At 60.3% G+C, this 57,671-nt stretch carries 45 protein-coding genes (2 of these 45 running past the window's edge); 18 read left to right on the forward strand and 27 right to left on the reverse strand.

What is annotated here, in order from left to right; genetic code table 11:
• From B2828_RS09470 to B2828_RS09500, 7 genes are all read right to left on the reverse strand, one after another.
• Positions 1–154: the 5' end (the start) of a glycoside hydrolase family 5 protein gene (locus B2828_RS09470; protein WP_479633483.1), read on the reverse strand. Its footprint begins 1,760 nt before the window's first position; only the first 154 of its 1,914 coding nucleotides appear in the window; its start codon is at positions 152–154; the stop codon falls past the left edge of the window.
• A 293-nt stretch (positions 155–447) separates the two neighbouring features.
• On the reverse strand, positions 448–1,104 hold the full coding sequence (locus B2828_RS09475; RefSeq protein WP_479633484.1) for a TetR/AcrR family transcriptional regulator: 657 nt from the start codon (positions 1,102–1,104) through the stop codon (positions 448–450).
• Positions 1,105–1,125: 21 nt separating this feature from the next.
• Positions 1,126–2,712: a DHA2 family efflux MFS transporter permease subunit gene (locus B2828_RS09480; protein WP_479633485.1), complete on the reverse strand. Its 1,587-nt coding sequence runs from the start codon at positions 2,710–2,712 to the stop codon at positions 1,126–1,128.
• Positions 2,660–3,964, reverse strand: coding sequence for an HlyD family secretion protein (locus B2828_RS09485; protein WP_479633486.1), 1,305 nt, complete (start codon positions 3,962–3,964; stop codon positions 2,660–2,662). The genes B2828_RS09480 and B2828_RS09485 overlap by 53 nt, the downstream gene beginning before the upstream one ends.
• 103 nt (positions 3,965–4,067) lie before the next feature.
• Positions 4,068–6,755: a sugar-binding protein gene (locus B2828_RS09490; RefSeq protein WP_479633487.1), complete on the reverse strand. Its 2,688-nt coding sequence runs from the start codon at positions 6,753–6,755 to the stop codon at positions 4,068–4,070.
• 4 nt (positions 6,756–6,759) lie between these two features.
• Complete coding sequence (locus B2828_RS09495) at positions 6,760–7,326, reverse strand: hypothetical protein (protein WP_479633488.1); 567 nt, start codon at positions 7,324–7,326, stop codon at positions 6,760–6,762.
• An 11-nt stretch (positions 7,327–7,337) separates the two neighbouring features.
• Positions 7,338–8,717, reverse strand: coding sequence for a glycoside hydrolase family protein (locus B2828_RS09500; RefSeq protein WP_479633489.1), 1,380 nt, complete (start codon positions 8,715–8,717; stop codon positions 7,338–7,340).
• A 399-nt stretch (positions 8,718–9,116) separates the two neighbouring features.
• Between B2828_RS09500 and B2828_RS09505 the strand changes: the two genes are divergently transcribed.
• On the forward strand, positions 9,117–10,415 hold the full coding sequence (locus B2828_RS09505) for an MFS transporter (RefSeq protein WP_479633490.1): 1,299 nt from the start codon (positions 9,117–9,119) through the stop codon (positions 10,413–10,415).
• Positions 10,416–10,546: 131 nt separating this feature from the next.
• Here the strand turns inward: B2828_RS09505 and B2828_RS09510 are convergent, their stop codons facing one another.
• Positions 10,547–12,394: a beta strand repeat-containing protein gene (locus B2828_RS09510; RefSeq protein ID WP_479633491.1), complete on the reverse strand. Its 1,848-nt coding sequence runs from the start codon at positions 12,392–12,394 to the stop codon at positions 10,547–10,549.
• Positions 12,395–12,846: 452 nt separating this feature from the next.
• Between B2828_RS09510 and B2828_RS09515 the strand changes: the two genes are divergently transcribed.
• The 5 genes from B2828_RS09515 to B2828_RS09535 all read left to right on the forward strand — a co-directional run bounded on the left by B2828_RS09515 (position 12,847) and on the right by B2828_RS09535 (position 19,721).
• Positions 12,847–14,640 carry an FAD-dependent oxidoreductase gene (locus B2828_RS09515; protein ID WP_479633492.1) on the forward strand — a complete coding sequence of 598 codons (1,794 nt, stop codon included), beginning with the start codon at positions 12,847–12,849 and terminating at the stop codon, positions 14,638–14,640.
• Positions 14,641–14,768: 128 nt separating this feature from the next.
• Positions 14,769–15,449, forward strand: coding sequence for a prepilin-type N-terminal cleavage/methylation domain-containing protein (locus B2828_RS09520; RefSeq protein ID WP_479633493.1), 681 nt, complete (start codon positions 14,769–14,771; stop codon positions 15,447–15,449).
• Positions 15,450–15,452: 3 nt separating this feature from the next.
• Positions 15,453–15,959 (forward strand): prepilin-type N-terminal cleavage/methylation domain-containing protein, encoded by a 507-nt coding sequence (locus tag B2828_RS09525; RefSeq protein ID WP_479633494.1) that lies wholly within the window; start codon positions 15,453–15,455, stop codon positions 15,957–15,959.
• Entirely contained in the window at positions 15,937–16,869 is a 933-nt protein-coding gene (locus B2828_RS09530; RefSeq protein WP_479633495.1) for a PulJ/GspJ family protein, read from the forward strand. Before B2828_RS09525 ends, B2828_RS09530 begins: the two co-directional genes overlap by 23 nt.
• Positions 16,866–19,721: a hypothetical protein gene (locus tag B2828_RS09535; RefSeq protein WP_479633496.1), complete on the forward strand. Its 2,856-nt coding sequence runs from the start codon at positions 16,866–16,868 to the stop codon at positions 19,719–19,721. Before B2828_RS09530 ends, B2828_RS09535 begins: the two co-directional genes overlap by 4 nt.
• Before the next feature lie 31 nt (positions 19,722–19,752).
• On the opposite strand, the gene B2828_RS09540 is transcribed toward B2828_RS09535, so the two are convergent.
• Entirely contained in the window at positions 19,753–20,940 is a 1,188-nt protein-coding gene (locus tag B2828_RS09540; RefSeq protein ID WP_479633497.1) for an AraC family transcriptional regulator, read from the reverse strand.
• 161 nt (positions 20,941–21,101) lie between these two features.
• Here B2828_RS09540 and B2828_RS09545 point away from each other — a divergent pair, with 161 nt between their 5' ends.
• Positions 21,102–23,192, forward strand: coding sequence for a hypothetical protein (locus tag B2828_RS09545; RefSeq protein ID WP_479633498.1), 2,091 nt, complete (start codon positions 21,102–21,104; stop codon positions 23,190–23,192).
• Positions 23,193–23,319: 127 nt separating this feature from the next.
• On the opposite strand, the gene B2828_RS09550 is transcribed toward B2828_RS09545, so the two are convergent.
• From B2828_RS09550 to B2828_RS09560, 3 genes are all read right to left on the reverse strand, one after another.
• On the reverse strand, positions 23,320–24,606 hold the full coding sequence (locus tag B2828_RS09550) for an amylo-alpha-1,6-glucosidase (RefSeq protein WP_479633499.1): 1,287 nt from the start codon (positions 24,604–24,606) through the stop codon (positions 23,320–23,322).
• Positions 24,607–25,014: 408 nt separating this feature from the next.
• On the reverse strand, positions 25,015–25,731 hold the full coding sequence (locus B2828_RS09555; RefSeq protein ID WP_479633500.1) for a hypothetical protein: 717 nt from the start codon (positions 25,729–25,731) through the stop codon (positions 25,015–25,017).
• 2 nt (positions 25,732–25,733) lie between these two features.
• Complete coding sequence (locus B2828_RS09560) at positions 25,734–26,594, reverse strand: hypothetical protein (protein ID WP_479633501.1); 861 nt, start codon at positions 26,592–26,594, stop codon at positions 25,734–25,736.
• A gap of 122 nt (positions 26,595–26,716) precedes the next feature.
• On the opposite strand from B2828_RS09560, the gene B2828_RS09565 reads away from it, so the two are divergent.
• The gene (locus B2828_RS09565; RefSeq protein ID WP_479633502.1) at positions 26,717–27,175 is read left to right on the forward strand and encodes a hypothetical protein; all 459 of its coding nucleotides are present in this window, start codon (positions 26,717–26,719) and stop codon (positions 27,173–27,175) included.
• Positions 27,176–27,552: 377 nt separating this feature from the next.
• On the opposite strand, the gene B2828_RS09570 is transcribed toward B2828_RS09565, so the two are convergent.
• Positions 27,553–28,614, reverse strand: coding sequence for a LacI family DNA-binding transcriptional regulator (locus tag B2828_RS09570; RefSeq protein WP_479633503.1), 1,062 nt, complete (start codon positions 28,612–28,614; stop codon positions 27,553–27,555).
• A gap of 91 nt (positions 28,615–28,705) precedes the next feature.
• On the opposite strand from B2828_RS09570, the gene B2828_RS09575 reads away from it, so the two are divergent.
• The gene (locus B2828_RS09575) at positions 28,706–29,671 is read left to right on the forward strand and encodes a glycoside hydrolase family 130 protein (RefSeq protein WP_479633504.1); all 966 of its coding nucleotides are present in this window, start codon (positions 28,706–28,708) and stop codon (positions 29,669–29,671) included.
• 20 nt (positions 29,672–29,691) lie between these two features.
• Here B2828_RS09575 and B2828_RS09580 read toward each other — a convergent pair whose 3' ends face one another.
• The 4 genes from B2828_RS09580 to B2828_RS09595 all read right to left on the reverse strand — a co-directional run bounded on the left by B2828_RS09580 (position 29,692) and on the right by B2828_RS09595 (position 33,004).
• Positions 29,692–30,327, reverse strand: a complete 636-nt coding sequence (locus B2828_RS09580; protein ID WP_479633505.1) for a hypothetical protein — start codon at positions 30,325–30,327, stop codon at positions 29,692–29,694.
• A 275-nt stretch (positions 30,328–30,602) separates the two neighbouring features.
• A complete protein-coding gene (locus tag B2828_RS09585; RefSeq protein ID WP_479633506.1) occupies positions 30,603–31,508 on the reverse strand; it encodes a hypothetical protein in 906 nt (301 codons plus the stop codon).
• Between the two features lie 43 nt (positions 31,509–31,551).
• The gene (locus B2828_RS09590; RefSeq protein ID WP_479633507.1) at positions 31,552–32,262 is read right to left on the reverse strand and encodes a hypothetical protein; all 711 of its coding nucleotides are present in this window, start codon (positions 32,260–32,262) and stop codon (positions 31,552–31,554) included.
• Positions 32,243–33,004, reverse strand: coding sequence for a hypothetical protein (locus B2828_RS09595; RefSeq protein ID WP_479633508.1), 762 nt, complete (start codon positions 33,002–33,004; stop codon positions 32,243–32,245). The genes B2828_RS09590 and B2828_RS09595 overlap by 20 nt, the downstream gene beginning before the upstream one ends.
• Between B2828_RS09595 and B2828_RS09600 the strand changes: the two genes are divergently transcribed.
• The 3 genes from B2828_RS09600 to B2828_RS09610 all read left to right on the forward strand — a co-directional run bounded on the left by B2828_RS09600 (position 32,967) and on the right by B2828_RS09610 (position 34,903).
• Complete coding sequence (locus tag B2828_RS09600) at positions 32,967–33,383, forward strand: PEP-CTERM sorting domain-containing protein (RefSeq protein WP_479633509.1); 417 nt, start codon at positions 32,967–32,969, stop codon at positions 33,381–33,383. The two genes, B2828_RS09595 and B2828_RS09600, sit on opposite strands and share 38 nt — an antisense overlap.
• A 160-nt stretch (positions 33,384–33,543) precedes the next feature.
• A complete protein-coding gene (locus B2828_RS09605) occupies positions 33,544–34,248 on the forward strand; it encodes a glycoside hydrolase family 1 protein (RefSeq protein ID WP_479633510.1) in 705 nt (234 codons plus the stop codon).
• Positions 34,190–34,903, forward strand: a complete 714-nt coding sequence (locus B2828_RS09610) for a family 1 glycosylhydrolase (RefSeq protein WP_479633692.1) — start codon at positions 34,190–34,192, stop codon at positions 34,901–34,903. The genes B2828_RS09605 and B2828_RS09610 overlap by 59 nt, the downstream gene beginning before the upstream one ends.
• Positions 34,904–34,959: 56 nt before the next feature.
• On the opposite strand, the gene B2828_RS09615 is transcribed toward B2828_RS09610, so the two are convergent.
• Together B2828_RS09615 and B2828_RS09620 are read right to left on the reverse strand one after the other, a co-directional pair.
• Entirely contained in the window at positions 34,960–37,095 is a 2,136-nt protein-coding gene (locus tag B2828_RS09615) for a TonB-dependent receptor (protein WP_479633511.1), read from the reverse strand.
• 152 nt (positions 37,096–37,247) lie between these two features.
• Positions 37,248–37,679: a hypothetical protein gene (locus B2828_RS09620; protein ID WP_479633512.1), complete on the reverse strand. Its 432-nt coding sequence runs from the start codon at positions 37,677–37,679 to the stop codon at positions 37,248–37,250.
• 297 nt (positions 37,680–37,976) lie between these two features.
• Between B2828_RS09620 and metK the strand changes: the two genes are divergently transcribed.
• From metK to B2828_RS09635, 3 genes are all read left to right on the forward strand, one after another.
• On the forward strand, positions 37,977–39,080 hold the full coding sequence (gene metK, locus B2828_RS09625; RefSeq protein ID WP_479633513.1) for a methionine adenosyltransferase: 1,104 nt from the start codon (positions 37,977–37,979) through the stop codon (positions 39,078–39,080).
• A gap of 221 nt (positions 39,081–39,301) precedes the next feature.
• Positions 39,302–42,313, forward strand: a complete 3,012-nt coding sequence (locus B2828_RS09630) for a chemotaxis protein CheB (protein ID WP_479633514.1) — start codon at positions 39,302–39,304, stop codon at positions 42,311–42,313.
• A gap of 5 nt (positions 42,314–42,318) precedes the next feature.
• A complete protein-coding gene (locus tag B2828_RS09635) occupies positions 42,319–43,989 on the forward strand; it encodes a PAS domain-containing sensor histidine kinase (protein WP_479633515.1) in 1,671 nt (556 codons plus the stop codon).
• Here B2828_RS09635 and B2828_RS09640 read toward each other — a convergent pair.
• Positions 43,986–44,861 carry an ice-binding family protein gene (locus B2828_RS09640; protein WP_479633516.1) on the reverse strand — a complete coding sequence of 292 codons (876 nt, stop codon included), beginning with the start codon at positions 44,859–44,861 and terminating at the stop codon, positions 43,986–43,988. The genes B2828_RS09635 and B2828_RS09640 overlap by 4 nt on opposite strands.
• Positions 44,862–45,023: 162 nt before the next feature.
• On the opposite strand from B2828_RS09640, the gene B2828_RS09645 reads away from it, so the two are divergent.
• The 3 genes from B2828_RS09645 to B2828_RS09655 all read left to right on the forward strand — a co-directional run bounded on the left by B2828_RS09645 (position 45,024) and on the right by B2828_RS09655 (position 48,481).
• Positions 45,024–45,515: a Crp/Fnr family transcriptional regulator gene (locus B2828_RS09645; protein ID WP_479633517.1), complete on the forward strand. Its 492-nt coding sequence runs from the start codon at positions 45,024–45,026 to the stop codon at positions 45,513–45,515.
• 85 nt (positions 45,516–45,600) lie between these two features.
• Complete coding sequence (locus B2828_RS09650; protein ID WP_479633518.1) at positions 45,601–47,304, forward strand: PAS domain-containing hybrid sensor histidine kinase/response regulator; 1,704 nt, start codon at positions 45,601–45,603, stop codon at positions 47,302–47,304.
• A 79-nt stretch (positions 47,305–47,383) separates the two neighbouring features.
• Positions 47,384–48,481, forward strand: coding sequence for an LptF/LptG family permease (locus B2828_RS09655; RefSeq protein WP_479633519.1), 1,098 nt, complete (start codon positions 47,384–47,386; stop codon positions 48,479–48,481).
• Positions 48,482–48,493: 12 nt separating this feature from the next.
• On the opposite strand, the gene B2828_RS09660 is transcribed toward B2828_RS09655, so the two are convergent.
• The 7 genes in view from B2828_RS09660 to murG are tightly spaced (at most 38 nt apart) and all read right to left on the reverse strand, a layout consistent with a single transcriptional unit that may run on beyond the window.
• The gene (locus B2828_RS09660) at positions 48,494–49,453 is read right to left on the reverse strand and encodes a radical SAM protein (RefSeq protein ID WP_479633520.1); all 960 of its coding nucleotides are present in this window, start codon (positions 49,451–49,453) and stop codon (positions 48,494–48,496) included.
• 38 nt (positions 49,454–49,491) lie between these two features.
• Entirely contained in the window at positions 49,492–51,459 is a 1,968-nt protein-coding gene (locus B2828_RS09665) for a cell division protein FtsZ (protein ID WP_479633521.1), read from the reverse strand.
• 18 nt (positions 51,460–51,477) lie between these two features.
• The gene (gene ftsA / locus B2828_RS09670) at positions 51,478–52,683 is read right to left on the reverse strand and encodes a cell division protein FtsA (RefSeq protein ID WP_479633522.1); all 1,206 of its coding nucleotides are present in this window, start codon (positions 52,681–52,683) and stop codon (positions 51,478–51,480) included.
• Between the two features lie 6 nt (positions 52,684–52,689).
• The gene (locus tag B2828_RS09675) at positions 52,690–53,898 is read right to left on the reverse strand and encodes a cell division protein FtsQ/DivIB (RefSeq protein WP_479633523.1); all 1,209 of its coding nucleotides are present in this window, start codon (positions 53,896–53,898) and stop codon (positions 52,690–52,692) included.
• Positions 53,895–54,824 carry a D-alanine--D-alanine ligase gene (locus B2828_RS09680; protein WP_479633524.1) on the reverse strand — a complete coding sequence of 310 codons (930 nt, stop codon included), beginning with the start codon at positions 54,822–54,824 and terminating at the stop codon, positions 53,895–53,897. The genes B2828_RS09675 and B2828_RS09680 overlap by 4 nt, the downstream gene beginning before the upstream one ends.
• Positions 54,825–54,831: 7 nt before the next feature.
• Positions 54,832–57,138, reverse strand: a complete 2,307-nt coding sequence (gene murC / locus B2828_RS09685; RefSeq protein ID WP_479633525.1) for a UDP-N-acetylmuramate--L-alanine ligase — start codon at positions 57,136–57,138, stop codon at positions 54,832–54,834.
• A protein-coding gene (murG, locus tag B2828_RS09690) for an undecaprenyldiphospho-muramoylpentapeptide beta-N-acetylglucosaminyltransferase (protein WP_479633526.1) crosses the window boundary here: on the reverse strand, positions 57,135–57,671 show its 3' end. The gene runs 555 nt beyond the window's last position; the window shows 537 of its 1,092 coding nt (coding positions 556–1,092); its start codon lies off the right edge, out of view; the stop codon is at positions 57,135–57,137. The genes murC and murG overlap by 4 nt, the downstream gene beginning before the upstream one ends.

The raw sequence follows: 57,671 nt of genomic DNA on the forward strand, positions 1-57,671 counted from the left end.
CGCCCTTCAACCCATTGTATTGCCGAAGCGTGCTGAGACGGTCAAACAGCACTCTTTCCCCGGATTCAACGAGGGCATTGTCGGCGTGTCCATAAAGGCTGGAAGCCAGGAAAAATGCGGCGAGTAACGTTCTTAAACAATGGGCGATATTCATCGGAAAGGAATGGGAAAGAGGGGCTACGATTCTCGGGAAGGATGATGGATCGTTGCGCCAAATCAAGCGAACGTGGATGCACTCCGTTGCGCGTTGACGCACCGAGACGCGTATGGAACCGATTGCCGGTTTCTCCCAGCTTCACCCCCCAGGTATCCGTCGCTTTTCTCAACGGCGAACCCCGACTTGCCTTTTTTTGCTCCGAGGCGGCGAGGTTCGCTTTCGTAGGGGAAAAGTGGACGCTCTGGCCGCCATACCAAGCCGTTTTCTCCGCAATCTTTCACTCGCTGGAATTACTGAATCCCATTTAGAAATACAGAGGTGACAGCGTGCAGGTAAGTTTCCAGACCGCACCCTCCGTCGCCATACATCGTGCGGCGGAGCATCCCCGCGTGCAGGCAGTCGCGCAGGCTGTCTGTGGCGGCTCCCACGTCGATATCGGCACGGATGCAGCCGCTTTCCCGAGCCGCCAAGAAGCGCTGAATCACGGCGTCCCGGATCGGCAGGATTTTTTTCTCCATCATCGCCTGGCGGACCGCCGGGGAGAGCCGCCCCCCCTCGCCCACGATCGCGCGCACCAGAGTCTCCCGCTCCAGCAACCGCGCGTAATACCGCCCGACAAATCGCTCCATTTCCGCTGGGAAGTCCTGCTTCCACATCTCTTCGGGCCCGACCAGTTCCTCGACGTCGATCATCCCATCAAGAATGGCTTCCCGGAGAAGATGATCCCGGGTTTGGAAGTGGCGGAAGAGGGTGACTTCGTTGACCCCCGCCTCGCGGGCGATCTCCCGGGTGGTAGCGCCCTGAAACCCGTCGCGGGCGAAAACTTTTTTCGCGGCATCCAGGATTTTCTGCCGGGTTAATAGGCAGGAGGCCTGGGTGTAGCGGGGGCACGCCGGATCATTCGGCTCTGTGCCGGCGTGGCTTGACGGCTTGATGTGCGGATCCATTATGGAAGTGGGCTTGATTGGTTAATGGGCTTGGGCAGGGGCGTCCGGCCGGGGCTTGCTTTTCTTAAAGAGAAAGATCAGAGGGGCCAGCGCGAGACAAGCCCATACTAGCAGCCGGAATTGCTCGACGTAAGCCCAAAGACCCGCCTGATGCTGGAGCAACTGGTACATGACCCCATACCCCTGCGCGTGGGCGGCCTGCCCCGTCTGGGCCGCCAGGGCGTGCTGCGCCGCGGCAAGACCGTTGCGGAACGGAGCGTTGAGCGGCGTCATCTCCTTGGCCAGCAGCGCCTGGTGGACTTGGCTGCTACGGGTAACAAGCGCCGTGATAAGGGAGATCCCCACGGAGCCCCCGAGGTTCCGGACCAGGCTTGTGAGCCCGGCGGCGTCGCCCATCTCCTCCCGTTTGAGCGACGCAACCGAGAAGGTGGTCATTGGGACAAAAAGTGACGTGGTGGCAAAGCCGCTGATGATGATGGGCCACAAGAGGTTGTTTGGGGCGATGCCGGTATTGACCCCGCCAAAGACGAACATCGTCAGTCCGAGCAACAGGGCGCCCTGGGCCATCCAGAAACGCCCGTCAACCCATGTGATCATACGCCCGGCAACCATGGCCCCCACGATGGCGCCAATGCCCCGCGGGCTCATCACCAGCCCGGCTTGCAGCGACGGGTAGCCGAGCAGGATTTGCAGAAACTGAGGGATCACCGCCGTGGTGCTGAAAAGAATGGCGCCGATGGTAAAATTGAGCGCCACCCCGATGGCTAGGTTGCGGCTTTTGAGCACGTGCAAATTCACGATCGGGTGCGGAGTTTTCAGCTCCCACGCCAGGAAAGCCGCGAACCCGGCAACGGCAAACACCGCCAACCCGACGATGAAATGGGAGGAAAACCAGTCCTCATCCTGGCCCTTGTCGAGCAGGATCTGCAAGCAGCCGATCCAGAGCGCCAGCAAGCCGAAGCCCACGTAGTCGATGCTCTCCGCCCGCGCGTTTGCGTTTTTGAGGTAGGGCGGGTCTTCGAGAAAGCGCATCACCATCATGACGGCCACGATGCCCACCGGCAGGTTGATGAAAAACACCCAGCGCCAGGAATAATTGTCGGTAAGCCAGCCGCCGAGCGTGGGGCCGAGGATCGGGGCCACCACGACCCCCATCGAGTAGACCGCCATGGCCATGCCCCGCTTGGACGCGGGAAACGTTTCGAGCATCACGGCCTGGGCCACCGGCTGCAACGCGCCCCCGCCCACGCCCTGGATGACGCGCGCCAGAATGAGCATTCCGAGGCTGCCGGCCAGCCCGCAAAGCACCGAGGCGAGGGTGAAAAGGACGATGCAGGTCAGCAGAAAGCGTTTGCGGCCAAAGTAGCGGCCCAGCCAGCCAGAGGCAGGCAGGATGATGGCGTTGGAAACCAGGTAGCTCGTAAGCACCCAGGTGGCCTCGTCCGTGCTGGCGGAAAGGTTCCCCGCGATGTGCGTCAGGGAGACGTTGGCCACGGAGGTGTCGAGCACTTCCATGAACGTCGCCAGCATGACGCCCGCGGCGATCAGCCAGGGGTTAGCGGCCGGCTTCCAGTTCCGTGTCGTCTGAGGATGTGCCTTGCCGGGCATCGGGAGCCAACTCCTGTTCCAGTTTCTTTTGTACGCCGAAAATCCGCCGCAGAAAAACCGCGATCACCACGGCAGCAGCCGCCATGACCAGGCTCAACTCAAGCGGAGTGTAGTGAAAATTCTGCACCTTGACCGTGGGCACCACGGATTCTCCGGGCCCGATGGGCATGCCCGTTTCGGGAAGCTCGTCGAAGAGGATTTTCACCGGAACCCGCTGGACGACCTTTACGTAATTGCCGGTGGCGTTTTCCGGTGGGAGCAGGCTGAAGCGCGCGCCGCTGCCCATCTGGATGCTCTCCACGTGCCCCTTGAACTCCTGCGCCCCGAGGGCGTCCAGTTTGATCGTCACCGGCTGGCCGGGACGCATCCACCGTAATTGGTTTTCCTTAAAATTGGCGGTAATCCAAAGGTTCGACGGGATGAGCGCGAGGACGTTCTGCCCCGCCTGGATATAATCGCCCGGCTCCACGGACTTGTGGGTAATGCGGCCGGACTCCGGCGCGGCCACTTTGGCGTAGGAGTGGTTCAAGAGGGCCGCCTCGACGTTGGCCTCGTTTTCCTTGATCTGGGCAAGGACATATTGATAGAGGGCCTGGTAGGAGCGCACTTGCGCCTCTCCCTGCGCCACTTGCGCCTGCGCGGCGAGCCCTTTCATTTTGGCCGATTCCACATTGGCCTGGGCCGAACGGTCGGCATCCTGGGCGTGAACGAGGTCTTGAGCGGAGACGATGTGCTGCTTGGCGAGGTCCTGCACCCGGCGCAGATCGTCGGCGGCCTGGTGCGCCTGGGCCTCGGCGGCGTGCTGGTCGGCCTCGTCCTGTTTCAAGGTGGCCTGGAGGCTCCTGACATTGGCAAGCTGTTGCTCCACCGATGCCTGCGCCGCCGTCGCCTGGGCCTTCATGCTCTCCAGTGCCGCCTGCTTTTGCTTGAGCTGTGCGGCGTAGTCTCTGGGGTCGATCTCCAGGACCGGATCGCCCTTTTTGACCTCCTGGTTGTCGTCCACCAGCACCCGCTCGACCCGGCCCGCGATTTTGGGGCTCACCTGGATGACGTGGCCGTCCACGAAGGCGTCATCGGTGGACTCGTAATTGATGGCGTTTACCCGGAAATACAGGCCGACGCCGCAAAGCGCCAGGATTGCAATGACGCCCGCGGCGGCCAAGGCGATGCGTTTGCCCGGGATTTTACCAGGAGCAGTTTCGCCGCCATCCACAATCAAGACTTCCTCTTCAGGATATGAAGTCGTATTCATGCAAGCACATGCTTGCACGCTCAAGATATGAATGCAAGCGTTTACTTGCAATATCCTATCGGAAAGAAATCAGCACCCGGAACTGGGATCGCAATCCGACATTCTACCGCAACCAGAGCTTGCCGTATTTCTGGGGGTCTTTTTCGTCCGTGATGCCGTTGAAGAGCCGGAGGCCACGGCGGCCGTTCTTCCCGGGGTCAGCATCGGTGACGGCCAGGGCGATCCCGATCGCCGAGCCGGGTCGGGGGGCTTCCTTCAGGCCCAGGATTTCCCAGGGGAAGGTCAGCAGGTATTCCGTGAGGTCTCCCTTGCGGTGAATTTCCGTGCCCATGCGGGGCTCGCTGACGCCCACGGGGAGTTCCGGCGTGTAGGAGATCCAGCGCCAGTTCATGGATTTCGTGCCGTCCCAAGCCGCGCCGTATTCGAAAACCCGGTGACCCTTCAGGCCGAAAAGGTCGTTGGCTTCCCAGGTTTTTTCCGCGTCGGCATCGAGGCCAATCTGGATGGAATCCTGGTTGAAGAGATTTTCCGGGCTCCGCGTTTGCAAGTGCTGGTCGTCGCGAACGCAAATCCGGAGATAGAGCGCCTTGGGCCCGTAGGAAGCCTGGAAGGTGGCGGAGCAATCGGAGGGCTCGCTGGGGCCGCCGAAGGGGTCCCACGCAGAAAAGTCGATGGCGGGCACCGAGCCCCAATCAGGCCGTCCATCCGCGGCAACGCGCTGGGCGGAGACCACGGTGAAGTCGAGCGGCTGCCGGGTTTCATCCCGCTCGCCGTTTTCCCGGCTCTCGACCGTCAGCAGGCCCTTGTAGCGTTTGCCAGGAACGAAGTCCTCCACAGGAATGGTGACTTCCGTGCCGCTGGCCGGGGCGGCCTTCACCGGCTCGCCGAACATCCGCCGGATTTTGTCGAACTTGGCGCTGGCGAGGACGGAGAGCGGAGCCTCCGCGTGGGAGGTGACGCCGAGGGCTATCTCGGGGGCCTTTGCGGAAAGAGGCCAAACGATCCGGGCCGCCGAAATCTCCACCGGCGCCACCACTTCGACGGGAAGGGAAGTCCATGCGGCATCCGAATGCGAAAGCACCAGATAAGAGCCCTGCCGCGCCGTTCGCGGGGCGCTCACCGTCCGGCCCTTGACGCTGAGCGGAGCCGGAGTGATCCATTCCGCCCCGGGGGCCTGGGGAAGCTCTGCCGAGGTCCCGCGCATCAACCGGACGGCAGGCAGCTCTTTGGCCTGATAGAGCCCGCTGTCTTTCAGTTCAAGAAACACGGGGCTGGGCGAAACGTTCACCCCCGCGCCGGAGGCCACGGGCACCGGCCTGCCGGTCATCTCCTCGGCCCGGGCGAACACGCTTCCCAGCGGAATGGTGCAGCCCGCCTGCGTATCCCACGCCACGGCAACGGTCTTGCGCTCTTTCTGGAAAACCACCAGGTGCGTCGTGGGCGTCAGGCGCAGCCACCGGCCCTTGCCCCGGACATCGGCGAGCCAGCGGGCCACGTTCGAATACGAGGCATAGGCCGGTTTGGGCGTCAGGTCGTCGTGGACGATGGAGAATGAACGCTCGCCTTCATTGGGAGCGGCTTTGAAGAGGAGGGCAAAGTAGGTGGCGTTCTCCACCCCGAGCGCCGTGAGCAGCGTCAGCGAGCGCGTCACGTACTGGGCCTGGGTCAGCTCGTCGACGGGGCGCTGCCACGTCCCGGGTTTCGTGCACCAGCCGAATTCGGTGAGATGAATGGGGAAATCGGGCCGCCCGATCCGCGCGAGGAACGCCTGTAACTCCTCAATGCGCTGGATGAAAAGCTCCTCCGGCGCGCTGCCGTCCACGTAGGCGTGGAGCACAAGGCCATCGAGATGATCGAGCAGCCCCAGCCGGTTGACCGTCTCCAGATCGAGCCGCGCGGCGTCTTTGATGCGAATGGACGAAAAGCCCGGCCCCAGCACTTTCACGTCAGGCCGCACGGCTTTGACGGCGTCGGCCACGGTCTTTTCAAACCGGACCAAATCCTCGTTCGTGCCTTTCCAATGCCATTCGGGCTCGTTATAAATTTCCAGGTAGGGAGGGAACTCGGACCAGCGCGGAGGGCAGCGCGTAAACGCCTTGACCAGCTCCGCGAGGGCGTCCCAGTCCTTCGGAGCCTGGAACGGGTTGGAGTAGCCCTTGTGCTCTTCGCCCGGCTTCGGGTCCACCAGCCAAAGGGGGAGGCCAAACGAAATCACCCCCTCGTAGGTGAAGCCGCTGATGTCGAAAGGCGGCTTGGCCTGGAGCGCGGGAGCCGATCCGGTTTGAGGGAAATCCTGCGGCAAATCTTTGATCGTGGCCATGGCTCGGTTCCAGCGGGCTCCGGCGGCGAGCACGAGGTCTTTGTCGCCCTGCACCGTCCACAGCCCGAGGCGGGACTGGCCGCGCACGGCCTCGTCAAGCAGCGGGCCGACCACCGCCGCCGTGGCCTCGGCATGGAGCTTTTTTCCCGAACCCAGGCTGACCTCGGCGGACAATTGATAGAACCCTTTCTGCGGGAGGGGCACGGTAACCCGGCTTTCCCCGGAAGCAATCGGCTGCCCGCCCGTGACCTGCCCCCGCTCGTCTTTGACGACAACCGCGCCGCTAGTCACGGCATCGGTTCCCGAAATACTCAATAGGATCTCCCCGCTGACGGCAGTGAAGATATTCCCCTTGGCGGCGGAGGAAAACCGGGCCGCGGAATCCTGCCCCCAAGCCTCGTGGAGGGGCAAAGTCCAAAGGGCCGCCACCCCCAATATTGAAAACCAACCGGCGAAAGAATGCTTGAACATAGCGTTACAAAAGTTCCACGGAGACATCGTCAATCCAAAGCGCGCCGGGAACTTTGTCCGACGTGTTGGCCCAGATCAACTGCACCTGCCCGGCCCCGGCATTCAGCTTGCCCACGTATTCCACGGGACTCCATTCTTCGGTTGGATTCAATGGAATCTTACTCAGTATGCGCTTGCCCTTGGTCTGGCCGTTGATCTCCATGGGCGAAAAATAGAGCGCCCCGGCGGGGATGCCCGTGAGACGGTAATAAAAGCGAATCCGAACCCGGCGTGCTTCCCCTGCGGAAGCCTCTGGAAATGCAATTCCCGGGGAGTGGAAGATCTTTTCGCCCGAGGCCGCCTCGGCAACGTAGGCAATCTTCACCGCCTTGGCCCCCGAATGGGCGTCGCTCTCGTCGAGCGCGATGAGGAACGGGATTTTCCAAGCCGTGGCCGGTTTATAGGTCTGCTTGTAACCGGCGCCCCAGCCGGGGAGATACGGGGCCACGGATTCAAAATCCTGCTCCGTCAGAAGCTCCGCAGCATTCACCGCTCCGGCGGCGAGCAACAAGACGGCAAGGCAATGTTTCATGGGAAGCGAGGCTATTGGGCCTGCGAAGTCTTGAAGGAGACGTTTTTCACAAACGGGTTCACCGTGATTTGCTGAAAGCTCGTGAGGGGAACGCCGCCGATCGCGCAATCTTCAAACGTCACGTTGTCGATCAGGTGATCGGCATCCGCGCCGCGCAGATCAATGGCTCCGCCGGGGGAAACTAGCTTGATAAAGTGGAGGCCGTCAAAGTGGCCCCGCTCATCTTTATAGCCGTTGTCGTTGCTATAGCGCGTCTTGGCAATGACGATCTCCACCGTTTTCGCGGGGGTTTCGTCGGTGAAGTTTTCAAACCGGATGTTTTTGCACCAAGCCCAGTCAGAGTGGTCGCTGCGGATCGCCGCCCCAGCATGTTTGAGGATGTCGATGTTGCGGAAAGTAATATTCTGGAATAACGGAGACTCCATCGAAGCCCCGATGCGGAGGCCGTTCCCCGCCCCCGTATTCCAGACCACGCAATTCTCCGCGAGCGCATCCTCGGTGGTGAGCTCTCCGTTCGCCCGGGCGTCCACGGCATGCCAGCCAAAGCCGTCATCCTCGGAGCGGATGAAACAATCGCGCGCGGTGAAGTTCTTCACGCCGTCGATGTCGATCCCGTCGGTGTTCACCGTCTTGCCGAGAAGATTCATGTTTGAGACTTGGACATCCCGGCTGGCCAGGTAGAGCGACTGCCACCATGTCCCGCCGCGAAGGCCGATCCCCTCGACCACGACATTCGAGCACCGTTCGAATAAAATTCCCGTCGTCTTGTCTTTCCGGACCGAATACCGGCCGCTGTCGAGAATCCCCCGCCCCTTGACCGTGACATTGCTGGCATCCTTCGCCTCAATGCGTCCCTTGACGAGCGCGCCCGGCGCGAAATAAACGGTCTGCCCACTTTGGGGGCGGATCACCCCCGCGTCATGAACGCCCGGGGTAAAATAGATGACCTTGGAATCGGCCTGCCTCGGCACGTCCTGCTCCGGCGGCGTGGCGATGAGCGCCAGCGGAAGCTGCCCCTCTATTTGCACCACGAGCTTGAGCGGCCCCGCAAACGAAAAGCTCACGCTCTGCCCCTTCACTACGGGCGTGATTTTATGCCGCAACGGATGCACCGTGCAGTTCGGCACCGGGCCGTTGAAGGCGATCTCCACGGAGGCCGTTCCCGAAAGGCAAAAAGCCGCCGTCTGGAAATCGAAATTCTTCTCATAGTTTACCGGGACCTCCCGGCCATTGACCTTGAGCGACAACGTGGTGCTCTGAGGGACGCCGGGAATCGCGGGCAGAGGGACCACGGTATCGGCGGCCATGGCAAAGGGAGCGGCCACCAGCATCGTGGCGGCAACAAAACATTTGAGGAGAAAACTCAACACGGCTTTTGTTTCAGTAAACATAACTGGCTGGGGTGAAAATTCACGGCGTGGCACCGTCACGGGATGCCTGTAGAAGACGTTTTAAAACTACCTTGCCTCGCCCTCCTGTCGAATAAAAATCGGCCCGCCGCATTTACGACAACCCGCCGGAATTCAACGATATTTTGCCCACCACCATGGAGTATAGCCAAGGAATTTACCACCATATCTACATCGTCTACCTAGCATCACAACCATTTGCATTTCTGCTACTTACACTCGTATATGTCCTGCCGTTTCCGTGATACCAAAGTGTTTAGAAATCCATTCCAAATCCGTTTCACGAGCCAAAACACGCGACGCATTTTATAAAAAACGATCCGCATTTGCATCTGGCAAAATGATGTGTCAAACCTAACATCGGTTCTACATTCTCGCTATATGAAGATCCCCAACCTGCGCTGGCTCATCGCGTTCGCTCTTTTGCTGGCGGCGGTGCTCAACTACATCGACCGGAGCGTCCTTGGCCTGCTGGCCAAAACGATCCAGGAAGATCTTCATATCAGCGACCGGCAGTACGCCTTCGTCATCAACTGCTTTCTGCTGGCGTACACCGTCGCCTACCTGCTCTCCGGGCGGATCGTCGATAAACTGGGCGTGCGCGTCAGCCTCGCCATCTTCGTCGGGTGGTGGTCCATTTCCAATGCGCTGACCGGCGTGGCGCAATCCATCCGGTCGCTATCGGCTTTCCGCTTCATGCTCGGGCTGGGCGAAGCCGGTGCGTTCACGGCGTCGCCCAAAGCGGTTTCGGAATGGTTCCCCCCCTCGGAACGCGGGATCGCCGTCGGGTTATACAGCATCGGCAGCGCGCTCGGGGCAACCATCGCGCCGATCCTGGTGGCCCACATCGCCGTGAACTACGGCTGGCGCTGGGTGTTTGCCGTCTCCCCCATACTCGGCGGGCTGTGGATCATCTGCTGGCTTTGGCTCTATCGGCCACCGGCCGAGCACCCACGGATCACCGAAAAAGAGCGCGCTTACCTCAAAGCCAATCTCGCCCCTACGCCCCAACCCCAGCCCGCGGAAAAAGGATCGGAACTTGCGATATGGAGCTCCGTTTTCAGATCTCCCTACATCTGGCGCCTGATGGTCGCGCGGCTGCTGACCGATCCCGTCTGGTATTTTTACCAATTTTGGATGCCGAAGTACCTCCAAAGCTCGCGCGACCTGGACCAAAAGGGGGTCGCCATCATCTGGATGATCTTCCTGGCCGCCGATGCAGGGTTCCTAGTCAGCGGATTCCTTTCGGGCCGCCTAATCAAGAGGGGACGGCCCGCCCCGAGCGCGCGCTTGAGCGTGATGCTGGTGAGCGCCTGTCTGGTGCCGGTTTCGTTTTTCATCCCCACGGTGCCGAGCGTAGCCGCCGTCATCGCGCTGGGGATGCTCATCGCATTCGCTCATACCAGCTGGCTGAGCAATTTGACCTCGTTGATCGTCGATATCGTGCCGGGCCGGATTCTTGGCACGGCCTTTGGCGTCATCGCCTGCGGAAGCACCCTGGGCGGGATCTTCATGAATCAATTGGTTGCCTGGTTCGTCGAAAACCGCTCCTACAACGGCTGCTTTTACTTGATGACCTTCCTGCATCCCGTCGCGCTCCTGTTAATCTGGAGTTTGAGGCACCGTCAATGCCCGGCCACCACACCCGCCGGAGCAGCCCAAACCAGCGGCACGAACTAATTCCTAAATCCGCCGAGTAGACTAAAATCGGCATTGATCTGAGCGGCGATTACGCCAAAAAGAAAAGGCGATGCTTTGAAAGCACCGCCTTTTCCTATGTTCTCTGTCGTGTCTTGTCAGCCAACACCAAATCAGGCGCGCCCCTTCCGGCGCAGCAGACCCAGAACCCCCAATCCGCCGACCAGAGCCGCATAGACGCTCGGTTCCGGAACCGCGGTCACGGACAAAATGCCGGAGGATTCATCGAACGTATATTTACCCGAGGCGCCGGTCCACGTTCCGCTCGTCAGGGTCAGTGTCACGCCATTGACGGTCACGGAGGAGAAATCGCTGCTCTTGGAGTTGAGGTCGAAGAGATTGTAGCTCCCCACCTGGGTGAGATCATAGCCATCGATGCTGTTGATGACTAGCGAACCGCCGTAGGTCAGAACCCCGTTGACGTTGATATAGTCAAAGTCCGTCCCGGCCACCCCGCCGAGACCCGAAATTTCCATCAGCGTGGAGGCGGTCGAGGCCAGCGTGAAGTTGGAAGAAACGTTCAGTTTCCCAATATCCCCGACGCCTACGCCCGGTGATACCGACAACGTGGCGGTAATTGTGCTTCCCGTGGCTCCGACGATGCTGCCGTTACCCGAAATACTGTCTTGAGAATAGGCCAAACCCTTCAGGCTGACATCCAATGTGCCGGAGGAACTACCAGCGCTGCCGCCCAATACAAGCGCTTTGCTGATATTGCCGTTGACGCCCACCGCGAGAGAGCCGCTCTTTACCGTGGTCGCGCCAGTGTAGGTATTGGCTCCGGTAACGGTAAGGGTGCCCTGGCCCAGCTTGGTCAACCCGCCGTCATTGGCCGTGCCGCTAACAAGCGACTGGGCAATGGTGGCGTTGTACCCGTTGGTGTCAATGACCGCGCCTTTACCCATCACCGAGGCGGTGATTTGCGAGGCGGAGGCCAGGAAGGTGGACACCGAGGAGGAGGTGCCGGCCACCTGCAATGTGCCGCCGTTAAAATTGATGGCATAATGGGCAACGCTGGTGGATGTGCCAACCGTTACCCCGCACACGCTCAAGGTGCCCCCGTCGAGGTTCACAATCGACGTTCCCGAAGTGGCGGCGGCGCTCGTGGAACCAAAGCGAAGCACGCCGCTTCCACTGTTGAGGGTCGCGGCCGTACCGCTCTCGACGTTCAACGTCGAAACCCCGGTTGACGCCCCGTTGCCCATGACCAAATTGCCGAAGTTGACGGTGCCGCCTTTGATCGAAAGGGTAGCGTCGTTGGCATCATTGCCGATCACCAAACTTCCATTATTCAGCCCTCCGTTAACGGTCAGCCCCGTCTGCAAAACGCCATTAGTGCCCACCACAACAGTGGCCCCTCCTACGATATTGGCATTATTATTTTTACCGGCCCGCACCGTGGCAGTCGCGCTGGGGGAGCTGGCGCTGATAATGGTGGTTCCAGTGCCTGTAAACGTCAATGCCTGGCTGCTGCCGGTTCCGCTGACAACGGTGATGTTATCACCAATATTCACCGTAACGCCCGGGTCCAGATTAAACCCCGAACCCGTGTTGGCTCCGGCTCCATATCCCAGCCCAAGCGTGGTGGAGGTCAGCGCGGAAAAAATATAGCCGCTGGAGAGAAACCGGAGCGTCTGCGCCTGAATCCCGGCTGATGAAACCGTGATGACGTAGGTGCCGGGGGCGGCGGATACCCCGCTGAACACTGCCTGAACGCCGGTGCCGGAAGTCCAGGCAGTGCCGGTATTGACAGCACCTGTGGACGAACTCGTCCAGACGGTATTGCTGGTGGTGGTATCCCAAGTGCCGCTATTAGCATCAATCTGGCCGTTGTTGGCTGTCGTGTCCCAGTAGAGGTTGGCCGCAGAGGCTTGCAGCGGAAGCCAAATAACAGTCGCCAGGGCAATAGCGAGTGATCTCGCACACCCCGGCGATGAGGTGGAATGATATGGGGTTTTCATTGGTTTATTGGGTTTGATGGGGAACCCGGCCTAGAGAAATCCGTTGGGGACATTCTTTTGACCAGGGGCAGGTTTTGGGAAAGGGAATCAAAAAAGGGGTAAAACTAGTTTGTTTTGGATTCAAGGGGCGGGGTTACACACGCGGTGTTGATATTTGAAAATTAGCACAATCTATTTTGATTTAGTTTCGTTTTTGCGTCGTTTTTTTTGATTCCCGCGTTGCCGACGACGACGTTTTCAGAGCAATTATATTACTCACTCCTATCTCCTGAAGCACCGGAAGAATCCACAACTGGGACTCCTGGCGCATTTTCTAATAAAAGATGCGCGTCTGCCTATCGTCCCCATTTCAGACACGCGCTAGAGTGATGGCGAAACCTGAATCCGCCCCGCCTTTGCCGCCGAAACCCAGATGAACACCGCGCCCCGCGATTTTAGCCGTGAAACTTAACATGATCGAAATACAGACCGATTTTTGCATCATCGGCGGCGGGCTCGCCGGAGTTTGTGCCGCGATTGCAGCCGCCCGCAACGGCATCCGAGTGGTGCTGGTGCAAGACCGTTCGGTGCTGGGCGGCAATTCCTCCAGCGAGGTCAAAATGCACATCGTGGGGGCCGACCGCCACGGAACGCGCCCGGGAGCCCGCGAAACCGGGCTGCTTGAGGAATTCCGACTGGAGGACTCCTACCGCAACCCGGCCCGGAGCTTCGCGCTTTGGGATCTCCTGCTCTACGAAAAGGTCAAAAACGAACCGAATATCCTCTTGCTTCTGGATTCGGAATGCGTGGATTGCGCGATGGAGCAAACCGGTGGGGCTCCCCGCATCGCCTCCGTCACTGTGCTCCGAAATGTTACCGAGGATGAGTTTCATATCCGCGCCACCTTCTTTGCCGACTGCTCCGGAGACGGCCGCCTGGGGATGGAAGCGGGCGCGGATTTCAGGATGGGACGCGAAGCCCAATCCGAGTTCGGCGAATCGCTCGCGCCCCAAAAGGCCGATCAGTTCACCCTCGGAAATTCCATCCTATTTACCGCTCACCAAGCGGACACCCCCCAGCCTTTCGTAAGGCCCAACTGGGTGCGCGAATTCCAGCGGAAGGACTTCAAATCCCTGCCAATCGCGGGGTACGAGTACGGCTATTGGTGGTCCGAATGGGGCGGCATGCTCAACACCATCAAGGACTTCGACCGCTTCCGGCACGAGTGCCTGAGAATCGCCCTCGGAGTGTGGGATTACATCAAAAATTCCGGAGACCACCCCGGTGCAGCCAACTACGTTCTCGACTGGATCGGAGCGATCCCGGGGAAACGCGAATCGCGCCGTTTTCTCGGCCCCCACGTCATGGTACAGCAGGAAGTAATGGGCGGGGCGACCTTCTGCGACCAAGTGGCCTACGGCGGATGGTGGGTGGACCTGCACCCGCCGGAAGGCATCGACGCCGTCGACGAAGAAGCGTGCATCCAGCTTCATTTCCCGAATCTCTACGGCATCCCGCTGCGCTCCCTCTATTCCCGCAACATCGCCAACCTCTTCTTCGCGGGCCGCGACATCAGCGCCACGCACATCGCTTTTGCCAGCACCCGCGTAATGGGCACTTGCGCGACGGTGGGGCAGGCCGTCGGCACCACTGCGGCGCGCTTCGCCAAACAGAGTGCAACATCCATCGTGGAAGCCGCGACACCGGAGAACCTCTGCGTCATCCAGCAAACCCTGTTGAGGGACGACGCGTTTCTTCCCGGCATCCGCAACGAAGACCCCGCCGACCTTGCCCGGAGCGCTTGCTGCACGGCTTCGAGCGAAGAACCCGGGCTCGGGGCCTCCCGCGTTCTCTCCGGCGTCACGCGTGAACTCAACCCGGTCTGGGGGCCGTGGGCCGATCCCACGCCGAACCACTGGCGTTCCACCACGCTTCCCGCCTGGCTCGGCCTGGAGTTGCCCGAGCCAGCCGTCATCGCGCAAATTCACCTGACCTTCGACTCCGGCCTGCAACGGGAGCTGATCCTGACCCCTAGCGATTCCATCACGGCAAAATCCATCCGCGGGGCCCAGCCCGAAGTGGTCAGGGATTACAATATCTACCTCGATGAAACGCTGGCCCTTTCCGTCCGGGGCAACTACCTGCGCAAGCGCGTCCACAACCTTGAGTCCCCCGCCTCCGCGCGGCGGGTACGGATCGAAATCCTCGCCACCCACGGCGTCGAAAGCGCCCGGATTTTCGAAGTCCGTCTCTATCCCAACACTTAACACCCTCTTGTTTAAACACACACAAAACACTCCCCCCCTTCGCACGACGCATTTTCTGATAAAAAATTCGCATGTGCCTCTCGAAGAAATAGCAAAACCGCGCTATCTTCGTTCATAGAAAAAGGGCCATGAAGATCCCCCATCTCCCCCCTGAACCCCCACGGTCTCCCCGGACCGCCCGGCACGCCCGAGGCTTTACACTACTGGAACTGCTATTAGTGTTCGCCATCATTGCCGTCGTGATCGGATTGACGGCACCGCTCGCAGGCCAGCTTGGCAAAAGCAAGTCCGTCACTGGCGCGGGAAACCACCTCGCCGACTTGCTTGCCTCGGCCCGGCAGAACTCGATGACCAAAAACTGCCTGACCGTTCTATTGATCCCCACCGGAGCCGACCAATGGAACAGTTGCATTCTCTATCAATTGCGGCCCAAACCGGACGGCACCGCTCCGGTCAGCAACGATTGGGAGCCGGTGTCGAAATGGGAAAACCTCCCCAATGGCGTCACCATTAGCGACACCACTTTCGTCACCGAAGCCCAAAGCGCCTCGCTGCCCGCCCCTCTGCCAGTCATCCAGCGCGGCGGCACCACCATCAGCCAGTACCGGCTGGTCACCTTCATGCCCCGGGGCATTCTCTACCCCAAAACCCTCCCCTCGGGCGGCAACCCCTATCTGAACCTCGTGGCGGGCATCCACAGCGGTGGGCGCGTCATCCTGCAAGGGCCCACCAAAAACGGCGCCGCCGCCAACACCTACAAGATCATTGTGCTTTCCTCCACGGGAATCACCAAAATCGAAAGAAGCTAAGTTATGAAGACTGCACAGCCTTTCTTCATCGCCGCAACCCGCCGCTGCCAACGGGCCTTCTCGCTGGTCGAAGTAACAATTTCCCTCGGCATCATGGCCTTCGTCCTGGCGGGCATCACCGGCCTGATGTCCGGCTCCTGCACCATCAATCGAGCCGCCGCCAACGACAGCGCGTTGACGCAGATCACGCGCAATGTCGTGGAAAGCCTGCGGGGCCAATCCCTGGACGACTTGCTGACATGGAGCGGGAGCGCGGAAGCGCAACGCACGTTTTACTTTGCCGAGGACGGCAGCCCGCTTGATTCGAGCGGCGAATCGGCACCTCAATCGACCCTTTACCGCTGCGTGGTCACGGCCGACGCAGACCCCGACACCCAAAGCGCCACCGCCACCGGCAGCGCCACGTCGGGCACCGTAAACATGGTCAAGCTTCATTTGGAAATCGCCTGGCCTGTTTCCGCCCCGACCCCCTCCAAAAAACAGGTTTATGTCCAGCTTGCCCGTTACTGATCCCCGGCAGCCCGGCCGCCGTCCAGCGCGCGCCTTCTCCCTGCTGGAAGTGCTCGTCGCCACGACCATCCTGGCGGTGATCGTTTCGCTGCTGGGCTCCATCATGAGCGCCGTGAGCGCCTCGTGGACCTCCGCCACCGACCGCACCGAAACGGGCCTCAGCGCCCGGGCCATCGCGGATTACATCCAGACCGATCTCGCCTCGGCCCAGTTGCCCGTCAACAACGCGGATCAGTCCAACCTCCAGTTCATCCTCAACTCCGCCAACGTCCCCGCGGACTACAAAAACGGCGACGCCTTGTTCTGGCAATCCCCGGTGGCCAACGACACCACTTACGGCGATGTTGCCGAAGTGGGCTACTTCGTCAAATGGATCACCGATTCCAAATCCCTGCCGAAACCGGTCCTCTGCCGCTTTTTTGTCGAGCCCGCCACCTCCGGCAGCGCCTCCTCCGCCTACCAGATCTACCAATCCCCGGCCAACTGGCTGACCAAGGAAATCATCGACACCGTGGCCCCCGGCACTTCGGACCAAAACTACGCCGGACTTTTCGCCGAAAACGTCATCGGCATCTGGTTCCGGTGTTTTGACGCCCAGGGCAATGACTACGGGCGAGCATTCGATTCGCGCGCGGCTCCGGCCGACAGCACAAAGTTACGGCTTCCCTGCTCGGTGCAAGTCAGCTTCGTGGTGGTGGATTCCCGCAACGCCGCCCGCCTCAACTCGACGCTCCAGGCAGCGCTGGCCACGCTGGCCAGTTCCGTCTCGGAGGCCGCAGTCTCAAAAGACAAGACCGTCTCCCCCGCCGAGGCATTTGTCACCCGCGCCCATGGAGACTCCGCCTTCAAAAGCATCGCGGCGGGGCTCAAGGCGCACACCACCACCGTCTCCCTGGTCAACGCACGATGAAGTGCCCCCCAGCCATGCTTCACAAGCCGTTTTTCCACCGCCAGCGCGGAAGTTCGCTCGTCATCACCCTCGCCTTCCTGGTGATCCTGACCATCCTGGTTATCGGCATCAACGAGACCACCCGGATGGATCGCACTTCGTCGAACCTCTACGTGGACCGCACCAGCGCGGCGCTCTTCTCGCAGAATGCCATCGAATCCGTCATCGCCAAGCTGCAACAAGCCACGGCGGACGTGAACCGCCACTGGATCAGCCAGCCGGGGCAGATCGTCGTCGGCGCGGAACAGGACGACGGAAACCTCGCCAACGGGGATTCGCGAAAAATCCTCACCGGCGCCAAAACGCCCGACGCCAGCCCCGGGGCCACCGACGCCCGCATCATCTACCTGCACTCCGGAGCCCCCACCAAAACGAGCTACCCGGGGCAGGAATTTCTCAACCCGCCCAACCTGAACGTCGCCACGTTCCAGGACCCGGCGTCCCTCTTGATTACCGACCGGAAATACAACGGAGCGGAGCCGCAGATGATCGTGCGCTGGAACTACGTTCGCAAAGACGGCACCATCGACACCAGCGAACCACCCGTGCTAACCAGCCAAACCAACCCGATCATTGGCCGCTACGCCTACTGGGCCGACGACGAAAGCGCCAAAATCAACTACAACCTCGCCTGGAAACGGGACTACTCCGCCAGCACCGTCTCCGGCACCTTGCCCATCGGCCATCCCTCGCGGGTATCGCTCGCCGCGCTGGACACCTTTTCCTCGGATTCCGCCCTCGTGGACAAACTGCACGCCTTCCTCACGGCCGACAATTACGGGACCATCGCCAACCACCTGTTCAACTCCCCGGCAGACGCCCGACAGATCGGCTCGGACGTAGCGGATGCGCTGAAGGCGAACAAATTCGAAGTCACCCACTACAATCACGATCCCGACACGACGTTCTTCAACGAAGAGCGCATCGTACTGACCACCCACGCCTCCCGCGCCTCGGGCCGTCCCTTCCTCGACATCCTCGCCAACGACACCGACAGCACCGACCCCGGCTCAACCACCAACCTTGATCAAGCCAAGCTCAACACCGTCCTCTTCGGCAGCGGCGGCACGGCCTCCGCCCCCGTTTCCCCGGGCCTGGTCTATTATCTGAGCCGCACCGACTGGCCGATGATCTCCGGCACCAGCAGCTTTCAGTCGAAATACTTTGGCGGCAACAAGAGCCAGCTCGTGCAGCTTGCACTCAATATTATTGACTACGTACGCAGCGCCGAATCGAGCCTGCCCATCGTCGAGCCGATCCGCGGCCAGGTCAACGCCTCGGGGCAATTCCTCGCGGAATGGCTCGAAGCCAACAGCACTATTCGCGGCCTCGATAACACCTTCAAGGGCCTGACGCGCGCCCCGATGATCACCAAGATGGGGATGGAAATCTCTACCAGCACCACGCCCCAGATGAAAATGTTCATCGAGGTCTACCTGCCTAAAAATTACGGCATCGCCAGCATCGACCTGACCAAAGATCTTCGTTACATTTTCCAGGTCAACAACCAAGCGGGGGACACCCGCCTCGCGGAAGCCGACCAGGTCACCCCCGTCACCATCACCACGAACAACATCGTGGGGGGCAACGCCACGCTGACCGCCGGGAACCGGGCCACGGTTTCCATGACCCTCTACTTCAACACCGTCGCCAGCGGAGCGAACAAGGGAGCCACGCTCCGCCCCAATCCCGGCGACAAAGTGAGCCTCCGGGCCGGGCTCTCCCGGTACGCCGCCAATTCGGACAGCAGCGTGCGGAAATACTCCACCATCGAGGTCGTCCCCATCGGCGATCCGCTTCAGGCCACCGGCGCCAACAAGGCCGCCGGAGCGCTCTGCACAGCCCCAGCCTACATGGCCGTCGGCTCCGCCGGAGCCCCGGGCACACCACCCACCACCGCTCTTCTGACCGACGATCCCAGGGTCAGCGGCATCGCCAAGGACTGGTCTGAAAAGAACGCCACGTGGAACTCGGCCAACCCCATCGCCACGCCGCAGAACATCCTGCCCGAGCAGGACACGGACGCCTCGGGCGGCACGATCTCCCAGGCCAGCCTTTACATGCCCGCGGCGAAAGGCAGCACATCAAACCCGGGCGGCGTGGTCTCCTCCAGCGGCGAACTCGGCTTCGTCCACACCGGCATGCAAGTCACCAGCTCCGGCGCGGCGGGGGTACCCTGGCGCACCATCCGGCTGCAACCGAGCGCCGAACCCGCCACCGTCGTTCCTGACTGGGCCTTCATGGATCTCTTCACCGCGCCGATCACCGTCGGCACCATGGCCAAGCCGGTGTTCGCCCCGCACGAGACCTCCACCGGGGGCCGCGTCAACGTCAACGCCTGGGCCGAACCCTCCACCTCCGGCAGCATCCCCTTCGGCGGCGCGCGCACCCTGCCCCTTGAGGCCGTGCTGATCGGAGCCCGCTGCAACGCCACCGACTCCACCAAATTGCTTTCCAGCAGCTCCGCCGCGCAAATCGCCAGCTACATTTACAACAAAACCACAGCCAGCAACGGGAAACTCTTTGGCTACACCAGCGGCTACTTTTCCCAGGGCGAAATCGTGGAAATCAAAGGCGTGGCCGACCAGGGCGAAGCCAGCGAGGAAACCGTGCGTCAAATCGCCAACATGGTGACGGCGCGCGGCAACGTCTTCAGCATTTACACCATCGGCCAGGCGTTGAAACAAACCCCGCAGGGGCGGCTCGTCATCACCGCAGAAAACCGGCAGCAAACGATGATCGAACGCTATCTCGACTCCTCCGCGAACAAAGTCCGTTTCAAGACCGTCTACTCCCGCCCGCTGACGCCGTAACAACCACCATGCCGAGCCCGCCGCTTGCGGATCACGCCCTGCGGGAGCCCCGCGCCTCGCGCCGGTAACGCAGCGGGGTCGTCCCCAACTCCTTGCGGAACACGAAGGACATATAGGCGGGCGACCCGAACCCGGCGGCCTCCGCCACCTCGGGCATGGCCAGGTTGGTCTCGGCCAGCAGCCGCTTGGCCCGGTCCAGATGCGAGCGCCGAATGTGTTCAGCGGGCGAGCTTCCGAGCACCTCTTTAAAGCGGCGCTCCAGCACCCGGCGGGAAACCCCGGCCCGGCTGGCCGTCTCGCGCACCTGGATGGGTTTCTCAGAATTTTCGCGGATAAACGTCAGCGCCTGAATGAGCGAGCGGTCGTCGATGGCCAGCGTGTCCGTGGACTGCCGGGTGACCACGTCCGCGGGGGGGATATAAATGGAAAAATCCGGGTCGCCGCTGCCGCACATCAGCGCGTCGAGTTGGCTGGCCGCCTCATACCCGATCCGCTCGGCCGCGACCCGGACGGCGGAAATGGGCACTTGCGAAACTTCGCACAAAAAATCATCCGAGCCGCTCATCACCGATACCTCCTCCGGCACGCTCAACCCGGCATGCTGCGCCGCGTAGATCACCTCCCGCCCGCCGCTCCAGATGAGCACCGCCAGCGGCTTCGGCATCGAGCGCAGCCACTCGCCAAGCTGGTGAATATTAGTGTTCCAATCCACGATGGGAGCACCGTTGTGGGTCTTGACGCTGTGGACGGTGCACGAAAACCCGGCCTCCTTGAGCGCCTCCCGGAAAGCGTCCAACTGCTCGGCCACCGGCTCGAATCCAAGCAAACTGACATAAGCAAAATTTTTGAAACCGCGGGCCACGAAATAATCCGCCGCCATTTTCGCGACCATCCGCACATCGTTCGCCACGCGGGGAAAACGCGCCCCGGGAACCTGCATCCCGGAGACATTCACCACCGGGATATTGCGCGCCTTGAGGTGGCTGGCCATGCGGCTGGTGCTCACCCGGGCGATCACCCCATCGCCCTGCCATCCGCCGGGCAGGAGCGGATGCTCTTCCAGCCCGAGCGGTTCGATGAAAAGCTGCCATCGCTCATGGCTCCTGACGTAGCTGACCACCCCCGTGATGACCCGCCGCCCCCAATCGGTAGCGGTGTCCACCATCACGGCCACACGGCGAAGATCGTCATCGGCAACCGGCTTTGTCTTTTTTGGCATGGCGATGCAGCTTTTATACGCCCCAAAAAGCCCTGTCGCAATATCAATAAAATGTGACGCAACTGCGCCTCCATCGAACAGCGAAAACCTGCTAAAGTAGTCCCCATCAACACCGCGCCCCAATGCCACCCATCCCCACCCCCGCCCGTTCCCAATCCGCGATGAAACCCACCCCGCTCCACACCGCCTCCGTTTTTGCCGCCGCCCTGCTGCTGGCGTCTTCGATCCTCATCCGCGCCGAAGAACCGCCCACCAAGCCATTCATCCAGGAAGCCGGAGGCTGGCGTTCGCTCGAACAAGCGGGCCACCTCAGCGCACACAATGCCCAAATCCGTTTCGACGCCGGGCGGCCCGTCCTGGAAGCCACGGCCAACACCACGGCGCAACTCGAACTAACTTCCCCCGAAGGTTTTTTCGACGCGGGAGGATTCACACGCCTCGTGGCAGAGCTGAAAAACGAAGGCGCCACCGAAGTGAAATACGAGCTACGCCTCGACAATGAAGGCGCCACCGACACCGCCAAAACCGCTTACTACTTCGGGTGGATCACCCCCGGCCAAACCAAAAAAGCCATCGCCCTTTTTCCCTATAAAAAAGAGGACCTCAATTCATATCCAGACCTGAAAGTCTTTTTGCCAATGAAGGGGCTCCCGGGCGGCATGCTTTTCGAAGAGCACAACATCAACCCCGGGAAAATCCAGAAAATCAAACTCACCATCTTCCCCGCCGGGCAAACCGTCAAAATCGCCCTCGGCCCCGTCTACGCCTCCCATCCGCCGGTTCCCGCCCTGCTGACCGGAAACAAATTCTTCCCGTTCATCGACGCCTACGGGCAAAGCATCCACGAGACCTGGCCAGGCAAAGTCACCTCCGATGAAGACTTGAAAGCCGCCACCCGGGAAGAAGAGCAAGACTTGGCCCAAAACCCGGGCCCCGACAACCGCTCCAAATACGGAGGTTGGACCAAAGGGCCCAAGCTCGCAGCAGCGGGCTATTTCCGGGCCGAAAAATATGACGGCAAATGGTGGTTGGTCGATCCCGAGGGCTATCTCTTCTGGTCCAGCGGCCCCACATGCGTCGGCTTCGGCGGCGCGGACACCACACTCAAAAACCGCGAATATTTCTTCACCGGCCTCCCAGAAGCCGACTCACCCCTGGCTCGCTATTACGCCAAAGACGGCACCGTCTTCATGTATACCCAGGCCAATCTGTACCGCAAATATGGGAGCGATTGGGAAACCCCGTTTGCCGAAACCACCCAGCGCCGCCTGCAAAGCTGGGGCATGAACACGCTGGCCAACTGGTCCAACCCGCGCATGACCGCCATGCGGCGGCATCCCTACGTCATGGCCGTCGACTTCAAATGCGACACCGTCACCTGGCGGCATTTTCCCGATGTTTTCAGCCCCACTTTCCGCAAGAACCTCCGCGCGGCCTTCCAAACCCGGGCCGAGAGCTTCAACGACCCGTGGTGCATCGGCTATTTCGTCCAGAACGAATTGAAATTCAGCGGCCCGCAGAAATTCATGGAAGACGTCTGCATGGACCCCGCCGCCAGCCCCTGCAAAGTGGAATGGGTCAAGGACCTGGAGCGCAGCCTGCACGGCATTTCAAAATTCAACAACCTGGCGGGAACCCACTTCACAAGCTGGAATGCGCTCCTGGCCAACACCTCCGCGATCAAGCTGGACCAGCTTTCCAATGAAGCCGAAGCCTTCTACAAAAAGATGTGCACCACCTATTTTAGCATCTGCAAGGAAGAGCAGAAGCGCGTGGCCCCTCACCAGCTTTACCTCGGCTGCCGCTTCCTCCAGAACGTCTCCGCCGTGCCCGTCACCATCGCCGCACAGTTCTGCGACGTGGTCAGCTATAATATATATGAATACTGCGTAACCGCTCGAACCGTCGAGAAGATCGACAAACCTTTCATCATCGGCGAATTCCACTTCGGCGCTTTAGACCGGGGCATGTTCGGCCCCGGCTGCCGCTGGGCCGGGGATCAGCAGGACCGCGCCGGGCTTTACCGCGACTACGTCACCGGCGCCCTGCAAAATCCCTATTGCGTCGGGGCCCACTGGTTCCAATACAACTCCCAAGCCTTCACCGGCCGGGACCCGGACGGTGAAAACTACCAGGTAGGGCTCCTGGACATCACCGGCAACCCCTACCCCGAACTGCGCGAGGCCATTCGCAAAACGTCCTACGGCATGTATGAGACCCGGATGGGCGCCCCCGCAAATGCCTCCAACTAAGACCCGGCCCACCGCCTCTCTCCACGGCTACGGCGTGTAAACCGAGGTATCCGTTTCGCCGCCGTAGCTCTCCACTGACGTGCGGCCCTATCGGAAATCGCCCTTCGGTTTGATCATCCTGGGAAGGTTAGCTGCGAAGTTTTAAAAAATGGGCTACGCACGTTGCAGTCCATGCAAAATGGGTATCGCGAACCCCGATACCGTTGTCACCACGGTAGTTTTCGAAATTGCCCGCTTCTTCAACGTGCTTCAGGTATCCATTGATGATCAGGTCGGCCTCTTTTTCAAATCCGTTGACGCGAAGCGCCTCGACGAAAATGAAAACGGTCACCGGCCAGACCGCGCCACGCCAATAGCCGTCGGCGGAGAATTTTTCGCTATCGAGCGGTTCGCTGCGCAGACCAAAAGGAGTCCAGTAACGGGAGGCGTCCAGCAGGCCGTCCAGACACCATTGCCTAGCCTTCTCGGGCAGGCGATGGCCCAGCAACAGCGGAATCTTCAGCTGCAAGCTCTTCGATACGACCGGTTTGTCACTTCCTACCAACCGCGCGACAAACGCGTTTCCATTCCAGAACCGCTCCAGCATTTTTTCCAACAGCGCCTTGGCCTTGCGGCTCCAGGCTTCAGCTTCTTCGGCTTTCCCTAATTTCGCAGCAGTTCGTGCGAGCCACTCTTGTTGAAGCACAAGCCACGTTGCAAGATCCGGCGTTTTGAGCGGAACCCCTTCGTCAAAAAGCGTGGAATTATCCCAGCCGCTATCAATTCCGTGAAAATAAAATGGCAGACCATCCTGCGGATCGCTGCGCTCGTTGAGCCAGAACTTCGTGAGGCGCGATACGCCCTGGTAGGCTTCTTCCCGCTGAGCGTCGGTTATCCATGAATATTGGGATTCCAGCAGGCCAATCATCCACCCATGTACCGGAGGCTTTGTATAGCGCCAGATAAATTGATTGGCAGCCATCACGTCCGGCAGGCCGCCGGTAGCGTCCTGATGGTCGAACATGGCCATTAAATTGTCCCAGGAGAGCACCGAGTCTATTGCCGCCGTTCCCAGCATGTGCCAGCAATGATCCCACGACCACAAGCCGACCAGCGATCCCTTGGAAACCAGGACGACATCTCGCTTGAAATTGCCCTCCGCAAAGACGCTCAGGTTCCAGATTGTCTGAAGTTCGCGGTCTCTTAGCGCCGCCAAGTTTCCCGGAATTTTTGGGAAACGAGCTGACCATTCTTCAAAATCCGCCCGGCTCGTCGCCGCGCAGTCCACAAGTGCGCCCTTGGCTTGGGGAATCGTGCCGCCGCATCTCGTGCGGTGGATAAGTACCTCGGCAGGCCCTTGTTCGCCATCCAGCCGAAGCGTCCAGCGCTCCCCTTTTTTCTGCACCTCGACGGTGCCTTCCACGGCGCGGATCAAGAGCCAACTGCAAGTATTGGCGCGAATCCGCCACTCCCGGTCTCCGGTCTGAATCGGCGCTCCGTTGCGCTGTTCAAAGAAAAGCACGGAATCCTGAACCCGTGCCCGCAGCGTAGCCGCATCCTGAAAGGCAAACTCCGCGCAACCTCCGTTTTGCGGCTCCAGTCGAAGGAGGTCGAACCGGAGATACTCGTTCCATGGAACGGACTTTCCACTCCGTTCCATGGTAATATCAAATACCTCGGAATCGTCAAATAGCAGCCCGGCCAGAACACGCAAGCTCAGCGGCGCGGTGGCCAGACCTCCGCCAGCTTTTCCGGGATTCTTGCGGTAAAGACAAAGCCAGGCCCCCCGACGGCTGAAGGGGATGCGGTGGAGTTGAATCGAATTTGGAAACGACATGGAATGTTACTTGGAAGTTTTAGCCAGCGTAATGCTGAAGCCGTTGATTATAGGTTTGGATTTTTGCTCCACTTGGTCATTGGTATTAAGGTTGCTTGGCCCAATAACAAGCCTGCCCGAAGCATCGGCGCTCAAGGTAAATTCCACCATCATTTTGGTAGGAGCGTCGGGTGTCAACCGAGTGGAAGCCCCGGCGGGACATTCCACTTTTCCGATGACCTCGGATGCGCCTGTCGCCGCCCCCGTCAGCGCATGGAAACTGCGGTAAAAGACGGTATTCGGAAATCCCCAGGTCCTGGGAAACGACCAAGCCTGGATTTTATAGGCCGCGAGGGGCGTAAGGCCATCTAGTTGAAAGCGAATGTCATTGCGGCCGGTAAAGACCATGGAACGGTACAACGGCGCATAGGGACCGTCGTCGCCCGGCGCAACCCCGTTATCGCGGCTGTCGCAGCCTCCTGCCACCGGTCGGCCGCCCTCGGTGTTGGCGGTATAACTCAACGTTACCGTGCCCGAACACGAATGTCTGTCGAGGTCTGGAAAAACATAGGTATTGTTCCCCATCGGGCCCTTACCGCCGCCGTTGGCGAGCACGACTTTATGGAAACTCTTTTGCTCCGGGCTGTTCGCTGCGCCAAACTGCACCTGCAAGAATTGGGCCTGCACCGATGCAATCATGCCTGCTCCGATCATCAGCGAAGTTAAAAGGATTTTTGTGATCATAGTCAGTGAGGGTTATGAGTGATTTCCTGGATTGCAGGAGTATCAAGCTCCTTCAAATTCCCTCCGATGAACGGTTCCTCTGGGCCGATCGAAATCCCCGATGGGTTGGTTTTCATACCCGCAAACACACGGGCCCCCTCTTTCTCAATGGTCCACATCCGGCTGTCAGCTTTCCAACTCAGCGGTCCTTCGCTCCGTTGCAGAACGGGAAGCGTTACGAGCGCTGGATCTTGCAGTTGATCGCCCAGCCGATTGATCAAGTAACACCACAGCACCGGCGTTTTTCCTACGACGGTGAAGATGGAGTCGCCGCCAAGGGCCGACGGAATGGACCCATCGGCATAGACATAGGCGGCCAGCGTCTTTTCGAATTCGAGGTATTTTTGCCGCAGCAGGCCGTCGGGACGCCGCTGAAGATAACGGTCCATGATCTCCAGCAAAAGCGGATAGGATGAGACGGTATAGGGATATTTGATCCACTCTTCAACATGCGCCGGGTCCTTGAGCTTGGCGCCCCATGCGGCGTGGGTCAGGCCGTCCGCTCCGATGTGCAGCGCGTCAAATAGATGCACGATAATGTTGTCGACCACACCAGGAAGGCGTTCATCTTTGGTAATGGCATGAACCATTTCCAGGGTATCAATCACAATATGGTAATACGCCGTCCGCTCAACGAAATCCCCCTCACCGCTCCGCTCAAAAAGCCCCAGCGCCTCGTGGTAATAAGACGGCTCCAGGAGCATGTCCAGCGTCGGCTTTCCAAATTTATCATATCGGGTCATATCCCCAAAAACCCGGCCGTATAGAGCCAGCATGGCGACGATGACGAGATCCTGGTTGGTGACGCCACAGAATCCGGCCACGGGGAGCGGCTTGCCTCGCTCATCGCTGCCGCGCTTCCACCAGTAGCCTTCAAACCAGCGCCGAAGGGGCTCTCCTTGACCCCTTTTCGGTTGCGGATGAGCCTGCCATCGGAAGAGGAAAGATGAATACGGGCCTTGCGTCAACGGCGGTTCTGAACGCGGTTTTCAAGGGCGCTGGCCAAGATCCCACGGGGGCCACCGCGCTATCCAGTCCCTACGCTCTGGCTTCGGCCTACAGTGCCTATGCCATGGACAGTTTCGGCAACCCCATAGCCAGCGTGCCTTTGAATGTCTCAGCGCTACCAACCTTCCTTGCATCGTTGAACAATATTTCCAGCGTTGGGCTTGATCATATCAAATACCACCGCGAGCCTGTGATCCGATCCCTCGCCGGGTCCAGCCAGACCCGGACATGGAATTTGTTAATCGACGTCGTGGCCCAAACGGGACGCTATCCCTCCTCCGCTTCGAGCCTTGCTGATTTCATGGTAGATGGCGAAAAGCGCTTCTGGCTGTCGGTTTCAATCGATCTTTACACGGGTAAGGTCATTGATCGCCTACTGGAACCGGCCTGGGAATGATCTGTATCTCTGCAGCGACTACAGCAGATCCCTATTTGTTCAAAAATAAGGGAACCCTCTGATATTGCAGAAAGTCTTCCCGGCCAGATTTTTTCCCTTCGATTCGCAATCGAACAATTGGGTAACCGGTCCGCGGGTTCAAATCCCATCCACGCCCACATACGGACTCCAATTCAACCTTGTCGGACAAAATGGAGTAAGCAAGGTGAAACTCAAGTTCCTGGGCAACGCACCATTCCCACATGTACAGTTCCTGAAGCCGGGCTCTAGGCGGCGTGCTGGCGGGCGCTAGAAGTTATCCCGATTACGATTTAAAAATCTATTCATGCAGATCGATCCGGCTGTGCCTCAGGCTAATTAGGACAAAAGTCGAGGCGCTACGCTAATCCCCTCACAGGCGCCCGCGATATTTCCGGCACTGATGGGCCATCCATCCAAACGGGATCAACCAGGGTTGTTGTCGCAAAGGGGGTAAATCCCATTTCGCCATGACAGAGCAAGCCATCCATGACATCAATAGCCTTGGTCCCCATAAGCACCGGGCGAATATCTACTCCTGCGTAATGGAACAACCGGCTCGATGCAAATAAATGACAAACCGCTATTTCTCGGGGCAGGAAGCATTCGTGGCGGTTAGCCGCTTCTTCGAGCGCCAGATGGTTATGGATTAGCAACGCATCCGGCCTATCGCGATCCTGCCCTTCAATCCCGCGCTGAAAAAATTCCGCTTCATCCATCCAGCGACATTGCATTTCGGGAAACTCCGCATTAATGCCAGTTAGAGCGCTCAATTTCTCCGGTCCAAAACGTCCGGATTCCATTCCTGGCTTCAAATACAACGGCCTCCGATAACCCTTCTTCCGCAGTTGCAATAAAGCCAGGCGCATCACTTCGTAATCATTGCTGCGCAGTTGGTGGAAAGGCGCATTCTCACAGAAATCAATAATACTCAATAATGCCGATGACGAAAATGCAGCCAAGGCTTCTTCAACCGGTTGCATATTTGCGTGAACTAGAATACCGCGAATGCCCCGCGCCTTGAGCATTGCCGCAAGCCGCTGCTGATGGGATATCTTCCGAGGCAATTCATGGCATTCAATTTGGTAGCCAAGTTCTCCGGAACGCTTCCGCATTCCTTCCAGCAGTCCTTTGCGAATCGGCCAATTCTCCCAATCATCGAAGGACTTCTCGCCGCGTTGGAGTTGATAAAGGAATGCCAGATTCTCGCGATAGCGGACGGGACGCTGCGACCGCCGGTAACTAGCCAAAGCCGACATCGCAGGATTGGGCACATACCCCATTTTTCGTGAGATCGCCTGGATCTGCTTGCGCCTTGCTTCCGAGATCAGCGGACTATCGCGCAATGCCATGGACACCGTGGCAACGGTGACAGCGGCTTCTCGGGCAATATCGCGCAAAAAAACAGGGCGGCTCGGCATGGATTACAGGGAGGCTCCGACTTTTAATTTAACTATTTAAATTCCACGAATATTGAAAGCAAAAACGCAAAGTTGTTTCGTGGTCCAAGCTATGGACTCACCTCTTATCGACGCCACACATATTCTGAACCGTCACCCTGCAAATCCGATCCTCAAGTTGGAAGATTATCCGGGGGTCGCACAAATCTACAACCCTTCGCCCGCTCAATGCGGAGATGAAACCGTTCTCCTCGTTTCGGTAGTGGAACATGCCGCTACCCGCGGATATGGCCGGGACGTGGGCCAGACCCGCGTGGCCCGCAGCAAAGACGGCGTCCACTTCACGCTGGGCACGGAAAACTTCATCGACGTTCAATCCGAGCAACACCCGTGGTCTCTCTACCATCACTTTATCGACAACCGCGTGAGCTGTATTGACGGGGTGTTTTATATCGTCACTCCAGTGATGGTCCACGGCTTCGACGGCCCGGTGGGGATGCTGGGACGCACTGTGGATTTCATCAACTACGAACGTCTGGGGATCATTACGCAGCCGCGCAATCGCGGGGCTTCCCTCTTTCCTGAAAAGGTCGGTGGGCTCTATTGGAAACTAGACCGCCCCGGTGGCGGTGATGGCGGCAACGGCGATATTTGGATCAGTTCGTCACCGGACCTTCTGCACTGGGGTAACTATCAACCGCTGCTCGCAGCTGGATACCGGTATTGGAACGTCCAGAAGATCGGGCCGACCCCTCCCATTAAAACACCTCGTGGCTGGCTCGACATTATCCACGGCGTTTTCTCGCCAGCTGGCGGAACGTATTATTACATTGGCGCGGTCCTGCTGGATCTGGAACAGCCGTGGAAGATCATTGGGCGAACCAACAGCTGGATTCTGGCCCCGCAGGCAGGTTATGAACGAACCGGAAATTGCGATAACGTCGTATTCCCTTGTGGGGCCTTGGGCGACTGGGAAAAGGATGAACTCCGTCTTTATTATGGCGCTACCGACGACAAAATCTGCCTGGCAACCGGCTCAATAAGGCAGTTGGTCGAAGCCTGCGAACGGCAAATCTAGTGTGGTGTCAGGCAAGGCAATTAACGAATAGGCTGTTCATAGACGCACCGGTTTAACCTGGTGCGTCTTGATCCGCCTGCTTGTACCAATGAACTACGGTTCGTACCCCGCAAAAAATGATCTTCGCCATTTCCTTCCACGTATTTGGAAATCATGCGCGTGTCAGCCATCAGGCTTCGGAAACGCCGGGATTGGGTAAACGAGACTTGGTTCTGCGCCTCCCGGGAGGTTTCTAAGCCTTCTGACGGCCCCGCAATGAGGCGGGCCTCCTGTGGCGCAAACCGCTGGGTTTCGACGATCCGCCAACGGTAGTGGTTTCCCATGAGGTCTTTTGAAAAAGGGTTGGTGCCGTTGGCGTAATCGGGAATGGTTGCGTCACCCGGGTCCATGTAGCGTTCCACAGTGGTTGCTCCACGAGATTCGCTGGTGACGGTGTCTTTCCCCTCGGTCCAGGTGCCGTCGGTTTTTGACTGTGCCGTTTGTACAAGCGATTGTGCCCGGAAGTGCACGGTGTACGTGTTGGATTTGGTGGTGAGCCGGGAATACAGGGTGGTGTAGATTCGTTCGCGTTCGTTGTCGCCGGTGCCAATATGGTCAGTCCAGAAGTGCTCATTCCGGAGGCAGTTTGCCCCGTGGGAACAATGTGGAGATCGCAAATTTCCGAGGGCGAAATAAACAGGTTTCCGCCAGCGAACTTGGTCTGAAACTGCTTGAGGGTTTCGTCGGAGTCGATGGCGAGCCGCGCCTCGGTTTGGGTAGCGGAGGCATTAAGGACCGTTTTCAAGTTCTGTTTGAAGTTTTAATAACCCTGTTGCGTATAGCTGTTCACTCCATTGGGAATGGCTGTGATCTTTTCTCCTTTGAGCAGCGCTCTTAAGCCCGTGTTGCGGGTGATGTAGCCAAAGGAGGCGAGTTGATAGTTGAGGTTGATCTAGCCCGCCGTTGAAAATCGGGCGCTGATAGCATAGGGATCCACCACGGGCATCCAGAAGAGATCCATGAGAAGGTGATCTTTCGGCGCAGTCGCCCCAAAATGACCCGTCTGCGGGCGGAAGAGCAAGGTGCGCCAGGGCGTCCCGCTTTTGACGCCGGTGGGTAGGGAGCCAAACATTCCCGGCGAGGGCATAATGCGATTGGGGGAAAAATAGGTCGGGCCGGCGGGCGCCTGCATCCAGTAGTTGCTGTAGCAGGCCAGGGCTCCGCTGGTGCCCGAGCCGTAGGTGTTGCCTTCGTCGGGTTTGTTGACAAACGGGCCGTCAATGTAGTTGGGCAGGCTGCTGTCAAAGTCGCCCGTGGTTTCAGGGACGCTGGTCCCTGTGGCCTTGGCGGGAACGTCCACCGCAAGGGTGGCCCACGACAGGGACGTTGGGAAATAGCTCCCGCCGAGATCGCAGCCGGGTTCCGCTTGGGGATTATGGGCGTTGGCGAAATTGCTTGCCGCCATTTTGGAGCTGTCGTAGTAACGATGCTTGCCGTAGGCGATGTTGGGGACGCTGGATTGCGCGGCGATCAAGCGGTAGTCCCCATGGGCCGGAAGCACTGTTCGAATGACATCGAAATTGAGGACGTTCGAAACGATGGGCGGGGTGTTGAAAAAAAACGCCCCGGCATCGATCTGGGGTTTGCTGCTGGAGTCGAAATATACGGTTGCGCGTGACGCGTAATTAAGCCGGCCATTAAACGTGTTGCCGTTGACGGTGACTCCACCCGCGCAAGGAAAGGACCACCAGTTTTCCTTGGAGGTCACGCCCGAACTGGTGTTTTGGGTCCCTTGGTTGACTAGATTGGGATTGGGGAATGTGGTGCTTGAGGGCAGGTAAATATTGATGGTTTGCATCAAGGTTTATGAGCCCGCGTAGAGCTTGACGACGATGTTGTTGCTACCCACAAACCCCATGGTGCCGCCGTTTGGAGAGGCTTTGATTTTGACGGGAACTCCGATGAACGGATAGTTGGGAACGGTAGCCGTAGCGGTGTCGCCGGGAACCGAGCCCCGGAACGGGAGCGCCTTTGGATAATACGCAATAGCGCCACCCGGGATTGCCCCCGGCGGATCTTCCTCCGTCCATGCCGATGGTAGATTGATTGTAGGCCACGGTCCCTCCGGATGGGAACCCGAGGGATTGCGTGTTGCCGCTGTCGATGACGGAAAGATTTTGCAGCCCCGTAATTTCCACCTGAATATTCGGTATAATGCTGGCCCATCCATGCATCGGGGAAAATAACTCGAAGGCGATGATGGCCTGGATATATTTCTCGCCCGCATTGAGTTTCGTGCCGCCCAGGACTTTGTTGCTGGTGGGGTCGTTGCTTCCGTAAGATTCATCGGTGCCCGAAGTGGTGGGATCATCGGCCACGGCATTGCAGAGAATGCCAAACTTGGAAAGAGTGCAGGTGCGGCCGATGCCCTGGGTGCTTCCGTTTTGGGCAGGCGCAACGAATCCGTGCCCGGCTCCAGAGGCCGGGGTATAGGGCGTGCCGACGTTATCGTCGCAGAGGTTGGCGCAACGGATGTAGTCAAAGATTTCGGTGAGGATCTGGTCCCGGTCGTCGCCGTATTTGGTTTTAAAATCATTGCCGAAACTGGGCACCGATTCCTGCGTGAGGCTTTGGAGGTAGGTATAGAGGTTGGTGTTGCGCGTGATACCGATGTCGGAATTGGGGCTCAGGGGGGGTGGCGCGCTGGAAAAAGTAGGGATGGCCGTTAATGGTGGAACAGGCTCCGATGAGGCGGTCGTAGGCGGTGGTGTGGGTGGAGTCGTAGGCGGTGCCGCTGAGTTGGTAGATGGGCCAGCACGCAACCCGAGGCAGGTTGAAGAGATTGAGGTCCGGGGCGCGGCTGTGGGCGGTGAGAAAGAATTTTTTCTGCTCCAGGGTGTTGCGGTTAATGACGGAGGCGTAATTCAGATCCCGCTCGCTGCCGCTCAAGGTTGGTTTGAAAAGCAGCTCGGGAAGGCTGGCGAAAAGCCGGTCCGAGTCGGGCGCGAGCGTCCCGGTTGCGATCACGGTACCCTCTTTCGAACCGTCCCCAGTGATGCGCGGCACGATGGCGTAGATTTGCTCCGCCCATTGCTGATCGCTCAGAGCCGAGGGTTTGGGGAAGACGGTTGAAAGACTAGTCATCGCCGGGTGCCCGGGGTAACGCTGGTATTCTTTTTGCGCCGGTTGATAGTTGGCCAAGGCTTGGTCGGTAACGGTCGCGCCGCGCGGAGTGTCCCAGTAGGTACCTTCGGCGGCGGTGTTGATGTTGACTTTGCCCGTGTCGTCGTCGGTCCAGAAAGCGATGCGTCCAGTGATGGGGTTCGCCGCGGAAGGAGTCTGCGATGCGGGCACGGCGACATCCTTTGACCAAGTCCAAGTCAGCGGAAATGTCACCCTCGCGGGAACACTTGACCTCACCACCTTGAGTGGATTGACACTCGGCGCAACGATCACACTAATCAATAACACCGGCAGCGGCATCACGACGGGATATTTCTCCACGATTCTCACGAGCGGCTCCACTTACACCGCCACGTCAAATACCAACTATACATTCACGGTAACCGGTACGGAATATCTGCTAAATTATGCCGCCAATGCCGGAAGCAACAGCTATAATAATGACGTGACCCTGACGGTGGTACCCGAGCCGGGCACATGGGCCATGCTCATGGGCGGCCTTGGAATGCTGACTCTCAGCCAGCAGCTACGCCGTCGGCGGTTGGGGTAGCCTCCATTAGTCGATTTTGAAAAATCTGAGGTAAACTGCGCGCCGCAGCACTTCGGGGGAGTGCTGCGGCGCTATCTTATTTCAGCTCGGTCCTCTCCTGTGCAAGTGATCCATCGATTGCATTTCCTGCATCCAACACCCCATAAATAGGAAATTAAATATGGATTCCCTTCATACCGCTTATCGTTTTCCAAAGGAGTTTGTATTTGGTGCGGCTACCGCTGCATACCAGATTGAGGGCGCCTGGAATGAAGACGGGAAAGGCATGAGTGTGTGGGGCATGATGTGCCAAAAGCCCGGAGCAGTCTTTCAGAGTCATACCGGCAAGATCGCTTGCGACCATTATCACCGGTGGGCTGAGGATGTGGACCTGATGAAGCAAATCGGACTGCAAGCCTACCGGCTCTCAGTTTCGTGGCCACGAGTGTTCCCTGAAGGTACCGGCAAAATAAATCGCGCGGGCTTGACCTTCTACGACCGCCTGGTAGACGCGCTTTTGGAAGCGGGCATCGAACCCTACCTGACCCTCTTTCATTGGGACTACCCTCTGGCGCTTTATCAACGCGGCGGCTGGCTCAATGCGGATTCCCCACGCCGGTTTTCAGAATATGCGGCCCAACTTGCCCATCACCTCGGCGACCGCGTTAAACACTGGATTACGCTCAACGAGCCCGAATGTTTTATCGGCGTAGGGCATCTTCACGGCACACACGCGCCGGGAGACCGCCTGGAAATCGGACAAGTCCTCCGGGCGGTTCATCACAGTTTGCTGGCCCATGGCTATGCCGTGGATGCCATTCGCGCCAATGCAACCAAATCCGCCAACATCGGAATCGCCCTCACATCACCCTCCTCAGTGCCTTGATATCGGGGCGGCGCGGGAAAGCTATTTCTCAGTAGGCCCCAGATTGGATTGCATCTCGCTCTGGGCCGATCCAATCTATCTGGGCGCTTACCCTGCCCAAGCCTACGAACTGTTTGGCGAAAGCATGCCGAAGTTTACCGAACAGGAGGCGAAGGTCGTTAGTCGCTCTTTGGAATTCATGGCTGCGAATATCTATAGTGGCTACAAAGTATCCCGGGGTAACGATGGCCAACCGCTCCGACACGAAAAAGAACCAGGGAATGCGGTCGCTTGTTTGCCATGGTTGGAATTGGAAGAGGACGCCTTGTATTGGGCCGCTCGCTTCCACTCCGAACGGTATGGGAAATTGCCCTTCATGGTCTCTGAAAACGGTTTTTGCGGGACAGACTGGGTAGCCCGCGACGGAAAAGTTCACGACCCGCAACGGATCGACTACTCGGCGCGCTACTTGAGCGGCCTTCGCCGAGCCGCCCGGGAAGGAATCCCCGTAGCCGGGTATTTTTATTGGTCGCTGATGGATAATTTCGAATGGGCCGAAGGGTACCGCCCCCGGTTTGGCCTGATCTATATCGATTTCCAAAACGGGAAACGCACCCTTAAAGATTCCGCCAGTTGGTACCGTGAAGTCATCACCACTCGCGGCGGGTGTTTGTAATATCAAGTATTTCTAGGACAAAGCCACCATCATCCAGTCACGTCGATCAGTGCGGGCTAGAATTCGTAGGCCACACCACCATAGTAACCACGCCCAGCTCCATACTGCGGCGCGCCGACCCCAATGCCGCTTCCATCGCGGAGTTCGTAGATTTTATCGAACAGATTCACAACATCGAAGCGCACCTTTAGGTCACTCCAGCCGGGGACCTTAAACCGATGCTCCACGCCAAGGTTAACCGTCGCATACGCCTGGCCCTTCTGCGTATTCGCGAAACCTTTTCTTAACCCGCTGCCGTAGAGCGAATCGGCGTAGATCCGTGTGCCGCCCCATGTATAGGAGGTGCCTAGGGAGCCGGTGAAGCGCTGGTCGTGGTCGAGGAAAACGTCGTGTTTGGCGATATAGTCCAGCTCCTCTTGGCTAAACTCAAACTGCCCCGAGGTGATTTGCTTTCCGACGGCATGACTGTAAGCCACATTGGCATAAGCCGCGAAGGAGCCTTTCTGGTAGTTCGCCGTCAACTCGGTGCCATATACCTCACCCTGGTCATAGTTGAACGGAGAGAAGATCAGCGCCTGGCCAAATTGCCCCTCGTCGAGTTGGTTTTTGGCAATCTTGTAATAGCTATCCCATCCAAGGGTCAGGTCGGAGGTGACCTTCTGGACCACTCCGGCGTCAAAGTAATGCGAGCGTTCAGAGCGAACCGGATCGCTCGTTGTCACCTCGGAGGCATTGGTAGTATTGGCAAACTTGGCGATACTTTCCTGCTGAACGAGTTCCAAAGGCGGCGGCGTGAAATAGCGTGCATACCCAATATGCACCGTCGTCGCATCAGTTGCCTGGTACACTGCGTTAATGCGTGGGCTGAGCTGGCATTCGTTGGCATACGCGTCCACGACGTCAAACCGGGTTCCGTAGTTAAGGGTCAGTTTCTCCAGCAGCTTCCACTCGTCCTGAAGATACAGCCCGTAAAGATACCCGTCTTTGCGGCTATTATCCACGATCGCAAGAGGATCGGTGCCGAGCTGATTGCCCAGCGCATCGGTTGCAAAAACATCGTCCGTGGTTTTTACCGTTGCTTGCTCCGCGGTAAATAGCAGGCCTGAACGAAGAGTGTGCTGGTCGGTAAGCTTGTAGCTTGCGTCCGCCTGGAAGCCGTTGGAGATAATACTCCGGTCAACCTTGCTGGAGACCCCGTTAAAGATCAGGTCGCCCGTGCGATCCGGCGTATACTGGATACGGCTGTATTGCGTAAAGACGGCCAGTTGAAGGTTCAGATCGTCGGCGGTTTTCTGATAACTCACGATATCATAATAGTTCTGCTCGGTTTGATTTTCGTTCAAGAGCGCTGAATTAAACGTCGACAAACTCCCGAGCGTGAATGCAGGTGTCTGGTTCGGATTATTCGGGATCTGAAAATCGCTATGCGCACCGCTCAGGATCAGGCTGATTCGGCTTGTGTCGTCGATCAAATATGAGGCATACCCGAACCCCTTGAACTGATCCGTGTAGTCGTGAAGTGCTCGTGCACTGGACGTCGGGTTTTCAATCCCCAAGTCACTATGCAGCGAGCTGGCGGTGAAGTAATAGCTCCACTTTCCGGCCGTATTTCCATATTGGAGGGAAGGCGCGAAGGTGTCGTAGCTCCCGCCATAGAGCGAGATTTCACCGCCGGGATCGGACGCGCCGTTCTTGGTGTGAATATCCATGATCCCCGCCGTCCGGTAGCCGAACTGAGCAGGGAGCGCGCCGGTGATCAGCGACATATTTTGGATGAACCGGGTATCCAACGCCTGCCCAAACCCCGCGAGCCCCTCGGGAAGCAGCACGTCGTCGATTCGATATTGCAGGTTCGCGTGTTCGCCCCGCACGTGGAGTTGCCCAAAGGAATCCTGCGCCACCGAGGGCAACCGCAATGCAGTTTGGTTAAAGGGGGCATTGGCGCCTTGGGATTGCGAGTCGATCCGCTCTTGAGTAATCGTGTACTCGGTCGCGCCGAGGCTCGGGACGATCTCATCGCGCGCCGCGTCCAGTCTGCTCACCACGACGACCTCGGGAAGCACGGTGGTGGTTTCGCTGGACGGTGGCGTGTTCGCCGCGGTGGGGGTTGTATTTTGGTCCGCTGCCGGGCAGGGGAAAGTTACGGCCAGTTGAAGCAGGGCCGTTCCACTTAAAAGCATGATTCGCTTCATGTTTGTTTTCGGTTGTTAAAAGATAAAAGAGAGTTGGGCGCGCCCACGTCCGTGCGATGGGTACGGAAGGGCGAGGCGCCAGCGTGGCACAGGCGTTTTCTAACGGGATCCAAGGATGGGGCGCGAGTGCGCCTTGATGAAATTCCTATCGATTATTGAATACGATCCAATACCGGCGGCGCATGCTCAAGGACGCGACGGGAGAGAAACAGGCCGTCCACCCAAACCAGACGGGGTAGCACCAGTTGCTCAAAAATCCATTCGACAAGAATCGCCACCCCGGGGCCAACCGCGGGAATATCGCACTCGCCGTACATAAAGAGCGTCACGGCACATTCGTGATCGTCCGCACCGGCATCGTGGTGAGCCCATTCGTGAAGCTGAGGCGAAACCGCCATGGCCATCACGATGAGCAATTGGACCATCAGCAACGCGATGATCCCCCTTCGCAAAGCAAAGCCCTGGGGCTGGAAAACCCAATTCATCTTGCGAATCGCCTCGCAAATACCAACCTGGATCTGTCGCCGCAACCCACCCTCCAATAGCGATCTCAGAAGGGTCTGTTTCTGAGAAAGGTGGAGCATATGAGCAGATTTGCAGGTTACATTATGATAGTCAAGTATCAGTTCTGATCCATTAATTTTCCCCCCGAATATCCCGTAGGCTAAGGGCGATCCGCGCCCCCCCTCTTCCGACGGCCAGATGCTCCAAAAGCCCATCCATCCGCGCCCTGGATAAGTGAGCTGGATTTTTGCTCCCCTTGGCAGGTCGGCTCGCATTTCGCCGGACGCATGAGAAAAGCCGCCTTTTGTGTTCTTTAAAGTCACCGCAAATAAGCTACACTCAGGTCACGTAAGTACCGGTGTGGAAGGAATTACCGCATGAGCCGTTCGTTTATCTTTACCTCCGAATCGGTGGCCGAGGGGCATCCCGACAAGGTCTGCGATTTCATCGCCGATTCGATTCTCGATGCCAACCTGGCCCAGGACCCGGAAAGCCGCGTGGCCTGCGAGGTTCTATGCAAAAATGAACATGTCATCCTGGCCGGGGAGATTTCTTCCCTGGCGCAGATCGATGCCGAAGCCGTCGCCAGAGCCGCCATCCGGGAAATCGGCTACACGGACGAGGCGGCCCGGTTCAATGCCGACTCCGCCCGGGTGCAAAACCTGATCGGCCCCCAGTCCCCGGATATTGCGCGGGGCGTCAAGCGAGAGAGCGCCATGGAGATGGGCGCCGGGGACCAGGGGCTCGTTTTCGGCTTTGCCACGCGGGAGACTCCGGAGCTGCTCCCGCTGCCGATCTGCCTCGCGCACCGGGTAACGCGCGCCTTGGCCGAGGCCCGCAAGGCGCATGTGGCCCCCTGGTTGCGGCCCGATGCCAAGGCGCAAATCTCCGTCCGATACGAACAGGGCGAGCCCGTGGAGGTGACCGATGCCGTCGTCTCCACCCAGCACGCCCCGGGGACCTCGCAAGGGGAGCTCCACGCCTTCGTAGAGGAGCACCTCCTGCCGCGCGCCCTGGGCCAATGGTATCGCAAAGGCATCCGGCTCTTTGTGAACCGCACGGGCGAATTCGTCATCGGCGGCCCAGAGGGGGATTGCGGGCTGACCGGGCGCAAGATCATCGTGGACACCTACGGCGGGTTTGCCCGGCACGGCGGCGGTTCATTTAGCGGAAAGGACCCCACGAAGGTGGACCGCAGCGCGGCTTACTTTGCCCGGTTCGTCGCCCGGCAGATTGTGACCCAGGGCCTGGCGGATTGTGCAGAACTCCAGGTCGCCTATGCCATCGGAGTGGCGCAGCCGGTCTCAATCGCGGTGGACACACGCGGCACCGGCGACGAGCGGCTGGCGGAACGCTTCGCGAGGCAGTTCGACTACCGGCCCGCAGCCATCATCGAACAGCTCGACTTGCGGCGGCCCATCTACCGGGCCACCACCAACTACGGGCACTTCGGCAAATCGGAACTGCCCTGGGAAAAGTAAGGCCGCCTTATCCAGCTTGACCTTCCGGGAACCCGGCTCACAATGGGCGGGTTTGCAGCTCCCCTCCCGGCCAATGGAGAGTTGCATTTCCCCCTTTCAACCCACCTTTTCCCAAACCATGACTTTTCGATACGGGAGACGCTTCCGTATCAGCGCGGGAACCCGGGGAGGAGGAGTGCATTGAAGCGGGAAAACGACGGAACCAGGATCGAGGATTATTGATGACCCATAAGCCAAACAGCAAAAAAGAAGGCGAAAAACCTCATGCGACCGGGGCGGTTCCTCAGGAAAAAGCGCCTGCGAACGGCGCGCCAGAGGCCGGTTTCCCCATCGTCGGCATTGGCGCATCGGCCGGGGGCCTGGCAGCATTCGAGGCCTTTTTTTCCGCCATGCCCGCCGACACCGTTCCCGGCATGGCCTTCGTCGTCGTGCAGCATCTCTCGCCGGATTACAAAAGCATCCTCACCGAGTTGATCAAGCGCTACACCCGCATGCAGGTCTTCGAGGTCGAGGACGGCATGGCCGTGCAGCCCAACTGCGCCTACATCATCCCACCCAACCGGGACCTGGCGCTCGTCAACGGCACCCTGCAACTGCTGGAGCCGGGCGCGCCTCGGGGCCTGCGCCTGCCGATCGACTATTTCTTCCGCTCCATGGCCGAGGATCAGCACGAGAAAACCATCTGCATCATCCTCTCCGGCACCGGCAGCGATGGCACGCTCGGGGTCCGGTCCGTCAAGGGCGAAGGCGGCATGGTCATGGTCCAGCAGCCCGAGTCCACCGAATACGACGGCATGCCGCGCAGTGCCATCGCCACCGGCATGGTGGACTACATCCTGCCCCCGGCCGAGATGCCCGCCCAGCTGCTGGCCTTCGCCGCTCACGCCTTTGGGAAGGCCCCCCTCCTGGTCGCGCCACAGCCGCACAAAGTAGAGGATGCCAAGAACAAGATCTTCACCCTGCTGCGCGTCCAGACCGGGCACGATTTTTCCCATTACAAGAAAAACACCATCGAACGGCGCATCGAACGGCGCATGGCGGTTCACCAAATCGAACGGCTTGAAGACTACGTCCACTACTTGCAGCAGAACCCGGCGGAGGTGGAGGCCCTCTTTCTCGATCTTTTAATCGGCGTCACCAATTTCTTCCGCGACCCCGCGGCCTTCGAAACCCTTCGCAAGCAGGTCATTCCCCGGCTCTTTGTCAACAAACCCGCGAGCACGATGATCCGGGTATGGGTGCCCGGCTGCTCCACGGGCGAGGAGGCTTACTCCATCGCCATCCTGCTCCAGGAGTACATGGAAGCCATCAAGCAGCATTTCGTCGTACAGGTATTTGCCACGGACATTGACAGCCGGGCCATCGAGCGAGCCCGCGCCGGGATCTACCCCGCGAGCATCGCCGCCGACGTCTCCCCGGAACGCTTGGCGCGCTTTTTCGCCCAGGAACCGGATCATACCTCCTACCGTATCCAGAAAAACATTCGCGATCTGCTGGTCTTTAGCGAGCAGGACCTCATCAAAGACCCCCCGTTTTCCAAGCTCGACCTGGTCAGCTGCCGCAACCTCCTTATTTACATGGACGGCGATCTGCAAAAGAAGCTGACCCCCCTCTTTCACTACTCCCTCAACCCCGGCGGATTCCTCTTCCTGGGGACCTCGGAAAGCGTGGGCGACTTCGTGGACCTTTTTTCCACCCTCGATAGCAAAGCAAAGCTCTACCAGCGCAAAGACGACGCGCACCGGGCACGCAGCCTGGCCGTGGGGCGCTTCCTGCCCGCCGCCCATGAGCGCTCCACCCAGCGACCGGCGGGAAAAGCGACCGGCAACAAGACCCCCTTGCGCGAGCTGACCGAACGGACCTTGCTGCAAGAGTACGCCTCGGCGGGAGTGCTCGTCAACGAACGCGGGGACATTCTCTACCTGCACGGGCGCAGCGGCGACTACCTCGAGCCCTCGCCAGGCGAAGCTGGCATGAACATCCTCAAAATGGCCCGCGAAGGGCTGCGGCGGGACTTGACCATCGCCCTGCACAAAGCCGTCGCGCAAGGCGAGCCGATCCGCCACCCCGCGCTGCGGATCAAAACCAACAGCCATTTCACCACCGTTAACCTCATCGTGCGGCCCGTGGGGGGCGAACCCAATCCGACCGCCGAGAGCGCCCTCTTCCTGGTCATCCTGGAAAAAGCCCCCGATGCTCCCCTGGAAAAGGCGCTCGCGGAGGCCGCCGAGGCCGAGAAAACCCGCGGCCCGCAGGACGTCGACACCCGCATCATCGAGCTAAAGCAGGAGCTGCGCGCCAAAGAAGAATACCTCCACAGCACCAACGAAGAGCTGGAAACCTCCAACGAAGAACTCAAATCCTCCAACGAGGAAATGCAGTCCATGAACGAGGAATTGCAGTCCACCAACGAAGAGCTGGAAACCTCCAAGGAAGAACTGCAATCGGTCAACGAAGAGCTGGCCACGGTCAACGCCGAGCTGCAAACCAAAGTCTCCGATCTATCCCGGGCCAACAACGACATGAACAACCTGCTGGCCGGCACCGGCATGGGCACCGTTTTCGTGGATCACCACCTGCGGATCCAGCGCTTCACCCCCGCCGTCACCCAGGTCATCAACCTGATCCTGACCGACGTGGGGCGCCCCGTGGGCCACATCGTCTCCAACCTGGTAGGCTACAACCGCCTGGTGGAGGATGTGCAATCGGTGCTCAACACGCTCATCCCCAAGGAAATCGAAGTACAGACCAAGGCCGGTGCATGGTACTTGCTCGGCATCCGCCCCTACCGCACGCTGGAAAATGTGATCGAAGGAGCCGTCATCAACTTCGTGGACATCACGGAGATGAAAAAAGCGCAGAACGTGCTCCAGGATTCCGAGGTCCTGCGCCGCCTGGCCGTGGTGGTAAGGGACTCGCGGGACGCCATCCTCGTACAGGATATGGAAGGGCACATTCTGGGATGGAACCCGGGGGCAGAAAGAATGTACGGCTGGAGCGAAGCCGAGGCCTTGCATATGAATATCCGCGATATGATTCCGGAAGATCGGCGGGCAGGCGCGCTGGAAACCACCAAACAGCTTTCCAAGACCGGGGAGATGAAACCCTACCGCATGCAGCGGCTCACCAAAGACGGGCGAACCGTGGAGGTGTGGATCAACGCCTCCCCGTTGATCCACAAAACGGACGAAGTATACGCCATCGCGACGACAGAGAGATTCGTAAAAGACTAATTCCAATGAACGCAAAAAGGCCTCGCCTGAGCACGACTAACGCCTTGCGAAAGCGGGCCGAAGAGCGACTGCTGAAAGTCGTGTCCATCGAGAGGGAAGCCCTCTCCCCCGCCCAGGTGCGCGATGTCCTGCACGATCTGCATGTCCACCAGATCGAGTTGGAGATGCAGAACGAAGAGCTGCGCCGGGCCCAAACAGAGCTGGAAGCCTCCCGCGAGCGCTACTTCGACCTCTACGACATGGCCCCGGTAGGCTATATCACCCTGAGTGAAAAGGGCATGATCCAGGAAGCCAACCTGACCGCCGCCAAACTGCTCTGCATGGAGCGCGGGGCCTTGGTCAAGCTGCCGTTGACGCGCTTCATCGTCTACGAAGATCAGGACATTTACTACCAATACCACCGCCAACTCTTTAAATCCGGCCACCCCCAAGCCTGCGAGCTGCGGTTGGCCCCGAAAAACGGCGCTCCCTTCTGGGCAAATGTCGAGGCGATCGCGACCACGAGCAAGGAAGGGGCCCCCGTGTTCCGCATCGTCATCAGCGACATCACCGAGCGCAAACGGGCCCAGGAAGCCCTCAAAATAGCGCACGACGGCCTGGAGCGCAGCGTGCGGGAGCGCACCGACGAACTTCAGATCGCCAACCTCGCACTGCGCGAAAGCGAGAGGCGCTTCCGGCAAATGGCCGAAAACGTGCGCGAAGTCTTCTGGCTCTCAGATGCGCAGCGCAGCTATGCCTACTACACGAGCCCGGCCTACGAAGAGATCTGGGGGCGTTCCCGCCAAGAGCTGGCCCGCAATCCGAACGCCTGGTTGGATGCCGTGCATCCCGAGGACCGGGAACTGGCCAACCAGACCTTCCGCTTGATTGGCGAATCCGGCGTTCCCGGCTCGTGTGAATACCGCATCATCCAGCCCGACGGCTCGCTCCGCTGGATCTTGGACCAGGGATCGCCCGTGCGGGATGAAACCGGGCAGGTCTACCGCATGGCCGGAGTGGCGAGGGATATTACCGAGCGCAAACAGGCAGAGGCGGCCTTAACCCGGTTGCAGGAGGAGCTCCTGAAAATCAGCGAACGCGAAAAGCAGCTCATCGCCCAGGAGCTGCACGACGGGCTCTGCCAGCACCTTTCCGGCACGGCAATAATGGGCAGCCTGCTCTACCGGCATCTCGCCGAAAAGGGCAGCCCCGAGGCCGACAACGCCCGGCAGATTGGCGAATTGCTCAAAATCGGCGTGGACGAAGCGCGCAACCTCGCCCACGGGCTCCACCCCGTCCGGGCGGGGGGCGATGGCTTGGAGGAGGCGCTCTTACAGTATGCTAAAACGGCCACCAATCTTTTCCATATCCATTGCACCTTTCGGTACGACAAATCCATCGGCGTCAAAAGCCAGGAAGTCGCCACCCACCTCTTCCGTATCACCCAGGAGGCCGTGAACAACGCCATGAAACACGGCCAGGCCAGCCGAGTATTCATCACGCTAAAAAATAGCGCTCAGGGGCTCATCCTGACCATCCGGGATAACGGCGTCGGCATTCCCGAGGACCGGCCGATTTCCAGCGGCATGGGCATCCAAATCATGCATCATCGCGCTGCGGTGATCCACGCCGAGATCACCATCCGCCGCGTGGGCAACCGGGGAACGGTCGTCACTTGCAAGCTGCCCGCCTGTTAGGACAAAGCGCCGCGCCGCACCCGCTGCCAGAAGCCCAGCGCCCCGATGCCGCCCGCCAGCATGGCCCAGGTCGCGGGTTCCGGAACCGCGCTGATATCGTTAGTATCCAGCGTCACGTTTCCGGTAAGGGAAATCACCCGGCCGTTCTCCACGGAGGCCCCATTACCGAGGGTATTGCTAGCCTGGGAAACCAGGCTTCCGTAGAATTCCGCGTTACTCAAAAGCGTCGCCGAACTGCCGATCTGCCAAAACACATTGAGGTCCGTGCCAGCCCCCGCACCGATGACCGAGACGATGGAATTAGCCGATACCGTCAGATCGCTCCCGACTTGAAAAACGAAAAGCGCGTTGGCGCTCGACTGGGTGTCCAGAGTCAGAGTCCCGTTGAGCAAAGCCGATGAATTGAAATGGTAAACGCCCGAAGTGAGCGTCAATCCTCCCAGGTTCTGGCCCGTCAGATCTTGCGTCACCGGCAGCGCGAGCAGAACATTGTAGACGAGCGTGGCGTCGATCATGGCCTGGACCGCCTGCGTATCATTGATGTGGGTCGTTCCCGTAATCACCCCCGGAGGGAAGCCCGTGATCGCGGGGGTCGGGGTCAGGGCGACATTCCCGTGAATAACGCTGTTACCGGTATTGGTAACCCCCGCGTAGCTGATAACGGTAAAATCCTCCGCCGCCCCCCAGAACCCGCCTTGCCCGGGATCGATCGCTTTCGCTCCCGTCGCGCTGGCCAACAACCCCACAATAGCTATGGCCAAGGTGCAGAGCGCCCCGAGCTTGCCGAACCCTATCGCAGGCTGGGCATTTTCAGCAGCCCCAACGGGATGCCCGAGGGTTGCTGTTGGCTTTGCAAAAGGATATGGTTTCATTTTGGTTTCCGCTGAATCGCCAACGCCGAGACCCTTGGTTGGGGAAAATAGGGCTATGCAAAAAATCCCTACCGGGGCCGCCAGAGGCAGCATCGCCCCGCCCCAGGAGGACGGTAGCGCAGCGGCAGTCAAAAAGAGGAAAGCCTCCCCATTTTTCACATCATGACACCGTTTAAACCGCTCAAGGAATTCGAGGCCGTGACGTCCATTCTCTCCAAGATCTCCCTCTTCGGAGGGGTAACGGACGCCCAGCGCAACGACCTGCTGGCGCGCTTGGACTTTGCCGCGTTTCAGAAGGGGGAGTCTATTTTTCAGGCGGGAGACGAGCCCTCGTACATCTATATTGTGAAACAAGGGAAGGTCGAGGTGCGGCTTGCAGCGGACGTAGCGGGCGTGGAGAAAATGGAACTCGGCGTGGGAGCCTGTTTCGGCACCGTCTCTCTGATCTCAATGCACAAGCACTCCGCCACCGCCCTCGTTACGGAACCGTGCGAAATCGTCGCCCTATCCCGCCATGCGCTCATCGGCTTACAGCAGCAAGACATCACCCTGTTTGCCCTCCTGATGATGAACGTCGCCCGGGAACTCGCCCGCCGCCTGATCCTGACGGACGATCTCTTGCTCCTCTATTCCCACAAAGCCGGGAAAGCCTAACCGCCCCTCCTTCCCCCCTCGGTCTGGAGTAGGTCGCCAACGTGCGGCCAGGGTAAGACCAGTAGACGAAAAGGGGGAGAAGTCTATGACTGAAAATAACGCCCGTTCAGGTGCAGTGGACGACCTGCGCAAGCGGGCCGAGGAAAGGGCTTACGTCTCCGAATCCAAGCCCGAAGAAGCGTTACTACCCGAGCAGGCACAGTCAGTTCTCCACGATCTGCGGGTGCACCAGATCCAGCTGGAGATGCAGAACGAGGAGCTGCGCCGGGTGCAGGAGGAGCTCGAAGCCTCCCGCGAGCGCTATTTCGACCTGTATGACCTGGCCCCGGTGGGCTACGTCACCTTAAGCGATAAGGGGATGATCCTGGAGGCCAACCTCGCCGCCGCCCGGCTGCTCGGCTTGGAAAGAGGGGCCTTGGTCGCGCAGCCCTTGACGCGCTTTATCTTCTCCTCGGACCAAGACATCTTCTACAAGCTCCGCCGTCAGCTCTTTGAAACCAGCACCCCGCAGGTGTTTGATCTGCGGCTCAAGACCCAGGCAGGCACGCTACTTTGGGCCCGTTTTGAAGCGACCGCCACCCTCGCCGCCGACGGTGCCCCCATCAGCCACGCAGTGATGAGCGACATCACCGAGCGCAAACAGGCCGAGGAGGTGATCCGGCAAGCCAAGGAAAACGCCGAAAACGCCAACCAGGCCAAGGATCAATTCATCTCCGTACTCAGCCATGAGCTGCGCACCCCCCTCACCCCCGTACTCGCCATCGTCAGCTCCCTTCAGGCCCAAAAAGATCTGCCCGGCCACCTGGCCCCGGATCTGGAGCTCATCCAGCGCAATGTAGAGATGGAAGTAGCGCTGATCGAGGACCTGCTGGACGTCACCAAGATCAGCCGGGGCAAGGTCGTCCTGCAATACGAGACCGTGGACCTGCAAGACTGCCTGCGAACCGCCTTGGAAATATGCCGGGGCGCCATTGAGCTAAAGCATCTGGCCATCATCCAAGAATTCCAGGCCACCCGACACCATGTGCGCGCCGACCCCACGCGAATGCGGCAGGTGTTTTGGAACTTACTCAACAACGCCGTCAAGTTCACCCCCGAAGGAGGCCGCATCACCCTGCATACCCACAATGAAGGCGAGCAGATCATCATCGACATCACCGACACCGGCGTCGGCATCGCCCCGGCGGTGATCCCCCGCATCTTCAACCTCTTCGAGCAAGGCGACCAGAGCAGAACCCGGCGCTTCGGCGGGCTGGGCCTGGGCCTGAATATCGCCCGGGCCATAGTCGATCTGCACCAGGGGCGGCTGAGCGCCCGCAGCAAAGGCAAGGACAAAGGGGCCACCTTCACGGTAGAGCTGGCCACCGCTCCTCCAACAGAGAAATCGCAGCCCCCTGCCGCCTCCGCCGAACCCGAGGAGCACCCGTTAAAAATCCTGCTGGTGGAGGATCACACCGACACCCTGCAAGTCCTCGTCAAAATCCTGGAAAAATGGGGCCATACCGTAACCGCCGCGGCCAGTTGCCGAACGGCCCGGGAGCTGGTCGCCAGCCAGGAGTTCGATTTACTCATCAGCGACCTCGGGCTCCCCGACGGCTCCGGGTTGGAGATCATGCAACAGATCAAAATGCGCTCCGAGACCCCCGGAATCGCCTTAAGCGGCTACGGCACCGACGAAGATATTCGCCAGAGCAAGGCCGCCGGATTCGCGGGCCACCTAGTGAAGCCGGTCAGCGTCACCGCCTTGCGGGCGGCTATCCGGGCGCATGCCTTCGCCAGTCGGCCATAGCCCGCCTCCCCATGCCGCGTTTAAGCCGAAGCAAACGGCTTGCATTCCGACCATTCGGCTTCGAGAATGCCGTGCGCCCATGAAAATCATCGACCGTTACATCGGCAAAGAACTCCTCGTCACCACGCTTTTCGCCGTGGCGGTACTGAGTCTCGTGCTGGTCTTGGGCAACGTCTTCAAACAGCTCCTCGATCTGCTGGTCAACCAGAATGCGCCGCTGGAGCTGATTTTGAGCTTCATCGGCTTCATCCTCCCCTACTCGCTGACGTTCACCATCCCCTGGGGCTTCCTGACGGCGGTGCTGCTGGTCTTTGGCAAGCTCTCGGCGGAAAACGAGCTGGTGGCGCTGCGCTCCAACGGCGTGAGCATCCCGCGCATCTGCTATTCGCTGGGGTTCCTGGCCGTCGCGGCGTGCCTGATGTGTCTCTGGATCAACGTCGAAGTAGCCCCGAGAGCGCAGGAGCGGATGAAGAGCACGATCTTCCAAATCGCCACGAGCGACCCGCTCTCAATGTTCGCCAGCGACCAGGTGATCGACGAATTCCCGGGCAAGAAAATTTACGTGGAGCGCAAAGAGGGGACGAATCTCTACAACGTGCTGGTCTACGAGCTCAGCGAACGGGACGAACCGCTCCGGGTCATCCACGCGCAGCGGGCCGTATTGACGACCGATTTGGTCAACCAGCAGGTGCTCATGCAGCTCGTGGGAGCGCAGTTCGAGCAGCGCGACACCGATTCGCCGGGCGACCTGACGCGCATTCGCGAGGGCATCACCACGCGCGAGATCACGTTCCCGATTTCGCTCAAGGCGCTCTACGAAAAGAACAAAGCGCGGCGCGGCGTGGGCCAGATGACGCTCGATGAGCTGGTGAAAGATCCGCCCAAGGACAAGGAAACAGCCGCCGAGACCGAGATCAGCAAGCGCTTTTCCCTTTCGCTCGCCTCGCTGGCATTTGCGCTCGTGGGGGTGCCGCTCGCGGTAACAGCTCAGCGCAAAGAGACCTCCATCGGGTTCCTTTTCTCGCTGATCGTGGCCTTTGTCTATTTCTTCTTTGTAGTGATCGCTGACAGCCTGCGCAACAACCCCAACGCCCATGCGAACTGGCTGATGTGGGTACCCAACGTGCTCTTTATTTCGCTCGGCGCGGTGATGTTCCTGCGGCTCGCGCGGAAGTAACCCTCGCGGCGGCTACCAGTTCTCGATGACGTCGGGAAAGATGGGCTTGAGCCAACGCTGGGCGGCCTGGCAGAGATCGCACCGGCTGGAGTAACGGCCCCGGGGCACGAAGCCGTGTTCGCACGCCAAGCGGTAAAGGCCCTCCACGCCCTGGCTCCGAAGCGCGGCCAGGAGCGGGTGAGAGCGCAGATTTTCCTCGGAGACGATCTCCCGGAACGGCTTCTCGGTGAGGCTTCCCGGAAAGGAGACGTTACAGAGGTCCACGGTGTTGTTCGGGTTGACCAGGTAGAAGGTCTCAGCGCAGAAGTCCTTGGGCGCGCCCTGCTCGTCCTCGATGGAACAGTAGCCCTCGCCTGCGGTCCCGAGGGCGGCTTCGGCGGAAAGCACCGGGGCATACTCGGATAGGCTGGCACACGCCCGGCCAACAAACGAGATCGAATCCCTTACGCACACGCGAATACCGGGCTCCCGCTCCAGTTCGACCAGCGCCTCGCGGGTACAGTTGTCGACGGGAATATCCGAGCGGGAGCGGTTGACGAAGGTGACCATCGCCTCAACCCTCGGAATGCCCGCGTCGCGGCAGGCTCGCAGGGCGCAAAGGACGTGGGCAAAGGGGATAAACTCCTGGTGGAGGCCGTCGACGCTAAAGGCCGCCACGGCCAGGCCCTCGCGCTTAAGGGCCCGGGCATAGCGCCCGGCCACAGCGGCATCGCGCCCCCAGAAACCATTGGTATTGAGCCACGACGGGATGCCGAGCTCGGCGGATTCGCGAAGGGCGTGCATCACCAGCGCGGGAAAGAGCGAGGCCTCGCCGCCGGTGACGATGACGTACTCCTGCGGGCGCGCTTGGCGAATACAGCGGCTGATGGCGGCGGGGCTCATGACCCCCTTGCGGCCCGGCCCGCACGAGTGCAGGCAATGGCGGCACCGGGAGGTACAGGAGTCGGTAATCCTTAATAGGAGGCGTTGCATGTCCTCGGCGTGGGGGGACGCCGCCTTTGGGCTGGGGTTTACCGCACCTTCAACCGCCGACGAAGGTACGTGGGGACGTCGAGATCCTGGCCGTCGACGATGGTCGGCTCGCTTTTTTCAAAACGGCCGCGCGTGACGGGTTCAAATTGCATGACTTCCTGCTGCGGGGCCTTGGACGAACTCGCCGCTGGCCGGGTCTCCTCACCGGGGATCAGCTCGGGCGCTGGATCGGCGGGTGCGCGGCGTTCCACCCGGCGGATCACGGGGCGGGAACGAGGCGCGGGCGCGGCAGGCTGCGGCTCGGGAATGGGTTCGGGCTCCGGTTCAGGTTCAGGTTCAGGTTCAAGCTCCGGGGGCTCGGGATGGGAAGCGGCAGGCGCGATAGGGGCCTCCGGTTCCAGCTCAGGCTCGGGCTCGATCTCCGGCTCTGGCTCCGGAACAGGCTCCGGACGGGGCGCGGCGAGGCGTTGAGTGGATTTCGGCGCTGCGGCGGGCACGGCAGGCGTGGGTACCGGGGCGGGAACGGGCGGTTCCGGCGCAAGCTCGGGTTCGGGTTCCGGTTCCGGGAAAGGACGGCGGAGCATCCGGCCCGGCACGGGCGGCGCGATGCGTTCGATGGGCGCGGCGGCCTCTTCGCCAAAGAGCGAGCCCTGGTAGGTGGCGGCTCGAAGCCCGCGCGGCTTCTGGAGACGGCGTTCGGCGGGCTGCGGCGCAACGGGAGCGGGAGCGGGAGCCGGTGCTTCGGGCTCCTCTTCCTCGGCGCGCACTACGGGAAGCCCGGCTTCGTCGGCCCCAGTCGGCTCCAGTTCAAAGGATTCATCGCCCTCGGCTGCCTCGGCTTCTTCGGAAACTTCTGTCGCTTCGGGCGCTTCGATGATTTCAGGCGCTTCAATCTCATCGGCCTCAGCTTCGATCAGCTCGGGTTCAGGCTCAGGTACCGGCTTGGCCTGCACCGGGGCGGGCTTGGGAGCAGCGGCCACGGGACGCGCCGCGCGAGTTTCGCGGACGGGCCGGGCGGCGGCAGCGCGTCCTTCGCCCACGGAACTCAAAATGCTGACAGCCACTTTCCCCGCCAGGGCTGCCTCGATGGAGGTACCGAGCAGGACGCGGGTGTGGTCATTGACGTAGCGGTTGAACTCCTCCATAAGGAGCTGGACTTCGTCGAGCGTCAGGTCGGGCCCGCCCGCGACGCGCACCAGCACGGTGTCGCAATCGCGCAGGAGGCGGCCTTTGTCCATGAGCGGATTCTTGAGCGCGCGGGAAAGGGCGTCGAAGGCACGGTTGTTCCCCTCGGCCTGGCCGTGGCCAAAGAGGCACCGGGCGCTGACGTCCTGGAGCACGGCGGAAAGATCGTCCAAGCCCAGCGGGAGCAGGCCTTCCGAGCCGTTGAGGATCGCAACAACGGTCTGGATGCACTGGCTCAAAGTCAGGTGCGCGGCAGCAAAGGCATTCTGGATGCCCGAACGCGCAGGGACGCTCTCGCCCATGCGATCGTTTTCAAAGCAGATAACGGCGTCTGCATTCTCCTGCAGCTCGGCCAGTGCCTCGGCGGCTTGCGCGGCGCGCCGTTTGCCTTCGAAGCCAAAGGGGAGCGTGACGACGGCGATAACGAGCGCCCCGGCTTCCCGAGCCAGCTCGGCAACAAGCGGAACCGCGCCGGAGCCGGTGCCGCCGCCCAAACCGGCAACAAGGATTGCAGCCTCAGCCCCCTCCAGGGAGGCCCGCAGCTCGGCGGCCGATTCCTCGGCCGCGCAGCGGCCCAGCTCGGGGTCGCCGCCGGTGCCCAGGCCATGGGTAGCCGTGGCTCCGAGCTGGATTTTCTCGCCCGCGACGGACGCAGTCAGCGCCTGGGCATCGGAATTAACGGCGACGAGGCTCGCCGGGGCCACGCCGTCGAGCGCCAGGCGGTCGAGGGCGTTCGCACCCGCGCCGCCGATCCCGACGATGGGGATGCGCCGGGGGGCGATTCCCGACGAGGCGCGGTTGCGGATATCAAGTTCGATCATATTGGGGATGATGGGTTCTTACCGTCTGAAGAGGCCGCGCAGGCGGTCGAAAAAGCCGTCCTTCTGCGGCCGGGAGGCGTAGGCGGCCTGGCCGTAGCGGAGCAGGCCGATGGCCGTGGAAAGCGTGGGGTTCTCGGCGGCGGCGACGAGGCCGGAGGTCGATTTCGCGTGCGCCACGCTGACGGGGACGCCGAAGATCTCCTGCGCCAGCGGCCCGATGCCGCGCATCTGCGAACAGCCGCCGGTAATCACGATGCCCGCGCCGAGCATCGGCAGGTAGGGCTCGGCGTCCATGGCGCGCTTGATCAGCTCGAAAATTTCAAGGAGCCGGTAGTGAATAATCATATTCAAGGTTTCCCGCTCCACGTCGCGCCCCGCGAAGCCGGTTTCGTCCTTGAGGAAAATCGTCTCGCCTGGCAGCGCGATGCCGAGCCGGGCGTCGCCCTCCTCGACTTTGAGCCGCTCGCTCTTGGCCATGGGAATGCGCAGGCCCATGGAAACGTCGTTAGTGATGTGGTCGCCGCCGACGGCCAGGACGCCGCTCTGCTTCACCGCGCCGTCAACGTAGACAACGTAGTCGGTGGTGCCCGCGCCAATATCGATGACCAGCGCGCCGAGCTCCTTTTGCTGCGGCGTCAGGATGGCCTGGGCCGACGCGTAGCCGTTAAAGACAACGTCCTCGACTTCAATGCCCAGCTCCTTGATACAGCGCACGGTGTTGCGGATGCGGTTGCCGACGCCGTGGATGATGTGAAAATCGGCCTCCAGCATGCGGCCCAGCATGGCGATAGGATTCAGTACGCCCTCTTGCCCGTCAACGTAGTAGTGCTGAAGGATGGTGTGAAGAAAGGCGTTCTGCTGCGGGATATTGACGTCGCGTGCGCTGATGGCGACGTCCTCGCAGTCGGTCTCGTCGATTTCCTCGCGCTCTTCGGGGAGGTTGACGCAGCCCCGGTTGTTGAAGGACTGGATGTGCGATCCGGTGACTCCGGCAAAGACGCTCTTAATCGTGACGTCGCTTTTGTCCTCGGCGTCGGCGATGGCCTCGCGAACGCACTTGTGGACGTTTTCAAAATCGACAATTTCCCCCTTGCGAATGCCGCACGAGGGAGCCTGGCCGACGCCCAGGATTTTGATCGGGCCGTCCGGCTTCGCTTCGCCCACCACCACGCAAACTTTGGCGGTGCCGATTTCGATCCCGACGAGAATCTGGTCTTTGGCCATGAGGGGTTAGTTACGGGAGACGGGTTGGGCGCGCTTGATGACCGGTTCGGCGCGTTTGACGACCGGCTCCGGCTTTTTGACGGCGACGGGCTCCGCCTTGTGAACAACGGGCTCGGACCGCCTCACGTTGGGCGTGGAGGAGGAGGCGACCGTGGTTTTCTTTTTCGACTTGGCCGCGATCTTCTCGCCGGAAGCGGAGGCGCTGGCAGGGGTGGCGCTCGGTTTGGACGCGGCGGGCGAAGCGCCCGGTTTCGCGGAGGGGGCCGGAGCAGCAACGGCAGCGGTCTTGGCGGCATCATCCTGGGCAGGGGCGATTTCCGCCTGCACTGCAGCCGGGTCGGCCAGGACGGCGGGGATGTTTTTCTCGACCATCAGGTTAACGGTGCGGATTTCCTTGCCCTGCGAGGTGGCGTAGTCGAGCACGGCGCCGAGGCGGTCGAGCTGGCTCTCGATGTTGTCGAGGCCGAAGGTGAGCTTGGCGCGGCGGGCGTCGGTGGCAATGAGGCAGTAGCCTTTGGAAAGATCGACGCTCTGGAGGCGGAAGCGGTTGGAGTCGGAGTTTTTCTGCACCAGTTCGAGCGCGGCGGTGACCTCCGGGGTGCCCACGGTATCGCCCGCGAGGTAGTTATCCAGGGGCGCACCGTAGATGGCAGGCAGGCGCAGATACTCGGGCAGCTGGCGCTTGGGCTTAAAGAGAACGCCTTTGCTGTCGATCAGGAACGATTTTTCCGAAGTGGAGGGGTCGGCGGTTTTGGCATCAGCGAGCCAGGCAACGGGGCGGCGTTCGACAATCTCGACCACGATCCGGTTCGGCAACGAGCGCTGCAAATCAACCCGCTCCACCTGCGGCAGGGTGAGGATGGCGTCGCGCGCCTTGGAGAGGCTCACGGAGAAGATATTCTCGCCCAGTTGCAGATTGGCCGTGGAGAGGATGACCTCGCGGGAGAGGGCCGCGCCGTCGTCGTTAATCTCGACGGCGGCAAGGTTGTAGGACGGGTTTTTGAGGAAGAGCCGGTTGATCAATTCGCGCCCCCCGTACATGCCTCCGCCCACCATGCCGACGGCAAGGATGATTTTGCACATCCACACTAGGATGGCCCGGTTCCGCTGGCGGGTGGCCAGTTCGGAGCGGACCTTCACTTCGAGGAGACCCTGCATTTTATGCAGGTTGCCTTTGGATCTGCGGCGGTTGGTGAGGCGGTTTCTGGAATTCATTCGCGGGGAGGTCGGGCGGTAAGGGAGAGTTCGATAACGCGTTGCAAAAGTTGGGGCATGGGGATGCCAGCCTTTTTGGCCGCCTCGGGGACCAAGCTGGATTCCGTCATACCGGGTATGGTGTTGATTTCGAGGACCACGGGCTTGCCGTCGGCGGGCAGCAGCAGATCGACGCGGCTGTAGACCTGGAGGTCAAGGGCGTCTTTGGCGGCAAGCGCGGTTTGCTGGACGAGCGCGGTCGTGGCGGCGTCGAGCGCGGCGGGGCAATAGTGATCCGCGCCGCCCTTGCCGGTGGGGTCGAGGAAAGGGTACTTGTTGGTCCAGTCGTAGAAGCCTGTGCGGGGGCGGATCTCGATGATCGGCAGCGGCTGGTCGGCGATGATGCCGACGGTCAGCTCGCGCCCTTCGACGAATTGCTCAACCAAGAGTTCCTTGGCGAACTTGGCCGCGCTTTCGATGGCCGGGGCGGCTTCCGCTTCGGTCTTGACGATGAAGACGCCGACCGAGGACCCTTCGCACGGGGCCTTGATGACGTAGGGGACGGGCATTTTCGGCGCCTGGCCCGCCGGGACGATCTCGAAGAGGGGCGTGGGCACGCCGCGCTCGATGAAGCGGGCTTTGCTCTTTAATTTATCGAAGGCCAGTTCGCTGCCGAGGACGCCTTCGCCGGTGTAGGGGACGCCGCGTTTTTCCAGTTCGCGCTGGAGCTGGCCGTCTTCGCCGTAGGTGCCGTGGATGATGTTGAAAACGAGTTTGGTATCGGCGGGGAGTTCGAAATCGGGGCAGGTCACGTCGACTTCGGCGACGTCCAGCCCAAGTTCACGCAACGCGGCGACCACCGCTTTCGCCGATGCATGCGAAATGGTGCGTTCGGAGCCGGGGCCCCCTTTTAAAACCGTGATGCGTTGTGGTTTGATCTGGTTCATTGAAATTCTATTTGTACAAAAACGACTCGGGCTCGCCGACGATCTGCACTTCGGTTTCGAGCGTGACGCCGCGTTTTTTCCAAGCAACGGCCTTGATCTCGTCGATCAGCGTGAGGACGTCGCTCGCGGTGGCGTGGTCGTCGTTGACCAGGAAGTTTCCGTGAATCGTGGAGACGCATGCGCCGCCGATGCGGCAGTTTTTCAGGCCCAGTTCGTCGATGAGCTGGCCCGCGGGGATTTCCGCCGGGTTCTTGAAGGTGCAGCCCGCGCTCGGTTCTTTGGGCTGGATGGCCCAGCGTTTGTGGGAGTAATCGTCGATCATCGCACCGATTTCCTCGCTCGGGCGCGGGAAGCCCTCGAAGACGGCGACGGTGGCGTATTGGCGGCCCAGTGACGGAACGCCCCGGTAGCGGATCTCCAGGTCGGAGGGAAGCCGCTCGTGGGTGGCGCCCTCGCTGTCCACGGTGCGCAGCGAGATGACGCGCTGGAAGGTCTCGCCGCCCATCGCGCCCGCGTTCATGCGCAGCGCGCCGCCGACGTTGCCGGGGATGCCTTCGAAAAACTCGAACCCGCCGATGCCCGCTTTGCGAGCGGCCAGGGCCAGTTCCTTCTGCTTGACGCCCGCCCCTGCGGTGATGCGCATGCCGTCGATTTCGAGCCGATGGAATTCGCCCCGGTCCAGGTGAACGACGACGCCGCGAATGCCGCCATCGCGCACGAGCAGGTTGGAGCCGCGCCCGAGGACCATGAGCGGAATGGAGTGCTCATGGCAATACTGGGTCAACCGTGCAAATCCGGCCTCGGTCTCGGGCTCGGCCCAGTACTGAGCGGGCCCACCGACGCGCAGGGTGGTGTGTTTGGAAAGCGGTTCGTAGAGCTTGACGGAGCCCTCGCCCATGACGGCTTGCATAGCCTCCAGGGTGGCGAGGTCGCGGGCGAGCCAGGCGCCCTGCTCGTGGATGTTGCCCGCGCCGAGGCTCACGATGCAGTCGCCGGGGGCCAGGAGGCGGCCCGCCTCGATGACCATCTGGGCGCGGTCGGAGACGTACTTGCCCCCCTTGTGCCCGTGCTCGGCCATGGCGTCGGCGATAAACTGGCTGGTGACGCCGGGGATGGGCGGTTCGCTGGCCGGGTAGATGTCGGCCAGGAAGACGAAATCGGCGGCGTCAAAGGCTGCGCCAAACTGGTCGCGCAGCTTGACGGTGCGGGTGTAGCGATGGGGCTGGAAGAGGACGATGGTGCGCTTGGCCTCGCCGCCCCGGGCGGTGGCGAGCGTGGCGCTGATTTCGCTCGGGTGGTGGCCGTAGTCGTCGACGACGAGGTAGTTGGCGCTGCGGTATTTGATGTCGAAACGGCGGCGCGCGCCCCGGAAGCTGGCGAGGGCCTCGGCGATTTTCGCGAACGGGATGCCCAGTTCGCTAGCGAGCGCGACGACGCTCATGGCGTTGCTGACGTTGTGCTTGCCGGGGACATTGAGCTCCACTTCACCGAGCTTTACGCCGCGCGCGACGACCTCGAAGCGGCTCTGGAAGTTGGCGATGCGGAGGTTCTCGTAATGATAATCGGCCTGCGCGGAGTGGCCAAAGGAGATGGCATTGGCCCGCACGCCGCAAATGCGGGAGCCGTGGGGGTCGTCGGCGCAGTAGAAGATTTTCCCAGCCGTGTGGTCCATCAACTGGTTGAAGACGGCCTCGATGGCGTCGAGGTCCTCGTAGTAGTCGAGGTGTTCCTCTTCGATATTCAGGATGATCGCGTGCTCGGGGTGGTAATTAGCCAGCGTGCCGTCGCTCTCGTCGCCCTCGGCCACGAACCATTCGCCGTTGCGGTTCCATTGGGCATTGGTGCCGAGGATGGGGATCTCCGCACCAACGTAGTGTGAGGGCTCCACGCCTCCGACGCGCAGGACGTGCGCGGCCATGGAGGAGGTGGTGGTTTTGCCGTGCATTCCGGCGATGATGATCCCTTTTTTGCACTGCATGATGGCCGCCAGCGCGTCGGCGCGGCGAACCATGCTCACGCCCTGGCGGACGGCTTCGTCGTACTCGACGTTGCCGGGCCGGATGGCGGAGGAATAAATGACCAGGTCGGCGTAATGGATGTTGGCGGAGTGCTGGGGCTGGTGGAATTCGAGGCCGAGGCCCTGAAGACGGCGCACCTCGACGGTCGAAACCTTGTCGGACCCGGACACGGTGTGGCCCATGGCCAGGAGCAACCCGGCAATGCCGCTCATCCCAGACCCCGCCACCCCGATCAGGTGGATGCGGAGTTCACCTCCCACCAGCATTTCTGCCAAAAATTCGCTCGTATCGTTCATCTCTTAAAATGTTCAATCGTGTCCGCAACCCGGACGGCGGCATCCTCCGGTGATTGCCCCCGGCTGGCGGCGGCCATCTGGCGCAGGCGCTCCAGATCGGAGCCGAGAGACGCGATTTTGGCAGCCAACGTTTCGCCCGTTGTTTCAGACTCTTTTAATACCTCAGCGGCCCCCGCCCGGGCAATGATTTCTGCGTTGAATTGCTGATGATTTTCCGCAGCGGTCGGCAGCGGGATGAAGAGGGCGGGCAGGCCGAAGTGGGAAATCTCGGAAATGCTTGCGGCTCCGGACCTTGCGAGGACCAAATCAGCAGCGCTGTAGGCTTTTCCCATCTCGTGGCAGAAGGCGGCGACATGCGCCACTATGGCACGCTTGCGGTAGGCTGCGGCAAGGCTTTCCCGGTCGGCCGCTCCGGAGAGGTGGATGACCTGCCAACGGGAGGCGTCGAGGCGGCCCGATTCGGCGGCGGCGCGCATGGCTTCGTTGACGCCGTGGGCCCCCTGGCTGCCGCCCATGACGAGCAGCGTCTGGCG

Source organism: Spartobacteria bacterium UBA695 (genome assembly GCA_002298145.1).
Taxonomy (GTDB): domain Bacteria; phylum Verrucomicrobiota; class Verrucomicrobiia; order Chthoniobacterales; family Chthoniobacteraceae; genus UBA695.

Excerpts from the sequence above, each read along its gene's own strand:
- B2828_RS09475 (WP_479633484.1), bottom strand. The coding sequence starts at position 1,104 with ATGGATCCGCACATCAAGCCGTCAAGCCACGCCGGCACAGAGCCGAAT.
- B2828_RS09480 (WP_479633485.1), bottom strand. The coding sequence starts at position 2,712 with ATGCCCGGCAAGGCACATCCTCAGACGACACGGAACTGGAAGCCGGCC.
- B2828_RS09485 (WP_479633486.1), bottom strand. The coding sequence starts at position 3,964 with ATGAATACGACTTCATATCCTGAAGAGGAAGTCTTGATTGTGGATGGC.
- B2828_RS09490 (WP_479633487.1), bottom strand. The coding sequence starts at position 6,755 with ATGTTCAAGCATTCTTTCGCCGGTTGGTTTTCAATATTGGGGGTGGCG.
- B2828_RS09495 (WP_479633488.1), bottom strand. The coding sequence starts at position 7,326 with ATGAAACATTGCCTTGCCGTCTTGTTGCTCGCCGCCGGAGCGGTGAAT.
- B2828_RS09500 (WP_479633489.1), bottom strand. The coding sequence starts at position 8,717 with ATGTTTACTGAAACAAAAGCCGTGTTGAGTTTTCTCCTCAAATGTTTT.
- B2828_RS09505 (WP_479633490.1), top strand. The coding sequence starts at position 9,117 with ATGAAGATCCCCAACCTGCGCTGGCTCATCGCGTTCGCTCTTTTGCTG.
- B2828_RS09510 (WP_479633491.1), bottom strand. The coding sequence starts at position 12,394 with ATGAAAACCCCATATCATTCCACCTCATCGCCGGGGTGTGCGAGATCA.
- B2828_RS09515 (WP_479633492.1), top strand. The coding sequence starts at position 12,847 with ATGATCGAAATACAGACCGATTTTTGCATCATCGGCGGCGGGCTCGCC.
- B2828_RS09520 (WP_479633493.1), top strand. The coding sequence starts at position 14,769 with ATGAAGATCCCCCATCTCCCCCCTGAACCCCCACGGTCTCCCCGGACC.
- B2828_RS09525 (WP_479633494.1), top strand. The coding sequence starts at position 15,453 with ATGAAGACTGCACAGCCTTTCTTCATCGCCGCAACCCGCCGCTGCCAA.
- B2828_RS09530 (WP_479633495.1), top strand. The coding sequence starts at position 15,937 with ATGTCCAGCTTGCCCGTTACTGATCCCCGGCAGCCCGGCCGCCGTCCA.
- B2828_RS09535 (WP_479633496.1), top strand. The coding sequence starts at position 16,866 with ATGAAGTGCCCCCCAGCCATGCTTCACAAGCCGTTTTTCCACCGCCAG.
- B2828_RS09540 (WP_479633497.1), bottom strand. The coding sequence starts at position 20,940 with ATGCCAAAAAAGACAAAGCCGGTTGCCGATGACGATCTTCGCCGTGTG.
- B2828_RS09545 (WP_479633498.1), top strand. The coding sequence starts at position 21,102 with ATGAAACCCACCCCGCTCCACACCGCCTCCGTTTTTGCCGCCGCCCTG.
- B2828_RS09555 (WP_479633500.1), bottom strand. The coding sequence starts at position 25,731 with ATGATCACAAAAATCCTTTTAACTTCGCTGATGATCGGAGCAGGCATG.
- B2828_RS09565 (WP_479633502.1), top strand. The coding sequence starts at position 26,717 with ATGAATACGGGCCTTGCGTCAACGGCGGTTCTGAACGCGGTTTTCAAG.
- B2828_RS09570 (WP_479633503.1), bottom strand. The coding sequence starts at position 28,614 with ATGCCGAGCCGCCCTGTTTTTTTGCGCGATATTGCCCGAGAAGCCGCT.
- B2828_RS09575 (WP_479633504.1), top strand. The coding sequence starts at position 28,706 with ATGGACTCACCTCTTATCGACGCCACACATATTCTGAACCGTCACCCT.
- B2828_RS09585 (WP_479633506.1), bottom strand. The coding sequence starts at position 31,508 with ATGCAAACCATCAATATTTACCTGCCCTCAAGCACCACATTCCCCAAT.
- B2828_RS09600 (WP_479633509.1), top strand. The coding sequence starts at position 32,967 with ATGGGGTTCGCCGCGGAAGGAGTCTGCGATGCGGGCACGGCGACATCC.
- B2828_RS09605 (WP_479633510.1), top strand. The coding sequence starts at position 33,544 with ATGGATTCCCTTCATACCGCTTATCGTTTTCCAAAGGAGTTTGTATTT.
- B2828_RS09610 (WP_479633692.1), top strand. The coding sequence starts at position 34,190 with ATGCAACCAAATCCGCCAACATCGGAATCGCCCTCACATCACCCTCCT.
- B2828_RS09615 (WP_479633511.1), bottom strand. The coding sequence starts at position 37,095 with ATGAAGCGAATCATGCTTTTAAGTGGAACGGCCCTGCTTCAACTGGCC.
- B2828_RS09620 (WP_479633512.1), bottom strand. The coding sequence starts at position 37,679 with ATGCTCCACCTTTCTCAGAAACAGACCCTTCTGAGATCGCTATTGGAG.
- metK (WP_479633513.1), top strand. The coding sequence starts at position 37,977 with ATGAGCCGTTCGTTTATCTTTACCTCCGAATCGGTGGCCGAGGGGCAT.
- B2828_RS09630 (WP_479633514.1), top strand. The coding sequence starts at position 39,302 with ATGACCCATAAGCCAAACAGCAAAAAAGAAGGCGAAAAACCTCATGCG.
- B2828_RS09635 (WP_479633515.1), top strand. The coding sequence starts at position 42,319 with ATGAACGCAAAAAGGCCTCGCCTGAGCACGACTAACGCCTTGCGAAAG.
- B2828_RS09640 (WP_479633516.1), bottom strand. The coding sequence starts at position 44,861 with ATGAAACCATATCCTTTTGCAAAGCCAACAGCAACCCTCGGGCATCCC.
- B2828_RS09645 (WP_479633517.1), top strand. The coding sequence starts at position 45,024 with ATGACACCGTTTAAACCGCTCAAGGAATTCGAGGCCGTGACGTCCATT.
- B2828_RS09650 (WP_479633518.1), top strand. The coding sequence starts at position 45,601 with ATGACTGAAAATAACGCCCGTTCAGGTGCAGTGGACGACCTGCGCAAG.
- B2828_RS09655 (WP_479633519.1), top strand. The coding sequence starts at position 47,384 with ATGAAAATCATCGACCGTTACATCGGCAAAGAACTCCTCGTCACCACG.
- B2828_RS09660 (WP_479633520.1), bottom strand. The coding sequence starts at position 49,453 with ATGCAACGCCTCCTATTAAGGATTACCGACTCCTGTACCTCCCGGTGC.
- B2828_RS09665 (WP_479633521.1), bottom strand. The coding sequence starts at position 51,459 with ATGATCGAACTTGATATCCGCAACCGCGCCTCGTCGGGAATCGCCCCC.
- ftsA (WP_479633522.1), bottom strand. The coding sequence starts at position 52,683 with ATGGCCAAAGACCAGATTCTCGTCGGGATCGAAATCGGCACCGCCAAA.
- B2828_RS09675 (WP_479633523.1), bottom strand. The coding sequence starts at position 53,898 with ATGAATTCCAGAAACCGCCTCACCAACCGCCGCAGATCCAAAGGCAAC.
- B2828_RS09680 (WP_479633524.1), bottom strand. The coding sequence starts at position 54,824 with ATGAACCAGATCAAACCACAACGCATCACGGTTTTAAAAGGGGGCCCC.
- murC (WP_479633525.1), bottom strand. The coding sequence starts at position 57,138 with ATGAACGATACGAGCGAATTTTTGGCAGAAATGCTGGTGGGAGGTGAA.